Origin of the sequence: Ktedonospora formicarum, from assembly GCF_016587355.1 — a bacterium.
Classification (GTDB): Bacteria; Chloroflexota; Ktedonobacteria; order Ktedonobacterales; family Ktedonobacteraceae; genus Ktedonobacter; species Ktedonobacter formicarum.
The window spans coordinates 230,490-286,417 of the sequence record NZ_BNJF01000003.1 but is presented as its reverse complement, the minus strand read 5'-3'; the positions used below and the strand labels follow the sequence as shown (position 1 = coordinate 286,417).

Annotated in this window: 57 protein-coding genes and 7 pseudogenes; 27 read left to right on the top strand and 37 right to left on the bottom strand. The window is 52.5% G+C overall.

Features of this window, described 5'->3' with window-relative positions:
• Nucleotides 1-237: 237 nt before the first annotated feature.
• A pseudogene (locus K3T82_RS48045) lies at nucleotides 238-816 on the top strand (RNA-guided endonuclease InsQ/TnpB family protein); the annotation flags it as partial.
• Nucleotides 817-818: 2 nt separating this feature from the next.
• Here K3T82_RS48045 and K3T82_RS27610 read toward each other — a convergent pair.
• Nucleotides 819-2,660 (bottom strand): helix-turn-helix domain-containing protein, encoded by a 1,842-nt coding sequence (locus K3T82_RS27610; RefSeq protein WP_220196773.1) that lies wholly within the window; start codon nucleotides 2,658-2,660, stop codon nucleotides 819-821.
• A gap of 587 nt (nucleotides 2,661-3,247) precedes the next feature.
• On the opposite strand from K3T82_RS27610, the gene K3T82_RS27605 reads away from it, so the two are divergent.
• Nucleotides 3,248-4,177 carry a peptidoglycan-binding protein gene (locus tag K3T82_RS27605; protein ID WP_220196772.1) on the top strand — a complete coding sequence of 310 codons (930 nt, stop codon included), beginning with the start codon at nucleotides 3,248-3,250 and terminating at the stop codon, nucleotides 4,175-4,177.
• 661 nt (nucleotides 4,178-4,838) lie between these two features.
• Here the strand turns inward: K3T82_RS27605 and K3T82_RS27600 are convergent.
• The 5 genes from K3T82_RS27600 to K3T82_RS27580 all read right to left on the bottom strand — a co-directional run bounded on the left by K3T82_RS27600 (nucleotide 4,839) and on the right by K3T82_RS27580 (nucleotide 8,161).
• Nucleotides 4,839-5,288, bottom strand: a complete 450-nt coding sequence (locus K3T82_RS27600; protein WP_220196771.1) for a hypothetical protein — start codon at nucleotides 5,286-5,288, stop codon at nucleotides 4,839-4,841.
• Between the two features lie 313 nt (nucleotides 5,289-5,601).
• Nucleotides 5,602-5,793, bottom strand: coding sequence for a hypothetical protein (locus K3T82_RS27595; RefSeq protein WP_220196770.1), 192 nt, complete (start codon nucleotides 5,791-5,793; stop codon nucleotides 5,602-5,604).
• A gap of 1,214 nt (nucleotides 5,794-7,007) precedes the next feature.
• A complete protein-coding gene (locus tag K3T82_RS27590; RefSeq protein WP_220196769.1) occupies nucleotides 7,008-7,310 on the bottom strand; it encodes a hypothetical protein in 303 nt (100 codons plus the stop codon).
• Nucleotides 7,311-7,358: 48 nt separating this feature from the next.
• Nucleotides 7,359-7,892 carry a VOC family protein gene (locus tag K3T82_RS27585; RefSeq protein ID WP_220196768.1) on the bottom strand — a complete coding sequence of 178 codons (534 nt, stop codon included), beginning with the start codon at nucleotides 7,890-7,892 and terminating at the stop codon, nucleotides 7,359-7,361.
• Complete coding sequence (locus K3T82_RS27580) at nucleotides 7,886-8,161, bottom strand: VOC family protein (RefSeq protein WP_220196767.1); 276 nt, start codon at nucleotides 8,159-8,161, stop codon at nucleotides 7,886-7,888. Before K3T82_RS27580 ends, K3T82_RS27585 begins: the two co-directional genes overlap by 7 nt.
• 123 nt (nucleotides 8,162-8,284) lie before the next feature.
• On the opposite strand from K3T82_RS27580, the gene K3T82_RS48040 reads away from it, so the two are divergent.
• On the top strand, nucleotides 8,285-8,593 hold the full coding sequence (locus tag K3T82_RS48040) for a helix-turn-helix transcriptional regulator (protein ID WP_236031602.1): 309 nt from the start codon (nucleotides 8,285-8,287) through the stop codon (nucleotides 8,591-8,593).
• A gap of 250 nt (nucleotides 8,594-8,843) precedes the next feature.
• Here K3T82_RS48040 and K3T82_RS48035 read toward each other — a convergent pair whose 3' ends face one another.
• A complete protein-coding gene (locus K3T82_RS48035) occupies nucleotides 8,844-9,095 on the bottom strand; it encodes a hypothetical protein (RefSeq protein ID WP_236031601.1) in 252 nt (83 codons plus the stop codon).
• A gap of 628 nt (nucleotides 9,096-9,723) precedes the next feature.
• Here K3T82_RS48035 and K3T82_RS27570 point away from each other — a divergent pair.
• Together K3T82_RS27570 and K3T82_RS27565 are read left to right on the top strand one after the other, a co-directional pair.
• Entirely contained in the window at nucleotides 9,724-10,122 is a 399-nt protein-coding gene (locus K3T82_RS27570) for a hypothetical protein (protein ID WP_220196766.1), read from the top strand.
• A 68-nt stretch (nucleotides 10,123-10,190) separates the two neighbouring features.
• Nucleotides 10,191-10,781, top strand: a complete 591-nt coding sequence (locus K3T82_RS27565; protein WP_220196765.1) for a hypothetical protein — start codon at nucleotides 10,191-10,193, stop codon at nucleotides 10,779-10,781.
• 825 nt (nucleotides 10,782-11,606) lie between these two features.
• Here the strand turns inward: K3T82_RS27565 and K3T82_RS27560 are convergent.
• The 8 genes from K3T82_RS27560 to K3T82_RS27525 form a co-directional block, all read right to left on the bottom strand.
• Nucleotides 11,607-13,112 (bottom strand): hypothetical protein, encoded by a 1,506-nt coding sequence (locus K3T82_RS27560; protein ID WP_220196764.1) that lies wholly within the window; start codon nucleotides 13,110-13,112, stop codon nucleotides 11,607-11,609.
• A 46-nt stretch (nucleotides 13,113-13,158) separates the two neighbouring features.
• A complete protein-coding gene (locus tag K3T82_RS27555; protein WP_236031600.1) occupies nucleotides 13,159-14,079 on the bottom strand; it encodes an ATP-binding cassette domain-containing protein in 921 nt (306 codons plus the stop codon).
• A gap of 13 nt (nucleotides 14,080-14,092) precedes the next feature.
• Nucleotides 14,093-14,524, bottom strand: coding sequence for a hypothetical protein (locus K3T82_RS27550; RefSeq protein WP_220196763.1), 432 nt, complete (start codon nucleotides 14,522-14,524; stop codon nucleotides 14,093-14,095).
• Nucleotides 14,518-14,973 (bottom strand): hypothetical protein, encoded by a 456-nt coding sequence (locus K3T82_RS27545; protein ID WP_220196762.1) that lies wholly within the window; start codon nucleotides 14,971-14,973, stop codon nucleotides 14,518-14,520. The genes K3T82_RS27550 and K3T82_RS27545 overlap by 7 nt, the downstream gene beginning before the upstream one ends.
• 29 nt (nucleotides 14,974-15,002) lie before the next feature.
• On the bottom strand, nucleotides 15,003-15,836 hold the full coding sequence (locus K3T82_RS27540; RefSeq protein ID WP_220196761.1) for a hypothetical protein: 834 nt from the start codon (nucleotides 15,834-15,836) through the stop codon (nucleotides 15,003-15,005).
• The gene (locus K3T82_RS27535; protein ID WP_220196760.1) at nucleotides 15,829-16,407 is read right to left on the bottom strand and encodes an RNA polymerase sigma factor; all 579 of its coding nucleotides are present in this window, start codon (nucleotides 16,405-16,407) and stop codon (nucleotides 15,829-15,831) included. Before K3T82_RS27535 ends, K3T82_RS27540 begins: the two co-directional genes overlap by 8 nt.
• Before the next feature lie 636 nt (nucleotides 16,408-17,043).
• Nucleotides 17,044-17,616, bottom strand: a complete 573-nt coding sequence (locus K3T82_RS27530) for a dihydrofolate reductase family protein (RefSeq protein WP_220196759.1) — start codon at nucleotides 17,614-17,616, stop codon at nucleotides 17,044-17,046.
• 98 nt (nucleotides 17,617-17,714) lie between these two features.
• On the bottom strand, nucleotides 17,715-18,548 hold the full coding sequence (locus tag K3T82_RS27525) for a helix-turn-helix domain-containing protein (RefSeq protein WP_220196758.1): 834 nt from the start codon (nucleotides 18,546-18,548) through the stop codon (nucleotides 17,715-17,717).
• Nucleotides 18,549-19,484: 936 nt separating this feature from the next.
• Here K3T82_RS27525 and K3T82_RS49240 point away from each other — a divergent pair.
• A complete protein-coding gene (locus K3T82_RS49240) occupies nucleotides 19,485-19,607 on the top strand; it encodes a hypothetical protein (protein WP_268886681.1) in 123 nt (40 codons plus the stop codon).
• A 509-nt stretch (nucleotides 19,608-20,116) separates the two neighbouring features.
• On the opposite strand, the gene K3T82_RS27520 is transcribed toward K3T82_RS49240, so the two are convergent.
• From K3T82_RS27520 to K3T82_RS27510, 3 genes are all read right to left on the bottom strand, one after another.
• Nucleotides 20,117-20,287, bottom strand: coding sequence for a hypothetical protein (locus tag K3T82_RS27520; RefSeq protein WP_220196757.1), 171 nt, complete (start codon nucleotides 20,285-20,287; stop codon nucleotides 20,117-20,119).
• A 9-nt stretch (nucleotides 20,288-20,296) separates the two neighbouring features.
• Nucleotides 20,297-20,497 (bottom strand): hypothetical protein, encoded by a 201-nt coding sequence (locus K3T82_RS27515; protein WP_220196756.1) that lies wholly within the window; start codon nucleotides 20,495-20,497, stop codon nucleotides 20,297-20,299.
• A 418-nt stretch (nucleotides 20,498-20,915) separates the two neighbouring features.
• Nucleotides 20,916-21,242: a helix-turn-helix domain-containing protein gene (locus tag K3T82_RS27510; RefSeq protein WP_220196755.1), complete on the bottom strand. Its 327-nt coding sequence runs from the start codon at nucleotides 21,240-21,242 to the stop codon at nucleotides 20,916-20,918.
• An 854-nt stretch (nucleotides 21,243-22,096) separates the two neighbouring features.
• On the opposite strand from K3T82_RS27510, the gene K3T82_RS49235 reads away from it, so the two are divergent.
• The 6 genes from K3T82_RS49235 to K3T82_RS27485 all read left to right on the top strand — a co-directional run bounded on the left by K3T82_RS49235 (nucleotide 22,097) and on the right by K3T82_RS27485 (nucleotide 28,084).
• Nucleotides 22,097-22,231 carry a hypothetical protein gene (locus K3T82_RS49235; RefSeq protein ID WP_268886680.1) on the top strand — a complete coding sequence of 45 codons (135 nt, stop codon included), beginning with the start codon at nucleotides 22,097-22,099 and terminating at the stop codon, nucleotides 22,229-22,231.
• A gap of 107 nt (nucleotides 22,232-22,338) precedes the next feature.
• On the top strand, nucleotides 22,339-22,554 hold the full coding sequence (locus K3T82_RS27505; RefSeq protein ID WP_220196754.1) for a hypothetical protein: 216 nt from the start codon (nucleotides 22,339-22,341) through the stop codon (nucleotides 22,552-22,554).
• A 158-nt stretch (nucleotides 22,555-22,712) separates the two neighbouring features.
• The gene (locus K3T82_RS27500; protein ID WP_220197481.1) at nucleotides 22,713-24,503 is read left to right on the top strand and encodes a reverse transcriptase domain-containing protein; all 1,791 of its coding nucleotides are present in this window, start codon (nucleotides 22,713-22,715) and stop codon (nucleotides 24,501-24,503) included.
• A gap of 55 nt (nucleotides 24,504-24,558) precedes the next feature.
• Nucleotides 24,559-25,773: an RNA-guided endonuclease InsQ/TnpB family protein gene (locus K3T82_RS27495; RefSeq protein WP_220196753.1), complete on the top strand. Its 1,215-nt coding sequence runs from the start codon at nucleotides 24,559-24,561 to the stop codon at nucleotides 25,771-25,773.
• A 154-nt stretch (nucleotides 25,774-25,927) separates the two neighbouring features.
• Nucleotides 25,928-26,710: an alpha/beta hydrolase gene (locus K3T82_RS27490; protein ID WP_220196752.1), complete on the top strand. Its 783-nt coding sequence runs from the start codon at nucleotides 25,928-25,930 to the stop codon at nucleotides 26,708-26,710.
• A gap of 256 nt (nucleotides 26,711-26,966) precedes the next feature.
• A protein-coding gene (locus tag K3T82_RS27485) for an IS630 family transposase (protein WP_220196751.1) occupies nucleotides 26,967-28,084 on the top strand; the annotation gives its coding sequence in 2 pieces (ribosomal slippage) (nucleotides 26,967-27,942 and nucleotides 27,942-28,084; 1,119 coding nt in all).
• A 15-nt stretch (nucleotides 28,085-28,099) separates the two neighbouring features.
• Here the strand turns inward: K3T82_RS27485 and K3T82_RS27480 are convergent.
• Together K3T82_RS27480 and K3T82_RS27475 are read right to left on the bottom strand one after the other, a co-directional pair.
• Nucleotides 28,100-28,915, bottom strand: a pseudogene (locus tag K3T82_RS27480) (IS5 family transposase).
• A 602-nt stretch (nucleotides 28,916-29,517) separates the two neighbouring features.
• A complete protein-coding gene (locus K3T82_RS27475) occupies nucleotides 29,518-29,949 on the bottom strand; it encodes a hypothetical protein (protein ID WP_220196750.1) in 432 nt (143 codons plus the stop codon).
• Between K3T82_RS27475 and K3T82_RS27470 the strand changes: the two genes are divergently transcribed.
• The 5 genes from K3T82_RS27470 (at nucleotide 29,948) to K3T82_RS27450 (ending at nucleotide 33,561) form a co-directional block, all read left to right on the top strand.
• Entirely contained in the window at nucleotides 29,948-30,322 is a 375-nt protein-coding gene (locus K3T82_RS27470) for a transposase (RefSeq protein WP_220196749.1), read from the top strand. The genes K3T82_RS27475 and K3T82_RS27470 overlap by 2 nt on opposite strands.
• Nucleotides 30,288-31,613, top strand: coding sequence for a transposase (locus K3T82_RS27465; RefSeq protein ID WP_220196748.1), 1,326 nt, complete (start codon nucleotides 30,288-30,290; stop codon nucleotides 31,611-31,613). The genes K3T82_RS27470 and K3T82_RS27465 overlap by 35 nt, the downstream gene beginning before the upstream one ends.
• Nucleotides 31,614-31,825: 212 nt before the next feature.
• Nucleotides 31,826-32,128: a TetR/AcrR family transcriptional regulator gene (locus tag K3T82_RS27460; RefSeq protein WP_220196747.1), complete on the top strand. Its 303-nt coding sequence runs from the start codon at nucleotides 31,826-31,828 to the stop codon at nucleotides 32,126-32,128.
• Nucleotides 32,112-32,408, top strand: a complete 297-nt coding sequence (locus tag K3T82_RS27455) for a hypothetical protein (RefSeq protein WP_220196746.1) — start codon at nucleotides 32,112-32,114, stop codon at nucleotides 32,406-32,408. Before K3T82_RS27460 ends, K3T82_RS27455 begins: the two co-directional genes overlap by 17 nt.
• A gap of 103 nt (nucleotides 32,409-32,511) precedes the next feature.
• A complete protein-coding gene (locus K3T82_RS27450; RefSeq protein WP_220196745.1) occupies nucleotides 32,512-33,561 on the top strand; it encodes a hypothetical protein in 1,050 nt (349 codons plus the stop codon).
• 40 nt (nucleotides 33,562-33,601) lie between these two features.
• Here K3T82_RS27450 and K3T82_RS27445 read toward each other — a convergent pair whose 3' ends face one another.
• A complete protein-coding gene (locus tag K3T82_RS27445) occupies nucleotides 33,602-33,880 on the bottom strand; it encodes a hypothetical protein (RefSeq protein WP_220196744.1) in 279 nt (92 codons plus the stop codon).
• A gap of 700 nt (nucleotides 33,881-34,580) precedes the next feature.
• On the bottom strand, nucleotides 34,581-34,793 hold the full coding sequence (locus tag K3T82_RS27440) for a hypothetical protein (protein WP_220196743.1): 213 nt from the start codon (nucleotides 34,791-34,793) through the stop codon (nucleotides 34,581-34,583).
• A 374-nt stretch (nucleotides 34,794-35,167) separates the two neighbouring features.
• On the opposite strand from K3T82_RS27440, the gene K3T82_RS27435 reads away from it, so the two are divergent.
• The gene (locus K3T82_RS27435; RefSeq protein ID WP_220196742.1) at nucleotides 35,168-35,584 is read left to right on the top strand and encodes a peptidoglycan-binding domain-containing protein; all 417 of its coding nucleotides are present in this window, start codon (nucleotides 35,168-35,170) and stop codon (nucleotides 35,582-35,584) included.
• On the opposite strand, the gene K3T82_RS27430 is transcribed toward K3T82_RS27435, so the two are convergent.
• On the bottom strand, nucleotides 35,529-36,080 hold the full coding sequence (locus tag K3T82_RS27430; protein WP_220196741.1) for an NUDIX hydrolase: 552 nt from the start codon (nucleotides 36,078-36,080) through the stop codon (nucleotides 35,529-35,531). The two genes, K3T82_RS27435 and K3T82_RS27430, sit on opposite strands and share 56 nt — an antisense overlap.
• Before the next feature lie 164 nt (nucleotides 36,081-36,244).
• On the opposite strand from K3T82_RS27430, the pseudogene K3T82_RS27425 reads away from it, so the two are divergent.
• Nucleotides 36,245-37,036, top strand: a pseudogene (locus K3T82_RS27425) (IS5 family transposase).
• A gap of 61 nt (nucleotides 37,037-37,097) precedes the next feature.
• Here K3T82_RS27425 and K3T82_RS27420 read toward each other — a convergent pair.
• The 3 genes from K3T82_RS27420 to K3T82_RS27410 form a co-directional block, all read right to left on the bottom strand.
• Entirely contained in the window at nucleotides 37,098-37,829 is a 732-nt protein-coding gene (locus K3T82_RS27420) for an HAD family hydrolase (RefSeq protein ID WP_220196740.1), read from the bottom strand.
• Between the two features lie 160 nt (nucleotides 37,830-37,989).
• A complete protein-coding gene (locus tag K3T82_RS27415) occupies nucleotides 37,990-38,271 on the bottom strand; it encodes a hypothetical protein (RefSeq protein ID WP_220196739.1) in 282 nt (93 codons plus the stop codon).
• 342 nt (nucleotides 38,272-38,613) lie between these two features.
• The gene (locus K3T82_RS27410; protein ID WP_220196738.1) at nucleotides 38,614-38,889 is read right to left on the bottom strand and encodes a hypothetical protein; all 276 of its coding nucleotides are present in this window, start codon (nucleotides 38,887-38,889) and stop codon (nucleotides 38,614-38,616) included.
• Between the two features lie 87 nt (nucleotides 38,890-38,976).
• Here K3T82_RS27410 and K3T82_RS48030 point away from each other — a divergent pair.
• From K3T82_RS48030 to K3T82_RS48020, 3 genes and pseudogenes are all read left to right on the top strand, one after another.
• Nucleotides 38,977-39,238, top strand: a pseudogene (locus K3T82_RS48030) (DDE-type integrase/transposase/recombinase); the annotation flags it as partial.
• Between the two features lie 44 nt (nucleotides 39,239-39,282).
• Nucleotides 39,283-39,801: pseudogene (locus K3T82_RS48025) on the top strand (IS110 family transposase); the annotation flags it as partial.
• 228 nt (nucleotides 39,802-40,029) lie between these two features.
• On the top strand, nucleotides 40,030-40,680 hold the full coding sequence (locus tag K3T82_RS48020; protein WP_236031661.1) for a transposase: 651 nt from the start codon (nucleotides 40,030-40,032) through the stop codon (nucleotides 40,678-40,680).
• Between the two features lie 152 nt (nucleotides 40,681-40,832).
• Here the strand turns inward: K3T82_RS48020 and K3T82_RS27395 are convergent, their stop codons facing one another.
• On the bottom strand, nucleotides 40,833-41,987 hold the full coding sequence (locus K3T82_RS27395) for a diaminopropionate ammonia-lyase (protein ID WP_220196735.1): 1,155 nt from the start codon (nucleotides 41,985-41,987) through the stop codon (nucleotides 40,833-40,835).
• 31 nt (nucleotides 41,988-42,018) lie between these two features.
• A complete protein-coding gene (locus K3T82_RS27390) occupies nucleotides 42,019-43,152 on the bottom strand; it encodes an ArgE/DapE family deacylase (protein ID WP_220196734.1) in 1,134 nt (377 codons plus the stop codon).
• 217 nt (nucleotides 43,153-43,369) lie between these two features.
• Between K3T82_RS27390 and K3T82_RS27385 the strand changes: the two genes are divergently transcribed.
• Nucleotides 43,370-44,038 (top strand): GntR family transcriptional regulator, encoded by a 669-nt coding sequence (locus tag K3T82_RS27385; protein WP_220196733.1) that lies wholly within the window; start codon nucleotides 43,370-43,372, stop codon nucleotides 44,036-44,038.
• A 267-nt stretch (nucleotides 44,039-44,305) separates the two neighbouring features.
• Here the strand turns inward: K3T82_RS27385 and K3T82_RS27380 are convergent, their stop codons facing one another.
• A complete protein-coding gene (locus K3T82_RS27380) occupies nucleotides 44,306-45,043 on the bottom strand; it encodes a LysR family transcriptional regulator (RefSeq protein ID WP_220196732.1) in 738 nt (245 codons plus the stop codon).
• 313 nt (nucleotides 45,044-45,356) lie between these two features.
• On the opposite strand from K3T82_RS27380, the gene K3T82_RS27375 reads away from it, so the two are divergent.
• Nucleotides 45,357-46,106 carry an SDR family oxidoreductase gene (locus tag K3T82_RS27375; RefSeq protein ID WP_236031598.1) on the top strand — a complete coding sequence of 250 codons (750 nt, stop codon included), beginning with the start codon at nucleotides 45,357-45,359 and terminating at the stop codon, nucleotides 46,104-46,106.
• A gap of 135 nt (nucleotides 46,107-46,241) precedes the next feature.
• Nucleotides 46,242-46,490 carry a muconolactone Delta-isomerase family protein gene (locus K3T82_RS27370; RefSeq protein ID WP_220196730.1) on the top strand — a complete coding sequence of 83 codons (249 nt, stop codon included), beginning with the start codon at nucleotides 46,242-46,244 and terminating at the stop codon, nucleotides 46,488-46,490.
• A 1,054-nt stretch (nucleotides 46,491-47,544) separates the two neighbouring features.
• Here the strand turns inward: K3T82_RS27370 and K3T82_RS27365 are convergent.
• The 6 genes and pseudogenes from K3T82_RS27365 to K3T82_RS49225 form a co-directional block, all read right to left on the bottom strand.
• Nucleotides 47,545-47,742, bottom strand: coding sequence for an SMI1/KNR4 family protein (locus K3T82_RS27365; protein WP_220196729.1), 198 nt, complete (start codon nucleotides 47,740-47,742; stop codon nucleotides 47,545-47,547).
• Between the two features lie 107 nt (nucleotides 47,743-47,849).
• On the bottom strand, nucleotides 47,850-48,377 hold the full coding sequence (locus K3T82_RS48015) for a transposase (RefSeq protein WP_236031597.1): 528 nt from the start codon (nucleotides 48,375-48,377) through the stop codon (nucleotides 47,850-47,852).
• Nucleotides 48,378-48,482: 105 nt separating this feature from the next.
• Nucleotides 48,483-49,034, bottom strand: a complete 552-nt coding sequence (locus tag K3T82_RS48010) for a transposase (RefSeq protein ID WP_236031596.1) — start codon at nucleotides 49,032-49,034, stop codon at nucleotides 48,483-48,485.
• Between the two features lie 197 nt (nucleotides 49,035-49,231).
• Nucleotides 49,232-49,411, bottom strand: a pseudogene (locus K3T82_RS48005) (ISL3 family transposase); the annotation flags it as partial.
• A 134-nt stretch (nucleotides 49,412-49,545) separates the two neighbouring features.
• Nucleotides 49,546-50,100 (bottom strand): Rossmann-fold NAD(P)-binding domain-containing protein, encoded by a 555-nt coding sequence (locus K3T82_RS49230; protein WP_220197480.1) that lies wholly within the window; start codon nucleotides 50,098-50,100, stop codon nucleotides 49,546-49,548.
• Between the two features lie 29 nt (nucleotides 50,101-50,129).
• On the bottom strand, nucleotides 50,130-50,648 hold the full coding sequence (locus tag K3T82_RS49225; RefSeq protein ID WP_220196728.1) for an NAD(P)H-binding protein: 519 nt from the start codon (nucleotides 50,646-50,648) through the stop codon (nucleotides 50,130-50,132).
• A 203-nt stretch (nucleotides 50,649-50,851) separates the two neighbouring features.
• Between K3T82_RS49225 and K3T82_RS27345 the strand changes: the two genes are divergently transcribed.
• Entirely contained in the window at nucleotides 50,852-51,424 is a 573-nt protein-coding gene (locus K3T82_RS27345) for a TetR/AcrR family transcriptional regulator (protein WP_220196727.1), read from the top strand.
• A gap of 162 nt (nucleotides 51,425-51,586) precedes the next feature.
• Here K3T82_RS27345 and K3T82_RS27340 read toward each other — a convergent pair.
• Nucleotides 51,587-53,239 (bottom strand): annotated as a pseudogene (locus K3T82_RS27340) (IS1182 family transposase).
• A 135-nt stretch (nucleotides 53,240-53,374) separates the two neighbouring features.
• On the bottom strand, nucleotides 53,375-54,079 hold the full coding sequence (locus K3T82_RS27335; protein WP_220196726.1) for a transposase: 705 nt from the start codon (nucleotides 54,077-54,079) through the stop codon (nucleotides 53,375-53,377).
• 507 nt (nucleotides 54,080-54,586) lie between these two features.
• On the opposite strand from K3T82_RS27335, the gene K3T82_RS27330 reads away from it, so the two are divergent.
• On the top strand, nucleotides 54,587-55,342 hold the full coding sequence (locus K3T82_RS27330) for a tetratricopeptide repeat protein (RefSeq protein ID WP_220196725.1): 756 nt from the start codon (nucleotides 54,587-54,589) through the stop codon (nucleotides 55,340-55,342).
• Nucleotides 55,343-55,928: the final 586 nt, after the last annotated feature.

The following is a 55,928-nucleotide window of genomic DNA, read 5'->3' as shown; positions in this document are numbered from 1 at the left end:
TAGCTTGAACACCATCGCAGTCAGAGAACGCTTTTCGGTGCCAGGGACACGCTTTTCTGCTCAGGCCAGCAGTTTCGCGACGATGTGCAGCAGGGCTTCCACTTCAAAAGGGTTCCACAGCGTTCTGAGGTGCTTGTTGCCATTGACGTGCTGCAGCACATCTGCACTCATCAGCAGGATGGGGAGATGTGCATATTCCTCCCGGCTCCCTAGCCGAATACCAGGCTAGGACTCTATGTGGTGGAAGTCGTCTACCAACGAGAGCCTGAGCAAGCCCTTGTCGATGATTTGCTCTATGCAGGGATCGATATTGGATTGAACAACTTGGCAGCGCTAACATCAAACAAGCAAGGCTTCATGCCTCGCATCGTTAACGGGCGCCCTGTCAAGAGCATCAATCAGTGGTACAACAAAGAGCGCGCACGCCTGCAAAGCCATCTCAGCTCACAGAAGCGCTTCACCAGCAAGCAGCTTGAACGAATCACGACCAAACGCACGCGCAAGATCAATCACTACCTGCATGGAGCTTCACGTCGCATCATTGATCTGCTTGTGCTGGAAGGCATCGGGCATCTGGTGATTGGCATAAATTCTGAGTGGAAACAGGGAGCCAACTTGGGCAAGCGCAACAACCAGAATTTTGGTGCGCCGCATGCACGTTTCATTGATCTGCTCACGTACAAAGCCCAGCTGGTGGGCATCCAGGTGCATATCACGGAAGAGTCCTACACCTCCAAGTGCTCGTTTCTTGATCATGAACCTCTCCAGAAGCACGAGTTGTATGCAGGCAGGTGTCTCAAACGTGGCTTGTTTCGTTCTCAGTTTGGCACGCTCATCAATGCCGATGTCAATGGCTCACTCAACATTATCAGAAAAGTAGCTCCTGCGGCCTTCGCGTCAGGGAGTAGAGGATATGCAGTGCATCCAATGCCCTTATCCGTAGGGGCATACATGAGAAATGGCGTATTTGTCACCATTTCTTGATACTGTAGCACACACTGATAGAGTGGTTCCGCTTCCACATATCGGCCCTGATCGCAAAAGAGGCTTGCCAGCCTGTTGAATAATTCGGCAACCAGAGGGGCCTGTATGCTGAGCAGCTGTTCCCGAATCTGCATGGTTTGCTGCTGATAGAGGGGCTCCGCCTCTCCAGATTGTGCATACTCATGCATATACTGCGCGACTTTATACACTAAGGATGTCAGAGGAAGAGAGCGTTCAGTAGCTTGGGCTTGAGACACACAGAGCAACGCATGCTTCACTAATCGCTCACACTGTAAGCACCAGGAGGCATACTCCTTCGAGGGACATTTTTCTGGAAAGACAACGTCGAGTGCCTCCACTATTCGTTGAGTCCATACTTGCCGCACATCCTCCGGCATAGAATCTAAGAGTACAGCCCGCACCAGAGGGTGGATCGAGAATGTCCTTGTTTCGGACTGGCGCGAGAGCAAGGAATAGGAACAGGCGATGGCAACGACTCGGTGCCACTCCAGTGGATCACGACATACCGTCTCCAGTGTTGCTCCAAGCAGTCTACCTCCCTCAAGAAAGAGTTCTTCGGGGAGGGCATCTGGATGCAGCAACGCACAGACCCGTAAAAGATCCAGCACAGCCGGATGACATTCAGTAGTCGCGGTGATTGCAAGGGTAAAGGTAGTTGCAACAGACATCGGATGATCTTGTGCCCCTTCTCCCTCTCTTTGCTGTTGAAGTAGGGTGCTACGCCGGGTACGGAAGAGTTCTAGATAGGCAGATAAGCCACACTGTGTTTCTTCCAGGTAAGCCCCCGCTTGATCAAGTGCCAGGGGCAATCCTCCTGTCAGTGTGACCAGTTCCCCCGCTGCCGCATATTGAGACGGCTGTTGCATGGAAAACTGATGCATATGCTCACCAATTGCTTCCGCCTCCAGTACTCTTGCACGGCGCAGCAGAAACAGCATTCCCTCCTCATGTTCCATTGGCAAAACAGGAATGCTTCGCGCACGTGTCCCTAATGCTTGTAGGCATGTTGTGAACAGAACTGCCCCATGTTGTATAGAGGGAAGAAAGCGATCCAACACGTTTAGGTCTTCCACGTTATCACAAATCAGCAGCCATTGATCATGTATTGTCAACCAAGCAGTAACCGCTGAGATGACACGTTGTTGGTCCTTACTCTCGCGATTCGGTAATTGGAGCACTGCGGCAATTCGTAAGAGACTGACATTGATGCTTTCGGTAGTTTCTGCATCAATCCAGAAGACGGCTCTGTAGTCCTGAGCAAAGCGATACACATATTCTAAGGCAAGCTGCGTCTTACCAACACCACCAAGCCCGTGGAGCGCGTATATATGCCGAAACGCAACATCTTCATGGATGTACAGAGATGTGTGAAGTGTCATAAGGAGAGCTTCTCGCCCAGTGAAGAAGGGATTGCGTGGAAAGGGAACACACCAAAGAGGCATGGAAGACGTCTCTACCTCCTGATCTTCAAATAATTCTTGGGGATGTAGCCCCAAAAAGCGACTGAGTTGGAGCCGAACAGAGGCTTGTGGAAACGCTTGTCCCCGCTCCCAACGACGTATGCTTCTGGCAGAGAGGGCAAGAGCTTCGGCGAGCGCTTCTTGTGATAAATGACGATGTAATCGTTCCTGACGCAAACGCTTACCAAAATGCATAGAATAGTTCACCTCTTCTGAATTTTTATTTATTATTTTATATATAGTGATATGAAGACAGTAGAATAGTGCACACGAGGAACGTCTCTCTCCACTGATGGATCATCAATTTGCAAATACCACAGTGTTAGCAGATCCGCTCAGGCATGCTATCTCGCTACAAACGCAATGTTAATCTTAACGTCTACCGCATAGCTTTTTCTTTCTATCTTGCCTAGTTCATTCTTTATTCCTTCACTTCTGTATGGCTTATCATAGATTGTGTAAGAGCAAGCGTACTCGATATTTATGTCAAAGGGAATGACAAATCGTTGCGTTTGCGATGACAAACGAATGACAAATCGTTTGTCATCGCAAAAACACATAGCAAGTGCTTACTGAGAATGAGTACCATGAACACAAAATCTTCATAGATCGTAAAAATATCGTTCTACACGATAAAGAAACCTCTCTCGCCCAGCATTTTAAAATTAAACTATCAATGTAAAAAAAAGTATATACATTAAAACCTTGTTTTGCCTATTGGTCACAAAAACGATATAATATAGAAAAATCCAGATGCTACATGTAAAGGAGAATGGCTGCTGATGAGCGAAAGCAGACAAGATGGATACTTGCCTGAACGTGAGTTGCACGACATTCAGCAGAAAAAAAGCACAAAGCCAACCGCACAACCAAATTCATTGCTGCGCCAGGCTCGCAGGAAGCATGCATGGTCACAAGGGGATTTGGCAGAGCGGATTGGTGTCGCAAAAGAGACAATCAGTCGCTGGGAAAATGGGGTATCCCGTCCACAACCCCAGCAGTTGAATCGACTCTGTGGAACCTTCCAAATGACCCCAGAAGCTCTGGGCTTTGTGCTTGATCCTCTAGAAGAGGAGATTGCTTCTCGTTCCGAAGATCCTTCACACATCCAGAGTGCTCACATATCAGATGAAGGTGTAATATCTTCCTCTCCCAAACGATATTTCCTCTCTCGGCGTCGTGCCCTAGTAGCTGGAGGCATCGCTCTAGGGGGCATTACCCTGGCTGGCGGCACATTGGCCTGGTTTTCCTTCCAAGGACAACAAACTCCTTCGCCTCGCCATTGGCCTACTGCCGCTTACGACCTCCATCATCAGACAGCTTTAGCTCGTGTGGTTCAATGGATGCTCCAAGCACGCCAATACGATATTGGCTCTACTGGTGTAGATGGTATTTTTGGACCAGTGACACAGTTTGCAGTGAAGGCGTTTCAGAAGGATCACCACTTACCAGAAGATGGTATCGTCAATAGCTCCACTTGGGAGCTACTTATCATGCCTACTGATACAGGAAGCCGGGGTAGCCAGGTTAGCGCCCTGCAAGAACGTCTTCGAGAACTCCACCTGGTATCTCAATTAACTGTCGATGGAGAATTTGGCCCTCAAACTGTCAAAGCCCTCCGGCTGTTTCGGCAGCAACACCATCTGCAAGTCAAAGATGTTGCAGATTTAGATACCTGGTGCCTGCTCCTTGGTGGCTCACTGTCAAAGTAAGATCTCAAGATCAATAGAAGTGCCAGGAGCGAGCACATCTTGCTTCCTCAGTGCCCACGTGATGCGCAACGAGATGGTGAGAGCGGAGAAGGTGGCCTGTTATGCGGAGTGGTGAAGATGCTTTGCTCTCGTTGATCAGAAACAGTCAGGCGAGACTCATCAAGCCGCAAAGGAGCCAGAGAGCGAAAAACGCGGGCCTGTACAGTTTGGGAAGGGGGCAATGGAAAAGGGTAAAAAGTACCTCGCCAGTGCCCTACTTCATTCTTAGAGGGCTTGGAGGCGGCAACGCCTCCTGGCTACTCGGCGGACTGGGAGAAAAGGGCTGTAAAGTACCTCGCTCGCGGTCTACCCGATGCCACACACTCAATCTGAGTGCGGTGTGCTGCATAAGCATCAAAGCAGCGTAGAAGTCAAAGAGATTTCCTGTCCGATGCACATGCAGCAATGAGAACTGTGGTAATACGTTTTACCACGTTTTGAAAGGCAGTATACATATATCAGATGTGGAAACAAGTGGAGTGTGCGGTACAGAAAATGCCAGTGGACACGTTAGAAGCATTGTTTTGGATAGAGGTTGTGGTCCTGAGGGGGCCGCAAGGGGGCTACGATTCGTAGCCCCCTTGCGTTCACCACCTCCTTCCTCTTCACGCGGTTGAGCTGGTTACACGTCCCCCCAGATCCTTTCGTGGTACCGGTTCTCGAATTGCTCGTACTTGGAGTCCACGACCTCATGCCGCTCACGCAGTTCGCGCTGCTGGCGTGCCAGCGCCCGTTCGGGACGCCTGCCTTTCTCGCTGAACCGCCGGGCGAGACCGTCGTACTTCAGAGCGAGATCCACGTAAGAGTTTGTGATCTCCTGCTGCTCCCGCTGCATGTCGTAGAACTTTTCCCACGCCTCTTGAGTGCGCGTGCTGGACGGTTTGAACACTTGCCGCAGCTTCGCGAGCGACCACGACTCGTCGCTCGTACGCTTGATGGACCCTGCATCGAGCTGTTCGAGTAGCTCTTCGAGCTGGCGGGTTAGTTCGTCCCGCCTATCGTTCAGCTTGGCGTACTCGTCGTTCAACTGTTCGTGCAGTGTGTACATGTTCAGCGTGTATTTGCCGTCCAATTGCCTCAGCCCCTTCCTGGGATGAGTAGGTTCCCATTGCCATGTGAAGAGGTTGTGGTATCCGTAGCCAGCGTCTAGCACTGAAGCATGGACACCTTACCCTTCACTAGCAAGTATGCATATACAACATCTGTTTTCTAACAACGGTTCGCTTGAACCACTGAGAAGCTTCAACAGTCCTGCACGAATTGACAGAAGCCGAGAAAGTTGTCAAGCACCTCCTTTGGTTGCTCTTGGCTGCTCTTGGTTTTCTGGTATCTCTTAGGAGGGATTGTCAGGGAGAATGCTCTAGAACGAGAAGGGTGAGGCGAAATTACCGCTTGTCCTTCTTTCTCCACTTGGCGATGGTTTCGCGAGTGCGGTCCGGCTCCTTTGCCTTCTCCTTCTGTTGAGCTTTCCGCTTGTCGATCGTTTGCTGAGTGCGGTCTGGCTCTTTTGCCTTCTCCTTCTGTTGAGCTTTCCGCTTGTCGATCGTATTGCGGGTGTTATTACGCCTGTGATCCATATGAGAGAGCCTTTCTCTCGAGGTTGGAACGAATGGAACGGTATCCCAATAGGTGGAAAGACGTACCTCCTCTGAAAAAGTACCAGTGCTGTGTCCTCTTCTGTTGAGATGCTCCTTTCTTCTGAGGCTAGAGAGACAGTGTGGTGGTCATTGGAGCGTGGCTCTTTGTGTCTTCCGCGCACAGCAGGAAAGCGGCAGCAGGAAAGCGAGAAGAGCACGTGCCTAGGGGGAGGCAAGGGGACCAGAAACCAGACCCTCTCCGGCGAGTGAGAAGCGCAAAGCGAGCGAAACACTCAAGCCAGGACCCCAAAAAGCTTGTTAGCTTGAGTATAGAAGGAAAAGGAAGTGAGGGCCAGGACAGGAAACGGCCACTTTCCGGTCAGGTTGCGTGAGAAGCTTGCTCTTCCTGTTTTGCGTAGACTACTTGTTTCTCTGTTGAGGGGAGAATGAGAGATCAGCGCAGGCGAACGGCTCTTTTCCTGAGTGAGAATGCGCGTGTGTATAGAATTGGAATCCGAGGTAATTGTAGGGAAGGTCTAGGGTGGCGCAGAGAGCATTCCTTTCCCCTCGCTGGACGGGTGCGAACCAGGAAAGAGGAAGGCACTGGAGGTTTTGGAAGAGGGTGTCTTGCGGAGAAGTGCTGGCCGAGAAACGCATGAAGAAAAGCAATCTCTTGGTTCAGGGTTGGCGGTTGACAAGGGCATGTGAGGATGTGATAGGGTAAGAGGGAAAAAGGCGCAAAGAAGCGCCAGAGAAGCAACGAGAGCAGCAGCATAGGAAGGAGAGCATGGATGCGATGCGGAAGGATGTGGAACGAAGGATGCGGATCTACCGGCAGTATGCGCAGGTCTATGGCCACTGACCGATGAGGGGAGGTATGGGATAGGGGAGTAGGTGAGGCTCATAGATCGGACCCAGGGGAACGTGATGTGGAAGTATGTGCTGGAGGATGACTAAAATTCCAGCACACCATATCTCTCATTCATAGACACGTCATACGCATGTGAAAAGCGCGTGTGAGAAGCGATGTTTTTTATCGTGGGGCATGAGTGGCAATACAGATGTGGCCTGTTCGCACAATGAGAACGAGGGAAAACAACTCTTTGCACTCCATAAACGCTTCTAAAGCTGGTCAACTCCAGGAGAATTTAGCGTCCCTTTCCACTTCAGTTCTGACAGATGGTCACTTTACCGAGCGTCTGGGCCTGTTTCTTTCAGCCCTCTTTTCTCTGGTGGAGCACGACCTTTCCCACTCCTATAATTTCAGCAGGACCCAGAGCAAGAGGGAAGAGTTGTTCTTTGGCCCACTCTAATGCTTTTCTATTCCCTTCTTCAGCCTCCTCCTTGGTCTCAAAGAAACTGATACTCATCGCCTCGTTCTCTGCAACGAGAATAGAATAGAAATCGACAAATCCTGGTTCGTTCCTGAGAACGGGCAGAAAAACCTGCCCCGTGATTTTGATTGCCTCTTCCACAAGGTGGGGTTGGATCGTGATTTGACGTATGATTGCGTACATCGCTCTATCTCCTCGTGTTTTGTCTATTTCCGTCAAACTTTCTTCTAATTAGACCAGATGAGCCAGAACTCCCTCAGGAGTCTGAACGGCAGCACGTACCTCTGGCGTCTGTTGGCTCAGGGAGAATGTGGCTCCATGCGGATCAGTAATCAGGACGCTTCGCCCGAAGGGGGAGGCGAGCACAGGTTGTGCTTTCCCACCCAGTTTGACAGCGCGTGCGGCGAGTGCATCAGCATCATCGACTGAGAAAGAGACCTGCCAGTGCGATGGGACAACTTGCGGCCATCGCTCGTTCATTGCCATCAATCCTGCAACGCCGCGTACCCCATGAAAAAAGTAGGTAAACTCCATCCCTCCAAATTCGCGGTCGCGCGGCTCCCAGCCAAAGATCTTGGAATAGAACCATTTCGCGGCATGAGGTTGGCGCGTCATCAGAAGGTTAAATGTAAGCGAGATTGGCTGATTGAAAACCTGCGCACCGCCGAACAGGTCCTTCTGGAAGACTCCAAACACCGCACCCACCGGGTCCTGGAGCTTGATCATTCCCATTTTCGAGTCTCGACCCGCTTCCTCTATCAGCACCTTCCCCCCGCCTCCTGAACATGGTTCATGGTTTGGGCCGCATCGTCGGTCGAGACATAGGTTATCCACTGGGGTGAGATCTGCAGGTCATGCAAGGGCCTGACGCCAGAGACAATCTTGCCTCCAGAGGAAAACATTTGGGAGCCAGAGAGGAAAGAGGCCTCGCTTGCTTCCCAGCCGAACAGCTCACGATAGAAGGAGACAGATACCTCAACATCTGGCGAACACAGTTCAACCCAGGTGGGGGTTCCAGGGGTAGAGTGAATCATAGATATACTTCCTTTTCTTCTCGATGCAGATCTCTCGGCACCGTCTTCATGCTTTGTAGTCTACCTGGAAAAGGTGGTAAAATTGACCCTAATAGAGAAGTGTTTGGCAGAGGAAAAAGAAGAATGGTGTATCGCCCAACGGCCCGTGTCCTCACCGTCCTCGAACTCTTGCAATCGTATGGATGCATGACGGGTGCCGAACTCGCTCGACGGCTGGAGGTTAATATCTGCACCGCGCGAGATTATATTGAGATACTTGGAGATCTGGGTATTCCCGTAGAAGCGGAACGAGGCCGTTATGGAGCCTATCGGCTACGGTCTGGCTATAAACTTCCCCCCGCTGATTTTCACTCAAGAGGCGTCCTTTGCGCTGACGCTCTCACTATTGAGAACGCGAGAGCAAGGGTTTGCGCAGACTTCGGCTGGCTTTGAGGGAGTTCTTGCGAAAGTGATGCGTGTTTTGCCTGAAGCAACACGCAGGTCCGGGCAGTGGAGCAAACGGTGATTTTCGAGGATCGTTCGTTCCGCGTTGCCCCTTCTCTACTTGCAGTGGTGGTACTCAGTTCGGCTTTCCAGGCTGGTCGGTGTGTACGACTGCACTATCGGTCTCCAGGACTCTCGTTCCAACACATCATACCCATGTGGAGACGCCATATTTATGTGAAACGCAAATTCGTATATTTCAGGATATTGTTAGAGTTGGTTCAGCTTCAGCCATCACTTGTCGCCACAGATCCACCTTGCGAGGCCCACAATACAGACACGGCCAGCGATCACAGCGCGCATGCCTCACCTCGCCCGTTTCCCGATGGAGAAACCAATGTCGCAGTGCCCTGGCATCTGGGCAGACATACGGTGTATCGGTTCCGTCTTCCAAATGCCAGTCTATCTGTTCCTCAATAGTCGAAGTGTATACACGGTCTAATCGCTCCATCGTTGCTTCGCTCCTCTCAATCTCACTACCCAAGGATAGCCCTATATGATAGGAAGCCACAAAAGTAATAAATAAAGAATTTGAGGAAAGGTGTCCGGTTATTGTCCTGGTGCACGCCTTTTTTTCTTGTACACTTTTTTGTATGTAAAGACGTTGTACCATTCTGTTGTTCCGGACAAGGGGAAACCTACAATGAGAAAAGCTTTGGAAATAATATCATGTAGCATCCTTCTCGTCGCTGCACTGGCATCTACAGCGGTGCCCACAAGGATTGAGCCTTCGCGCCATCAAATGGGTGTAGCTCATTATCCTTGATGGGGACATGAAGTCTCCAGCAACGCACTCAAGGCATTGTGCCTGGATACACCATCTGGAATATTTAGAGGAAAACATTCTGGAGGATACCTCATTGAGAGATCAATCTACCAACAAACGGCTACTTAGGTATTGGCCTCTTCTTCTAGGGGGGATTTTTGTGCTCCTTGGCATCATTGATCTATTGAAATTTTTTCCTGCTCTTCCTTTCTTTTATCCTTTTTTACTATTGTATAGGCTGGTCGACGTTCTTCCCTGGATTCTTGCTTGTAGTTTCTTTTTCTGGTGGTGGAAAGAAGAAAGGCATGACAGGATGCGTCTGCGTGGTTGTGCTTTCATTGTCCTCTTTGGGCTGTTGCTCCTCCTGATGGGCGGACTTAGCCTGGGAGCTGTGGGGGGATGCCCCAGCTTTGTGGGCTGCAAATATACGCCTAAAGCCAGTCTCGTTGTAGAGGGTCACACGTACTATGTAGCGAGTACTGAGAGCTGGAATGACTCCCTCATACAGGAAGATTTCTATCTCTACCAGTGCGATCCGTTTGGATGGTGGTGCCATCAGGTCGAGAAAGTTGGTTCAGTGCTTCCTGATGCCGTGAGCAAATATCCCTATCCCACTTCCAAGGTCTTTTTACAGGTTATTCATCATTATCTCGTTATTGAATGCAAGTACGGTTCTGCATCAATAAAGTACGAGTATCCACTCTCATCATAAAGTGTTTTTGGGAAGGTTCTTCGACAGAACCTCCACGTGATTTCATTTTGTTTTGAGGATCAATCTTTATGTGCACTGCTGTAGTGGCTGGAGGATTCAGTGCAATTTATGTGGGGATCATCAATATATCTCGATCAGAGTATATTACGTATAAGCAGGTGACCAAACAAATGGTTGATGTTTCCTCAAGCGAAACATCAACCTCTCTATCTCCTACATCTACACAAAGTTCTGCCCCCATTTATTATCTCCAGTTGGTTGATGGCTCAATCTATTTTCTCCGGCCAAATGATTTCTCACCAGAACAAAAGCCCTCTCAGGTTTATGGATGCGACACCATATCCCTTGTGTACGATGCTGGCAACACACAAAATATCGATGCAACGAACGACCTCAATTTCACTCTTGGCAGGCCTGCGGAACCTACTAAAGGGGTTGGTTGCCATATTGTTCAGATTACAATTGGATATGATCCACAAAAAGCCCTGGATAATGAGAAGCAATCGCTTACAGTCTATACAGCAAACGAATATCGTGAACATCCCAAAGATTACTCCAGAAATAACTGGATAAGTTTTACTGGTGGAGGTTTGCTCCTCATTGGCATTGTAATCATGGCGAGCATCGCGATTTTTACTTACAAGACGACTCACTCCTGATGAGAGCCATCAGACAGCGGAAGCGTTGTAACACAAAAATACGAGGCGAAGCAATGAGCGCTCACTGAGAGGGTGATTCAGATCAACATGGGAGCGATAGAGGCTGAGGCCACGTTGATCCACAAAGAGAGAAAGCTAGCACCACTGAGATCATCGGTGCTCTTCCAGCCTCCCTGCATCTTGATGTAAGAAATGCAGGAGCGGAGCGGGAAGCCAAAGCAGTTGAAAGAACTCTTATCCACTCGTTTTCCTGATGAGCTGAAGACATGGTATCGGTCGCCCTCAAAGTTTGTTGAAGAGTTACAGAAGATCACCACTGCGCTCTAGGAAGAAGGAATCACCGTTGGCATTGCCCCTAAAACCACACTTGTCACACTGACCACCAAGGGAGAAGAGAGATGTGGTCCCCGAGCAGCTCTCTGTTCTCCCAAGAACTGCTAGGGTTTGCCTTCAGAAAAGGCACGACCTCTGGAGGCCATGGTATGGGAAGGGAGGAATGGGTGTGGGCTCCACCATTCCTCCTTCTCGCCATACGCTCTTAGATCGTGATCCCCAACACCTCCGCTAGGTCGCGTGTCAGCCGTTCTAGGTCCCTAGCAACTTCGGGTCGCATCAGATGGCCCCAATTCAGGCACACCATATCTATCATTCAAAGGAAGATAAGGGTTCCTGAGAAAAAGCTCAACTTTTTATGCCAAAATCGTTCGTTTTCTCTTGTACAAAACAGTCCTCTCCATTTCCCTTTCTCTCGCCATTGCGAAGGTGGGAGCTTCTGGCGAAGAGATGAAAATGGAATTGAACACGAAGGAACACACAATCTTCGCCTCATCTATCCCTACGGTGTAGCAAGAAGATGGCCAGACTGAGAGCGAACGCTGTATAGCAGCAGAGTACAGCGAAGCCAGCCCAGGGTGCCAGTGGGTAGTATCCGAACTGTGGCGTGTAGAGGCTGATCACTTGTGGGTACGCTGGAATGCTCTGCTGAATCGCAAACCCGGCATCGGGCGTGAGCCGTAGCAACCACTGGGACCAGGCATCGGGTACGAGACCAGCGAAAGCGAGAATGAAGGGCAAAACAGTGAGCGCGATGCTGAGCATCACAGCCACGACGCGGTGCCGGAACAAGGTTCCGAGGGAAAGAGCGAAGACGGCAGCGACCCCAACGAGTGCCGCGGTACCAACCATGACGCGCAGTTCGGTGAGAGGGCTCACTGACAGGATAATAGCGCCATGCGAGAGTACCATGTGCTTGCCAATCTGGACCGCGATGAGAGCGGCCACCAGTTGGGTCGTAAACGTGACGAGGCCAATTACGACCGCCTTCGCGGCCAACACCTGTCCTCGTCGCTTGGAGGCGTAGATATGACTCACCGGGCGTTTGGCAGCGGCGAACAGTACCGCCGCCACGATCACCACGAGCAGCCCGATTATCGTGCCGATGAGGAAGCGCTCGATGGGCCAGCCCCCTCCGGCTCCAAGCGGCGCGATGTCTCCAGAACCGGTCACGGTGAACATCTCGCCAGATGTGTGAAGGCTTCCCATAGATAAAGCTGGATCGTCTTTGTGGCCTCCTATCTTGGTGCCGACCCACGCGCCCGAGCTTCCACTGTCCGTCAGACTGACGTGGTCGAAAGTGGCGGTGGCCTGGGTGAGGCGGCAGGTAGCATCATCCGTACTCAGATTGCAAGGGGACGTGACGAAGAGTCCAATCTGCACTGTGCTCGGCAGTCCGGCCAAGTGAGCCGTGCCGACCCTGGTCCACTGTACACCATCGGTTGACTCGTAGCCAGTGAGTATGGAACCTTCGCGGGTTAACCGGAGCCAGCGTGGGGATTGTGCAAAGACGTCTCCTGGGTTGCCAGCCATGTCTTCGAGGAAGTTGTACTGCATCCGCACCCCGTGGCTACCAGTGATCATCACTGCCGCGTAGGCCGACCCTTGCTGCGTATTTTCCTTGATCATAATTCCCGCCTTTGCCCATGACACGACACCAGAGACGACAAATTGATCATGCTTGGGTGGCGGATAGGTGATCAGGCCGGTCAACGAAGTGACGCGCACCGTCATACTGCCATCTCTAGCAAGCGGTTGGTGTACAAAGTAGGATGTGTCATCCACCGCTTCGCCACCTGGTCCCACCGGGATAGCAGAGCAGGTACGTCCATTCGGACCACAAGTTATAAGGTTCGCCACTACGAGTCCCAAGAACACTGGTATCAATGCTGCGACCGCTATTGCGATCAAAAAGCCGCGAGCTTTACGGAAGGTGGTCCACTCCGCGACCAGCAAGTGCGCGAAACTGTCACGCTCGGTTTTCTCTAGCTTCATCATTTTTCCTCTTTACAAAGCAAAACATTGTTGATTCAAATCTTGCCGCTCAAGGGACCTGCGTGGGAGAAGCAAAAGCCTCAGCCCTCTCTGCCGGCCCCATTGCTTCCTGGAAGAGCAGGTATGCTTCTTCCAGGGTGGGATGAGCCGGGATGGCCTGGGGATGTGGCTGATGCGTGGCCAAAATACGCATCTCGACGCGGCCACCACGAGGAATCGCGCTGCTCACGCGATAACGTGCGCGCCAACGCTCGAATTCAGCCTGCGGAATGGTCAGCGTCCAGAGCGCTCCGGCAGCGTCAGCGAGCAACGCCTCGGGTGTGCCCGTCCAGTTCAAGCGCCCCTGGCTCAGCAGGGCGAGATGGGTCGCCGTGACCTCGATATCGCTGATAATGTGCGTCGAGAGGATGACGATACGTTCGCCAGAGAGCGAGGGCAGCATTTCACGAAAACGGACACGTTCGGCTGGATCGAGGCCCACTGTTGGTTCGTCGAGCACGAGCAAGCGTGGTTCGTTCAGCAGCGCCTGGGCAATGCCGAGACGGCGCACCATGCCTCCGGAGAAGGTTTTTAAGCGTCGGTCGGCATCCGCGGAGAGGCCAACCATCTCTAGTACAGCATCGATCCGCTGACGCAACTGCGTCCCACGCAAGCCCTTGAGTTCGCCAAGATAGCGGAGAAACATGCGTGCGCTGATCTGTGGATAGACGCCGAAGTCCTGGGGCACGTAGCCCAGCACACGGCGCACCATCTCGGGATGACGAAGGATATCCTGACCATTCCACGTAATAGAACCTTCAGTGGGCAGCAGCAGCGTTGCCAGCATCTTGAGCAGCGTGGTTTTGCCCGCGCCATTGGAACCCACCAGCCCCAGCACACCGGCTTCCATGCGCAGCGAGAACTCGCGCAAGGCCCAACGATTGCGCTCATAACGCTTGCTCACGGTACCGATAAAGAGCGTTGGCATCATCTTTTTCCTTTCCTCAAGCAGCGCGACGGCGCAGCACATGGGTACCGGAGATGGTCAGAACAAGTAACAGCAAGGAAATGCCCAGGAAGAACAGGCGGTTCCAGAGAAACAGAGCGGGAATGGGCGAAGGTGGTGTTTCTGCCAGAGAAAGATGCATCACTTGCTGAACAAGATCAGCTGGCGGTGGACTATTCTTCCACAAGACCGGATGTTGACGCAGAAACTCATTGATGGGAGTGCTTGGAGGAGTATCCGCTGGGGCGAGAGAATACGCAGGGAAGAAAACGGCGGCGGTAATATCAAGCAGTTGGGGAATGGAACTGACGAGAAACAGAGGCAAAATCCAGATGGGGAGGATGGCGAGAGAGGCAATGACACGCTGACCACGTGTGAGTGTCATACAGGCCAACACGAAGGTCGCGCCAAAAGTGATCGGGGTCAGCACCAGCCAGGCCCAGCCAATGAGATAGGGTTGGGCCCCAGCGGCGGATAGAAGAGGGATGGGAAGATCAGGAAAGCGTGCGTACCAGTAGGGAGTTGATCTACCACGAGCGCGGAAAGCAGTCCAGAACCAGCAAGGAGGAGCAGGCTCACCAGCCCAGCGAGGTATTTGCCACAGACGTAAACAGGAGTAGCGACAGGCGTGCTCAGGATGATCCCGTCCAGGCGTTGCACAGAATCGCGGTGAATCTGATTTCCGGTGCTGAAAGCCAGGATGAGCGAAATGAAGAAACCGGTGTCCCCCAGGTGCGCCCAGGTTGACCAGGGTTCGCTCCGGTTACTGGAAGCGCATAAGGCTCCAATGATGAGCATGACCAATACCATAAGCCAGGTGACCCAATTGAGCCAGGTCAGCTTCAATTCAAGTTTCATGATGGTCCAGAAGTGAGACATACACAATCCTTCCAAGCTTTCTCATACCTCTAAAAAGCGCAGAAGCGCTGCCATTTGGGGGCACTGAGAAAGAGTACGGTCAGAAGCAGGAGACTGAGTAAAATAGTTACCAGGTGGTATGAGAACGAGAATGGATCCTGTGGGAGAGAAAAGAGCACGTTCGTCACACCTGATCCATGTTGCTCATTCAGGGCAAGTAAGCCCAGAAGCAGCCAGGGCCCACCTCCAATCAGCACTGCCAGACGCACACTGCGCAGGAGTGCAAGAGGGAGCGAGATGGCAGTGAGCAGCAGCAGTGGGGCCAGCCAGGCCAGCAATAAATGCCAGAACGGTGCCCAGTTCGCCAGAGCAAAGCCAAGCGTTGCAGCCAGGCCAAGCAGGCTATCGAACGCCAGAAGAGCCAGGCCCATGCCCATACCTGTTTGCACAAAATTGGCCGGACAGCTTGCCTCAACGGCCCGTAATCCATCCGACGGTTTGCGCAACGCATAGGCGAGACTGAGCACAGACGCCAGAGGGAGCAGGAGAATCAGAAGTGTAATGAGATCCGGAACCGTGAGAAACCGGGCCAGGAGGATACCAGCCAGGAGAAACACGATACCAATAATCCAGAACCATTGACCAAGCAAATACACTCGCCAGCGAGCCAGCACAAGAATATGCCAGAGGTGATCGTTGCTCTCATCGTGCATTTCTTGGGTCTGAAAAGCTGCCTCTGTCAGAAGCGTGTGAAGTAATTGCGCCGTCTCGGCTGAGGATGGATGTGGAACCGGTTGAGCTCTATAGCTTCTGGCAACAGCTTGCAGATCGGGGGAGAGCTCATCGCCCTGTACGGGAGTCTGATCAAATGCATGGCTATCCATGGTGCTGTCCTCCTTGTTTGCTCTCCATGTAGCTGGCGTTTTCCTCCAGGTGAGAACGCAACAGACGGAGGGCAGTGAACGTCCGGCTTTTGACGGTACCAGCGGGGATCGAGAGAATGGCCGCAGTTTCCGGGATGCTCAGCTCCTGCCCAAAGCGCAAGCTGAGCACCTCGCGTTGCTCAAGACTCAGATGAGTGAGTGCTTTGTGCAGGATATCATGTCGCTCCCAGCGCTCAAACCATTCTGCCGGATCTGGTTCGTGGGCCTGCATGGCAGGCATCTCAGCACGTAGTTCGACGCGGCGAGCATAGGCGCTGGTATGATAGTTGCAGGCCAAATGATGAGCAATGGTATAGAGCCAGGGGCGAAAGGGGCGCGGATAGCAGTAGCTCTTCGCATCGCGGATCAGCCTGATGAACGTCTCCTGAACCAGATCTTCCGCCAGGTGCATATCTGTCAGAACACGATAGAGATGTGCGAGTAATGGAGCATGATACCGCTGGACAAGCATCTCCAGTGCTCTTGCATCGCCGTGCTGCCAAGCACGGAACAATTCTTCATCAGTGAACATGGCAAATCCCATATCCTCTAAAAAATGGTGAAGGCAACAATCTTTGCTCTTCTCTCTCTACTACCGGATAGAAGGCGAAAAGGTTCATCTTGTCCAGAGTCTAGAAGTGGAGGGACTCCCTAAATGGGAGATGTGAGGCCCAGTGGTTCACCCAGGCTCTCAGCTATCGTCAGAGCGTCTGAGAAAAAGATGTGCTGATCTGATATGGAGAGAGACCAGAGGCTTGTGGAGAGGAAGAACTCTTGAACAGTCTCAAAAAACGTACCACAATCAAAATGTCATTTTCTGCAAGATGAGATGAGTATGTGACACTCATGGCAGAGATTCTATGAACATCAGCGCATTGTGCATATCTCATCCCTTGCATTACTCAAAGCTCGCTTGTTTTTCTGAAAGCGCTTCGAACATCGCTTGTTTGGTTAGGGTTTGCCTTCAGAAAAGGCACGACCTCTGGAGGCCATGGTATGGGAAGGGAGGAATAGGTGTGGGCTCCACCATTCCTCCTTCCCATCATACGCTCCTAGATCGTGATCCCCAAGATCTCTGCCAAGTCGCGCGTCAGTCGTTCTAGGTTCCTGGCAACTTCGGGCTGCATCAGACGACCCCAGTTAAGGAGCGGCTCCTTTAGCGGTTTTCTTAGGCTAACTGGTAGGTTGCGATCACAACGCCTGTGCTCGTTGTCCTGGTGCCGACAAGCTGGAGCGTGGCTGGTACGCCACCTTCTGGGAAAAGGCGGCGTCCCGATCCCAGCACTAGAGGATGAATAAGGAGCACATACGTATCGACGAGGTTCGCCTGCATGAGCGACTGGACCAACTCTCCGCTGCCCATAATCACCAGATCCGTACCTGACTCCTGCTTGAGCCCGGCCACAGTCTCTGCAGCGTCGCCTTTGAGCAGCGTGGAGTTGATCCACGGGAGCGGTTCAGAGAGCGTGGTGGACGCGACGTACTTCGGCATGTTGTCGAGCCTTGCCGAGAAAGGGCTGTCCGTTCGCTTAGGCCAGACGGAGTAGAAGTCCTCGTAGGTGCGCCTGCCCAATAGCAGGGCAGAAATAGTGGGCATACTATCTCCTGCCAGAGCCATCGCATTATAGGGCGCTCCCCAACTGCCGTGCTCGAAACCGCCCCGGCAATCTTCATCTGGTCGTCCTGGTGCCTGCATGACCCCATCGAGGGTCAGGTTCGTGAAAACAATCACTTTGCTCATGAACTCTTTCCTCCTTCTGTCGAGAAACCATGATGTTTCTCTCGTTGGCTGGAGTATACCCTTCCTTTCCTTTAACCGCTTGTAAAAAACCGTCATCATCAGGCAAAAGCATAGCCTGCTTGCTCATGATAGAAGTCATCGACCTGTTTAGCAAGGCGTGTAGGAGTCATGCCGGAAAAGGCTTTCATGTCATGAATCAAATGAGACTGGTCAGCGAAGTGAAGAGCAGCTGCCACATCGGTCAGCCGTGCAAAGCGCCTGGTTTTAATGAGGTGGATCGCTGCATTAAAGCGCTTTACCCGAAGATACGCCTGGGGTGTTAGACCCACCGCCTGTGTGAAGCGCCTTTCAAACTGGCGTTCAGAGAGATGGAACGTGTTCAGCAAGTCTTTGACATGCAGCGAACCAATGTGTGCGTGGATCAAATGGAGGCTTTCTTCCACGAGCATATCTCGCGGTTTCTCCTGCTTGAGCAGAGCCACCAAGAAACTGGTGAGAAGCGCCATCTGTTCCTGCCCGCTCCGGGCTTCCATCAATTGACTTGCCAAATCGAGAGCCCCGTACTCCTGAGGGCCTATCCATCCGGGAGCAAGATGCGAGGCATTGATTCCAAAGAGGTTTTTGAGGGCGGAAGGCTTGAAAATCACATGCACCGTTATGAAAGCTGTTTTTTTGTATGTCATGACGCTGGGCTCGATCACGGGTCCAGAAAGAAAGAGGGGAGGTGGGCAAAAGCTGCGCCCCGAATGGGTGACGATGTGTTCAAGAGCAGCGTGTCCCTTATTGTGATGAAAGACCATTCCTGGCGCACCAGTGGGAGAGACGTTAATGGTCACAGCTTCCTCACCACGATAGTCGGCGATCCTTACGCACTCTACCTCGTTTTTGAGGATGGCTGGAGGTGGGAGAATAGCAAAGTGGATCGAGTGCATACAACACAGTCCTTCGTTTCATGAAATGACGTATTATCCGATGGTTCTTTCTCAATCCTTCTTCTTTTGTTTGCCTGCAAAGCAGGTAACAAGGCACTATTTCTGCAAGCGATGGAAACGAAGGGATGAATGAGCATATTCCCAATCACCCCTTCCCTCATCATACACTCCTAGAGCGTGATTCCTAACAACTCTGCCAGGTCGAGTGTCAGTCTTTCTAGGTCCCTTGCAACTTCGGGCGACATCAGATGACTGAAATTACAACACACCATACCCATGTGAAGACGCCATACCCGTGTGAAACGCAAATTCGTACATTCTCAGGATATTGTCAGAGTCGGTTCAGTTTCAGCCATCACTTGTCGCTCCATATCCACCTTGTGAGGCCCACAATAGAGGCACGACCAGCAATCACAGCGCACGCCTCACCTCGCCCGTTTCCCGATGGAGAAACCGATGCCATAGCGTCCAAGCATCAGGGCAGGCATAAAGCGTATCAGTCCCATCTTCCAAATGCCAGTCCACCCGCTCCTCAACAGTTGGGGTATATACACGGTCTCATCGCATCATCGTTTCCAACTCCTCTCACAACCACATAATATTGATAAGGTGTTATATACTTGTGTTTATCAAACTTCTCAATGAAGAACTTGAAAGGGGACAAAAGCAATGCCCGAAAAGTATATGCCACCCTTATTAAAAAAGTATGGACCTCTGTTCACAAGCTTAATTACTTGCATCGCAACATTTACTGTGACCATATCCTCAAAAGGAATATTATTCTTGTGTGTGGGCTATGGGCTAGCCACTGCTAGCTTGTTAGTTTTCATATGGTGCATAGTCAGCCTAGTAGCAGAAACCCGGAAACCTAGCCACACCCAAGATAGTAACTCCTAAATAGCTATGTATGTGAGTTCTCCTTATGAAAGTCTTCACTTGACCCTAAGTGCGTGGGCTGTCAGCGTACGCGTCTTCGCCGCACCGCACCGCATGCTCTCGCTCCATCCCGCGCACAGCCCCCTCTTCCCTTTCGGGCAGGTTAACGTCTATCGGATGTAACCCTCCCCTCCACCTTCACCGCCCCTCTTGCTTGTCAAGACACCTCAAAGATACTCGCCTTGACAAACGAGTCACATCCTGGGAGATTCTTTTATGACCGGAAGATAAAAGAGGGGATTACCAGCAACATCACCGCGTTTCAACGATCAGTTTTCCGCTTGCTCACGTACAAGGGAAAACACTTCTTTGCGTTTCATGAACTCTTCTCAATTGGGTCAACTCCAGTTTGCATAGGCTCCAGCATGCCAATGGGCGCTTGCTTTTTCAAGCTCTCCCGACTTTTTTACCAACTCGTGTGGCTCTACTGGGAAACTGTCCCTCCAATATGCCCAAATACTATTGTTTTTTGGATCTATACATACTATTCTCTTTTTAGAACCATTTACCTCTGTTTAGGTTTGATTCGCCTGGAGGTACGCATTCACACCTAGCAGCCGTAGGCGCGGGGGCGAAGCGAATGAATCCGAGTGCGTGATCCTCATCGCAAACGCACTTCGTTCCACCCCAACTCACAGAGGAACTCTGCCATGGGCAACGCCGAGATCGTCCCGTCCGGAAATGGGGACTTCCAGCAACTCCCGTCCGGAACCGGAGCAACTTCGATACGCCTCACGCGTCAGGAAACGCAGGAGATCGCCGACGCGATCGCGAGGACGACCCACAAGGAGGTGTCCGTTCACGTCCGCGCCTCAGGAGGTGGCACCACTCTCCAGGCCTTCGGTGAGGGTGTCACCAGCCAGGTGGTCCAGAGCGCCATCGATGCGTACATGCGGCAGTCGGGCAGTGGGAAGTGAGCCGCTGACGCTCTCCTCCTCGCTCTGAGGAACAACTGAAGATTGGGCAAGGAACACACAATCGAATGGGTGGGCCAGCGTCATTCGCTCGTCCACCCGTTCGGCAGGTTCTTAACTTCAGATAGGGGCCTGGGATTTTGCTGTTTTTAGCAAGGGAGAGAGAAAGCTTCTACATGTCATGAGGGATTGCTCCAAGTGCAAGGCAGTTCTAGAGACGTTTGCGATATGAGGAGACTTTGAAAAAAACGTTTGTGAAATTGTTAGACCTTTTAGCAGATCGTAGACTCTTTGGGAGGCTTTTCCTCTTCCCGCTTCATATGAGGCACCTCTTCGGTGAGCGATGGGAAGAAGGAAGAGACAAGTGAGTCAGGGTGAGAAGGACGAAGATGCGCAGGTTCACCTCTCCATCCCTCTCGCCATACGCCCCTAGTGCGTGATCCTTAACAGCTCTGCCAGGTCTTTTGTCAGTCTTTCTAGGTCCCTGGCAACTTCGGGTCGCATCAGATGACTAAATTTACAACACACCATATCTCTCATTCATAGGCTCGTCATATACATATGAGAAGCGGTGCTGAACGATGCTTTTTGTTGTGTGGCATAAGTGGCGATACAACCATGATCCGTTCGCACAATGATCACGAGGGAAAACCACTCTTCTAAAGCGGGTCAACTTCACTAAGACGTGGTTTCGCCCCTTTGGCAATACTCCGTCACAGCCTTTTTGGGCTCCTTCTTCTCTGCCTCGCTTGATCCATTGGCTCACGGCTCCCTTTGTGACTCCTAACGCGTTCGCGATCTCCTTCTGTTTCCATCCTTGTTGCCACAGATCCCAGGCTCTCATTCGACGCCATTCTTGCGGGTGTCTGAAATAGTTGTAGGCAATCAAGCACATCGCACAGACAAGGCGATAAAAGGTTCCCATTCTATTGAAACCAGTAGTGTATAAAGGTAAAATTGCACTGAGGTCTCAGATACTCATTACCTACAACTACCATTTAAGAAGCAAAGATAGGAAATTCCAGCTAAACATGGTGCATTTGCAAATCTATTGGAATAGGGGCAAGAGTTGAATCACAACTCAATTTAAATGTCGGTTCTTATATGTGGGAGCTAGTGTTCTTCTTCTGTTCCCTGGGACTATTAAGTGGATTAGCTAGTACTCTGTCAGAAAGATAGCTTTAGGTACGCTTTCGCCTTCGGAAAGGCTAATGGTCAGTCGAAGACAGCCTTGAACCGTGCCATTTCGCCGTCGACGTGAAGCAAGAAAAGTTCGGTGGACTTCGCTTGGCTGGTTACCTGAGAGTCAAAGCAAGGCCTTCGATTTTTTCGTAAGCCGCGAACCATTCCTCGTCAGCGCCTTTGCCTTCGAGCAATTTAAGCTCCTGGTCAAACAAAGGCTTATAAGGTTCGAACGCCAGAGTAGATTGGAAACGGCAGCGATACCAAGGCCAGTCGTAAAATTGAATGTTGCTCAAAATAGCGAGCAATATGTCCCATTGAAGAGGATCTCAGTAGATCTATCTACTAATGGCATCAAGAGTATTGAAACCAATCTTTGAATATATAGTGAATTCTTGATCATCACTGACTAATATGCTATGATTTGCGCATGAAACGCAGCCTGCGCCCAGCTCTCTGGGCAACGGCATGCTCAACACGCAACCGAGCGGATTGTGCAGAAATTGGAGGCTGACCATGCACCTGGTTGAGAAGCACATCATTGCTCGAAGTGATCCACGCTCTCGGCTCATTGATCGTGCCTGTTTTGCCGCGAAGAATCTCTATAATGCCGCCCTGTGCGCCGTGTCACACGGCGAAGTATCCTGTTGAGACAACAGAGTAACTGAAAGAAACGTTACTGAGGCACCCAATCTACCTGAAAGGGAAACCCGGAGGGGAAAGCAGCATATTGGGAAAGCGGATAAAGTTCAGAGGCGTTGCGAACTGAAGAGCCGCAAGCCCCGCGCCATATGGCCAGAGCTACACTGCCCAAAATCCAGTCCGAGACTATGGGGACCGTTGACCTGCTGGAAAAACGCCTGACTACAACCAGTTCCATCGTATGCATACCTAGAGAGCGCTGTGGTAAGCAACCTTTCTACGATGGTGGTGCGTCTCGACGAGAGGCGATAACGGACGAACGGATGGCCTAAGTGGTGCTCATGTACTTCGTTGATGGAACACGGGATTGCCTACGGCACGAGAGTGCTATGGCAACGGAACGCTCATAGTAGTCAGAGGACGGGAAAGCCGTCCACACGGCGAAGGAGCGTAGGTGGTTTCGATTGAAAAGAAAGTCAAGGTACGCGAGATGCGAGATGCTGAGACTGTCCTCTCAATCATCCGAGAACGCGGCAAGAAAGGATTGCCACTCGAACGGGTCTATCGGCACCTATTCAACCCAGAGCTATATATCCTGGCCTACTCCCGAATCTACTCCAATGAAGGAGCCATGACAAAAGGAGTAACATCGGAAACTGCGGATGGGATGTCGCTAGCAAAAATTCATACCATCATAGAAGCTTTGCGATATGAACGATATGAATGGAAGCCAGCAAGAAGGACATATATACTGAAGAAAAACGGTAAGAAGCGTCCTTTAGGTATCCCAACCTGGTCTGACAAGCTGGTACAAGAAGTGCTCAGGTTGATCCTGGAAGCATATTTTGAGCCACGGTTCAGCCCACAATCCCATGGTTTCCGACCGGAACGCGGATGTCACACAGCGCTGTCAGAAATACAGCACGAGTGGACAGGAGTACGATGGTTTCTCGAAGGAGATATCGCTCAGTATTTCGACACAATGGATCACGGGATACTCGTTGAGATCCTGAGCGAAACAATCCACGATGGCCGATTCATCCAGCTCATCAGCAAGCTCCTGAAAGCTGGATACCTAGAAGAATGGCACTGGAATGCCACTCTAAGCGGTTGCCCGCAAGGAGGGGTTATCTCTCCCATACTCAGTAATCTCTACCTGAATAAGTTTGATAACTGGGTAGAAACGGTGCTCATCCCACAATACACGAAGGGTGAAAAGCGCAAGCTCAATTCATCATGGCAGCAAACATGCAATCAACTCTACAAGTTAAGAAAACAAGGGCAACGAGATCAAGTCAAAGAAGTGGTAAAACGACAACGAAGTCTTCCATCGAGAGATCCCAGAGACCCTAATTACAGACGATTGCGCTATGTTCGCTATGCAGATGACACACTCTTCGGATTCATTGGCCCAAAAGAGGAAGCAGAAGAAATCAAACGACAGATCAAAGAGTGGTTACAAGCCAACCTCAAACTGGAACTGTCCGAAGAAAAGACGCTGATTACCAATGCAACGCAGCAGTCAGCGCGGTTTCTTGGCTATGAAATCATAAACCAGCAAGGCGATAACCAAATCACCAGAGGAAAGCGAGCGGTGAATGGTAGAGTTGGGCTACGAGTTCCTCGTGATCTCATAGAAAAGAAATGCGTTGCCTACATGCAACAGGGAAAGATTATCCATCGAGCCGAGAAAATGGAAGAAAGCGACTTTGCTATCATCTATCAATACCAACAGGTATACAGAGGGATTGTCCAATACTATCTGTTGGCCTACGATGTGAGCAAACTAGGGTATCTCCACTGGGTCATGCGAATATCACTCATGAAGACCCTGGCTGCCAAATACAAAGTAAGTATGAAGGCAATCATTGCAAAGTATCAATCCAGTGTGCAAACACTGGAGGGAAAAACGCTTCGCTGTCTTGCAACGACGCTTGAACGAGAAGGAAAAACCCCGCTTGTAGCCAGATTCGGCGGCATTTCCCTAAAAAGGCAACCAGCAGCAATCCTGAATGATCATCCCCCCTTTCCAGCTTATGGGAGCACAGAACTTGTGAAAAGGTTTAGGGCAACCACTTGTGAACTCTGCGGATCAAGAGAGTACACAGAAGTCCATCATATCCGTAAACTCGCAGATCTGGAAAACAAGGGAGGAAGAGAAACACCGCGATGGAAAAGACGGATGGCAGCAATGCGCCGTAAAACCCTCGTGGTATGCCGTACCTGTCATCACGAAATCCATGCAGGAAAGTATGACAAATCTATCGGAACAAACCGCTAGAGAGCCGTGTGCATGGAAACATGCCAGCACGGTTTGGAGAGGGGCGATTGGAAGCGTGCCAACAAAAGGTAACGCGCTGGTCGCCTACTCTACCTATGAGATCAGGCACCATTTCATCTTCACGGGCAAGCACCTCAACTATCGTGCGATGGATCGCAGGATGCAGAAGCATGAGGTGTACCGCGCTCTGCCAACCAAAGTGTCTCAGCAGGTCCTCAGGCTTGTAGACAAGAACTGGACCTCCTTCTTTGCGGCACTGCGAGCCTATAAAGAGGATCCATCCAGGTTCAAGGGTCGCCCGAAGCTGCCAGGCTACAAAGACAAGCAACGAGGGAGGAATGTGCTTGTCTATAGCATCCAGGCGCTCTCACGACCTGCACTCAGGAAGGGCATCATCAAGCCATCGCAGCTTGGGATAGAGGTGCGCACCAGATGCAGAACGGTTGATCAGGTTCGCATCGTGCCCAAGGGGAGCGGAGACTCTGTCGTGGAAGTCGTCTATGCTCAAACAGAAGCGCAGACACAGACAGATCCCTCGCTTGTTGGAGCAATCGACCTTGGTGTGAACAATCTGGTGGCGCTAACATCAAACAAAAGGGGCTTCGTGCCTCGACTTGTCAACGGGCGACCACTCAAGAGTGTCAACCAACGCTATAACAAGCATGCGACCGCACTTCGGAAGAAGATGAGTCGCAATCATCACACCTCACGCGAACTCGAACGTGTTTCAGCGAAGCGAACCAGACGCCTTGATCACTCTATGCATACCATTTCCAGATGCATCATTGACCTGCTGGTGGCTGAAGGGATAGGCACCCTGGTCATCGGGAACAATCCTGAGTGGAAGCAAGAAGCCTCTCTGGGCAAGAAGAACAACCAGCATTTTGTGCAGTTGCCACATGCCAGATTGGTTAGTATGCTCACCTATAAGGCGGAACTGGTTGGAATGCAGGTGATCGTGCAAGAAGAAAGTTACACGAGTAAGGCAAGTTTTCTGGACCTGGATCCCATTCCCGTCATTGGCACAAAAGAGAAGCCCGTTTTCAGTGGAAGACGGATCTCACGCGGGCTCTACAAGGCAAAGAGTGGGAGAACGTTCAATGCGGATGTGAATGGTAGCTATAACATCTTGCGCAAAGCACTCCCAGATGCGTTTCGCAATGGGATAAAGGATGTGAAGGAGACGCTGGTCGCATTACCACCGTCTTTGGTAGTGCATCCTGTGAGGATCGTCGTTCCCCTCCGAACCCAAAAGTCTAGCATTCGCTAGACTTTTGGAACTATAATCACCAGTGACCTCAGAGCAACTGAGGCTATCTTCCGCAATAGTTTTTGCCGAGAACTCTGGCGTAGCTCCTGCGGGCATATCAAAGGAGCCAAGACCAGCAGAATCTCGGCGGCATGATAAACTTAAGGAGGCATATATGAGTGAACGGTATCCACGGGCAGCCTTGTTTGGCACAGAGGAGCGAACGCTCTTCTCTACTATCCGTGGTCGGGAATATCACCTGTCCGTCGCTCTTCCGGACAGCTACAAGACATCTACACAGGCGTATCCCGTGATTTATGTGTTAGACGGTGATTACAACTTTGGTGTGGCGGCTGGGTTGACGCGCTTTAGCAATTGGTTCAGGAAAGTACCTGAGCTTATCATTGTCGGCATTGGCTATGACATGGAAACCTCTGATGAATTCGCTGCGTTACGAGACCTTGATTTCGATATTCCCGGGGTACCCGGCGCCTCTAGCGAGAGTGTGTCGCACCTCTTTTTAGATGCCCTTACGCAGGAGATGATCCCTTTTATTAATGCAAACTATCGCACCATTCCCTCGGATCGCTGCCTGCAAGGCTATTCGTCGGGTGGCTTCTTTGTGCTCTATGCGTTGTTCCGGCAGCCGGATGCCTTTCAGCGCTATATCTCCGGCAGCGCGATTCTGAAATCCACCTACGATTATTGGATTCACCACGACGCGCAATTGGCTGCGCGCAATGGCAGCAATCCGATTCAGCTTTACCTTTCCGTAGGTGAGTTGGAGGAGGATGACATTCCGAACTTTCGGCGATTTGTTACCTTCTTAGAGCAAGGCAACTATCCTGGTTTGACGGTTAGCAGCGAAATCTATGCCGGTGAAGGTCACGGTTCCGAGGGGATTGCGCTTACCTACCTGCATGGAATCGCCATGGTGTACCCACAAGTTGAACGATAGCAGCTTGATGTAGAATCAGTTTGTTAAGCGAAAGGGGCTGCCGTCCAAAGGCAGCCTCCTTGTATAACCGAAGAAGATACTGCTTCACCTCGTCATAGATACCCATTCCCTGGCCCCTAATGACTCCGATAGAGCCTCGGTAAGTAGAAATTTTGAGCAGTCTTGCTCGCTCACAAACTCTTCCCTAACGTGTAATGCCAAGATATGCTTCCACTGTACCCATTATACAGCCAAACCAGGGAAGGAACGTGTATTAATGCCCAAGAAGTATGTCGTGCATTTGAGCGGTGAAGAACGAGAACAGTTAGAAAATATCGTGAGTAAAGGCGGAGCAAATGTTCGTCAAATTCGACGCGCTCATACGCTCTTGCTGAGCGATGCAGGCAAGACAGATGAGGAGATTGCGAATTTATTGCATATCACGACCGTGACAGTTGCGGAAACGAGAAAGTACTGGTGTGCCGACCGCCTCAGCCGAAATTTGGTAGACCGGCCCAAACCTGGACGCAAGCGCAAAATGGACGGTAAGCAAGAGGCGTTCTTGGTTGCTCTGGCTTGCAGCGATGCTCCCGAAGGACGAGAACACTGGCCGTTGCGGATGCTGCCGGATAAGTTGTTGGAGTTAGGCGTCATTGATGCGCCGGTGTCCTACGAGACGGTGCGTGACCGATTGCAAAAAAACGAACTCAAACCATGGCTGAAGCAGCAATGGTGTATCCCGACTGGCGGCGCCGATTTTGTATGGCGCATGGAAGATGTCTTGGATTTATATGCTGAGCCGTTCAAACCGTGTTTGCCGGTTGTCTGCTTTGATGAGCGTCCCTGTATTCTCCGGGCAGATACCCGCCCGAGCTTACCGATGAAACCAGGGCGGCGCACCCGGCAGGATTACGAGTATGAACGTCGTGGAACCTGCAATTTGTTCATGTTCTTTCAGCCACTGGCAGGTTGGCGGCAAACCATAGTAACCGCTCAACGTCGAAAAGAGGACTTTGCCGAATGTATGCGGGAGTTAGTGAATGTTCACTTCCCCTATGCCGAAAAAATTCGTGTGGTATTGGACAACCTAAATACCCGCTCACCATCCTCACTCTATGAAGCCTTCGAGCCAGCCGAAGCGCGGCGCATCCTCAATAAGCTGGAGCTTCACTTTACGCCCAAACATGGCTCTTGGCTCAATATGGTCGAAATTGAACTTCCCGTCCTGGTCAACCAGTGCCTAAAGCAGCGTATCCCGACAGATACACACTACAGCGCGAAAGTACCGCTTGGGAGACTATCCGGAATGCTCAGAAAGCAACAGTTAACTGGCGTTTTGGCGTAACTGATGCTCGTGTCAAATTGGAACGTCTGTACCCGAAAATACAATCTTGACAGAGTACTAAGAGCTTATCCGAAAACCGCAATCTTCGCAAAGAGCAATTGCGCGCAAACCAGATGAAGAAAGGCGAGAGAGTTTTCCGCCTTTTTCTCCCACCGTATCAGGATCCGACGAGAGCGGTTGAGCCAGGCATGGGTTCGTTCCACCACCCAACGACGAGCGCGATAACCTGGGAGAATCTCTTTCTCCAGACGCTCCTGCCCTCAGCTACGCACGTGCGGCCAATAATGACGAGCAACACGTTCTTTATAGACCGGGGTTGAGTCATAGGCAGCATCTAAACACAATTGCTCCAATCGCTCTCCGTCGGGTTCTGGTCGCTGGATGAGCACTCCATCCAGGGTAGCGCTGAGCAGTTTGACATCATGGCGATTGGCCCCATCGATCACCAGTGCCAGAGGGATCCCTGCCCCGTCAGTCAACACGCTTCGCTTTGTCCCCAATTTGCCGCGATCGGTGGGATTTGGACCAGTCGCGGTGCCGCCAAAAGGGGATTTGTTCATCGCTGCGTCCATCGCTTGCCACTCCCACTGGATGCCCACCAGCTCATCGTAGGTTGCCAGTCCATCTTGCCACAATGCCTTGAACAGCCCCGCTTGCTCCCATTGTTGAAAGCGATCGTGAATGGTGGAACTGGCTCCCAATTCCCGTGGCAAGGCATTCCATTGGATGCCGGTGCGCAAAACGTAGACGATGGCCTCGAAGGCTTGGCGATCAGGCAGGCGCGGACGGCCTCCTTTGGCATGCGAGGGGGCTGGAGGAAAAAAGGGAGCAACATGCTCCCACAATGCATCGCTGACCTCCCATGGGCGTGTCCTTGCCATCTGCCTCTCCTTGATTCGTTTTTGCCTGGTATTCTATCACATGGTTTTCGGATAAGCTCTTAGCAACTTCAGGTGACATCAGATGAGACAGCCTTCCCAGTCGAAGTGAAAGCGGAGGTGATCGTGGAGAAGATCTAGGGTGGCGCAACGCTGATGGGTGAGGACACACAAAGGGCATATCACGCAACGGCGCGTGATATGCCCTTTGTCCGATCTCATGGAGGATATCCGATGAGTGGGCATCTTCCAGGATGTCTGGGTATGAATCTTGGAATGCCTCATGCAGCTTGTGAGAAAAAAATTTTGAAACGTTGTGGGCCAGGTGCGTAAGAGGCAGGGCAGCGCGTGAGCTGCGGCTGCTTCCCCTGGTGCGTGTAATGTTTCGGTAGGAGGTGGAGCAACCCGGAAGCAGATCTGCGTCAAGGAATGCGTCGGTGTGTTCGTTCTCTGATCCTCTTGTATGCTCGCACAGGCGTTAGAAGCCCTGGGGGTGGAAGTGAAGGGTGGAGAAGTCGTTGGGAGGCCGAGGCTGATGGTGTATGTATGTGCGTCTTCGCGCCAGCGAGAGCGGACGTAGGGTCCCAGCTTCACGGTAGAGAAGATCACCTCGTGATACTGGCGCGGGAGGTTGGTGGGTGGGTCCCCTGGAGGAGGAGAGAGACGACCTCGGCAGGGAGGGCCTGGGCATCAGGGATGGGTCGCCCCCGCTTACGCTGGTGAGCCCGCTCTATAACTGTTTGCTTACGGGCGTCGTGATATAGGCGATAGTTGGAAAGTAAGGGGTAGGAGATGAGGATAGCAATTCTTTGATGCATCTGGTATGATAGGTGCGAACAAACAGTGACAGTCATGCCTTTAGCATGGTAACCCACAAGATGGATATGGGTTGCTGTGCTTTTTTTGTTGGTAGAAAGTACATGGTAGAGCCCCAGTAAGATATTGTTGGCGAATTGTCTGAGCGTGATGGGAAGGAAATATGAGATACTGAACAAGAACGAGAAGCGAAGCGTTGAGACAACCAGGAGGGAATCCATGTCCATGCATCCCCAGCCAATTCCAGCTCTCCCCGAAGAAACCGTCCGTGTTGCGCATGCCGTCCTGCCCAAGGGCAACGTCTGGTTGCGGATGCGAGATGAGCTAGGAACACTTTACGAGGATACCGATTTTCAGGATCTCTTCCCCAGCCGCGGACAACCAGCCCAAGCCCCATGGCGCCTTGCCCTGGTCACGCTCATGCAATATGCAGAGGGTCTCACGGATCGGCAAGCCGCTGACGCTGTGCGCACCCGCATTGATTGGAAGTATGTGCTCAGCCTGGAATTGACCGATAGCGGTTTTGATTTCTCCGTTCTTTCTGAATGCGCGAGGACGGTTGCTCGCTCATGGTGCAGAACGCCGCCTGTTTGATCGCCTGTTGGATCTGTGCCGTGGGCGGGGGTGGCTCAAGACACGAGGCAAGCAACGGACCGATTCGACGCATGTGCTGGCTGCGATTCGCACGCTCCGCCGCTTGGAATGCGTTGGGGAGACCATGCGTCACACGCTCAATGTGCTTTCCCAGGTCGCGCCAACGTGGCTGTTGGAGCACATGGACCCGCAGTGGGCACAACGCTATGAGAAACGCTTCAGCGATTTTCGCCTGCCTAAAGACGAGAAGAAACGAGTGGAGCTGGCAGAAACAATTGGGGCCGATGGTCGTCAGCTCTTGGAGATGGTTTACGCGCAAAGCCATATGCCCTGGTTCGGGGAACTTGACGCCATTGAAACACTGCGACGGGTGTGGCTTCAGCACTTTCATGCCCATGAAGACCAGACGCCCTGGCGAGCGGACAAAGAACTGCCTCCCTCTGCTTTACTGATCACATCTCCTTATGACGTGGAGGCACGCTACAGCCGTAAGAAAAGCACGGCCTGGAACGGGTACAAAGTGCATTTTACTGAGACCTGTGAAGCCGATGCTCCCCATCTGATCGTCGAGGTCACATCCACCAGCGCGACCAGGGCCGATGGGGACATCATTGGGGAACTGCATTCTCGCCTCGATGAGCAGCAACTGCTTCCAGATCAACACTTGATGGATATGGGCTATGTCGATGCCGAGGTGCTCGCAGAGAGCCACAGACGCTATCATGTGGACATTGTTGGACCTGTCATGCCTGATACATCATGGGCCTCAAAAGAAGCAGGGCGTTTTGATCAGAGCCAATTTCTTCTTGATTGGCAAGCCAAACAGGCGGTGTGTCCTGCAGGACACACCAGCCGTGACTGGGGGCACATTCCTGATCGACATGGAAAGCCCAGTCTTCGTGTGCGGTTTCCTCTTTCGCGGTGTCGCTGCTGTCCTCTGCATGATCAATGCACGCCAGTGGCCGCGAAAGTGCTGATTTTGCGTCCAGATGAGGCAAGCTACACCGCGTTACGAGAGGCACGTCAACGCCAGGAAACAAAAGCGTTTCGGACACTGTATGCAACACGGGCTGGGATTGAAGGGACGGTTGCGCAAGCGGTCCGCACCTGTGAGATGCGACAGGCACGTTATCTTGGGAGCAAGAAATTGAGACTTCAGGCTTTTTTCACGGCGACCGCTATGAATGTCCTTCGTGCGATTGAATGGCAGAAAGGCCAGCGACCTGCTTCAACACCCGTTTCTCGTTTTGCCAAGCTGGTTGCTTCTGCCAAGCCTGCGGTGGCTGCCTAGCTTTTGCCAATTCGCCAACAATATCAGTAACTGGTGAAAAGGTCAGAGAGGGTTGAAAAATAAGGGTCCATTGGCATGCTTGAAGTTGATGAAAACAAACACAGAGAGCATGGAATTTACTCCACTTGACACGGGAATACTTTCCTTGTTATACTAAACAAAATATCAGAAATTGTTTAATGTGTTCAGCAAAAGATGACAGAAGGAAGTCAATGCCCAACAATGACGAACGCCAAGAGCAAATTTTCCGCGCGGCAGCAGCGGTCATTATCCGCCAGGGATATGACAAAACCACGATGAGCGATATCGCCGATGAAGGAGGCGTGAGTCGAGGGACGGTCTACCTCTACTTCAAGGGAAAGGAAGAACCCTTCGATGCCCTCCTGTCCTGGGAATGGACGCAATACGTCCAGACCTGGTTAGATGCTGTAGAGTCCGACTCGCGCGGTGGGACTATGGGAGGGTTCGACCAGGCGATCTTTCATGCCGTGAACAGCCGTGCGCCAGGATCTTGACCTGGAGATCACGGCGCACCTGCTCGGAGTGCTGCCGTACGGGCAGGTGACGATCGCAGAATTTCAATCACCTGATCGGTTTTCTCCCTTTCCTGTGGTCATGGAGGCGCTGGCCACTCTGCTCAATCGCTGGCTGTTGCCAGAAGATGGAGGCAACAGTGAGGCGGGCAAGCAGATTTTTTGCCAGATCTTTGCTGCCGCGAAGGAACGGCTTCTTGAAATGAGGCGCTCCTCTGGACAGGCAGAAGACGTACAAAAGGGAGAGGAAAAATGGAACTGATTACCTCTCTCACCAGAACAGTTTTTGATACTATCAGCAACTTCTCGTCATGATGACCAGTTGTCCTGTGCTTCGTCTCAATGAAGCGAAAGGAGAAAAAGATATGCGTCGTCTACTGCCCGCGCTCGGACTCTTGTGTCTCTCGCCACTCGTTGCCGAGTACCTGCTCGGTGACGTCCCGATTACCAGCATTGCCCTCTTGCTTGCTATGATCCCCCTCTATGGTTGTGGCGCGCTCCTCATCCGTGAGGTCGTCAGGCGTGCAGGCTATGGCTGGCCCTCTATACTCGCCTTTGGCCTGGCTTATGGTATGATCGAAGAGGGCTTCACGACCTTCACTCTCTTCGATCCCAACTGGGCCGGGTTCCATGTCCTCACCTATGGCTACATCCCATCCCTGGGCATAAGCCTGAACTGGACGATCTTTGTGATGGGTCTGCACACCTTCTGGAGCATCGGCACTCCCATCGCGCTTATGGAGGCGCTCGCCGGGAAGCAGCAGCGCACAACGCCGTGGCTGGGTAAGATCGGCCTGGCAGTCGTGGCTACGGTCTTCGCGCTCTTCGTCATAGGTCCCGTAGTCTACATTCTTCTCACGCACCGCTTTCATGCCTCAGTTCCCCAGGTGATAGGGACGAGCATCGCGATCATTATCATCGTTGGAATCGGTATCCTGCTGGGCCAGCGCAACCGTGCCCCACACACACAAACTGCAGGTCACGTACCCAGTCCCTGGCTGGTGATGCTGGTGGCCCTAGTTGCCACTTCCATCTTCCAACTCATCTATGCAGCCGATCCCTATGGCCTCTCGCCCTGGTTAGCGGGCCTGCACCTGCCGGCCTGGGCTGCCATTGTTCTCTATCTGCTCCTGCTCTGCGGCATGGCCGTTCCGGTCGGCTTCTGGTCGCGGCAGAGCGGCTGGTCAGACGCCCATCGCTTTGCCCTGGCAGCCGGGGCGCTGCTCACCTATATCTGGCACTCCTTTCCCTGGCCGGTTCTTATGCCCGGCGTGGATCTCATGAATGACCTGCTGAGTAATGCCATTTTTGCGGCAGGCGCAATCGCTCTGCTCATCATTGCAGCCCGTTGGCTCAAACAGGAAGAGCAGCCGGTGGTAGCAACCGTGCCGGCTCCAGGTGGCTTGCTCCCCTGAGAAGGGGTAGCGCTAATTCTCATACTATTAGAGCAGATAATCAGGGCTGTTTCGGCAGTTGAATAATCCTCCTGGGCTGTGTTCCTGGCTTGAGAGAGTGGTAATGACCTGCTCGATGGAGGCGATGGACTTCTGGATCGTAGAGCATGGGGACGGGAGGATCTTGACCGAACGGAACTTTTGCCAGTAATTCCTGATTGGTTTTGAGGAGCGCAAAGATCATCGAAGCCATCTGCCCGGCGATCCGTCCAAGTGGTTTGAGTTTCCCACGATAGCCCTTAGAAGGAAAGGAAGAGCAGTGGTGTCTGGAAGCGCGCATGGTGAAGGGACATGACCCCTATCTGTTCACTTCCAGCGTTGGAGGGGATGCTCCTGGTCAGCGAAACGAGCAGAGGGAGAAGAAGGGAAGGAACTGGAAGGGTGGTGTGAGGTGTTGGCGAACGCCTCTTCCCAGCAGGAGAAACATGGCCTTCATGGTTGTGGTTACAGTTCGTTCTGTGGAAGGAGCACAGGTCGTGATTGGGGAGGGAGGCTTGTGTGGGGAGCGTTGATGGGTCGTTGTGGCGACGGAAGGTTCTTGTGGATCGTGGGGGGAGCCAGGTCGATGTGGCCAGTGGGAATGGTTGGTAAGTGCTCATGGTGAGGCTGTTGTCGGCCCGGTCGAAGGGGACGAAATAAAGAGGAACCAGGTCTTCTTTATTTCATCATGGAGAGAAGAAGATGGCGGGAGGGGCTGCGACCGGGTGAGATACAGAATGGTGTGGGGGATGAACCTGCTGCATGCAACTTTGTCTCATAGAAGCCTGTTGCAGCACGGAGACAGCGAGGGAGGGGGAGAGATAAGGGGGCGGGTGTGTGTCCCTGGTCGAGGGAGCGTGTGTCACCTGCGACTGGTCAGCCTAGCGCATCTGTTTCACTGGTAGGAGCTGGCACGACCTGGAGAAGATCTGCTTCAAGGAGCGCGCCGGCGAGGGATGCAGTTGCTTATCGCCGGCGCGCTCGTTTTTGCTCACCTCTGTTCAGAGCGCTGAACTGAGAAGGTACGATGGCGTGTGCCAGTTTTCTTCTTCCATTTCGCGGAGACGAAATTCGCCTTTGAGGGGTCGAACCCAGAGCAGGCGTGTATCCTCTGGCATCTCTGTGCCATCGCCCAATGCAAGCCGGTCCAGGATATCGTCAAGCTGACTTACGGTAACCCAGTTTGGGAAGAGGCGAATGGTCGTATCCTGCAATTGGACCTGCCTACGGATCTCGATCGTCGCAATGACCTCACAATGACCTCAAATTGCTCAGTTTTGGGTAACGGTTCCTTCTGGGACAGACAAGAAAAGCTTCTTCCACGAAAAGAGGCTTTTCTTGGGGATCTTTAATGCATGCAATATATCATTAAATAAGTAATATAAGCAAAATTAACATTTACGTTAAAATTTTATACAATATCACCCTATACTACTTATCCATTAATTTCATCAAAGTAATCATAGCGGATAAACTGACCGGAAAGTGTCCGGTGCCTGTCCTGGGAAACGGATCTCTTTTCTTTTACACTTTGATGGTACACGATCGTAGAACCAATCTGATGTTTCCCAAGCAAGGAGAAAATATCATGCGAAAAGCATTGAAAATGGTCGTATGCGGTGCGCTTCTGCTGGCAGCATTGTTCTCATTCAGCGTCTTTACCTCTACACCTTCGGCGCATGCCTCAACCTTGGGCATGAATCCTCATGCCACCCCAGCAGGGTTTACAGGACATAAGGTAACAGATACCACGATAGTACCTGCTGCTACAAGTTCCTGCCCACCAACATTGTATCCTGGTTCACCTTATCACCACTGGGTTGAAAATATTCAGTCAGATCTTCGCTTTTATGGCTATTATGGAGCAGATGGTAAGCCTTTAAAGGTAGATGGGATATATGGTAAGAATACGGAGTATGCCGTAAGAAACTTTCAATTTGATGAGGGTATCACAATAGATGGAATTGTCGGGCCACATACCTGGGCTGCTGACGGTTATTGTTAATTCCTCGCTGACGACCAAGGCAGATCAAGAGATGTAAAGCAATTGGGATGATGGAGGCGCTTTCCTTGTGCATAGGAAGGCGCTTTTTTCCCTGGACCACTCCTACTGCCAGAAATGAGTAAACTATGTTGTTCTGATTGGATGGGTTCGCATAACATTGGCCAATCTGGAAAAATTTGCCACCGCTATATCCAGTTACTTCGCGCAGTTCTCGTTGGATGGCTTCAAGCGGATTAAGGTCAGAAGATTCAACGGCACCACCTGGAAGACCAAGTAAAATCTTTTTCGCGCCATGTCTGTATTCGCGCACTAGGATAATCTTGCCTTCAGTATTCAGGGCCACAACGTTTGCCCAAGGCAATGCGCCAACTACGTGGTATGACTCGATAATTTTTCCCTGCGCGGTCTTGCAAGTATCGGTACGCAAGCGAAGCCAGCGATCCTCATAACTAATACGGCTCTCAATGACTTGCCAGGGTGCTAAATCCTTTGGCATCCTGTTTATCCTCTCCATGTTTGTACTTTTTTCTATCCACTTTTTGGGAAAAGAAAGCGCCATGTTCTCTTAGAGCGTGTTTTGGAATCAAATGGAGCCGCTCAGGAATCGGGTTCAGCCTATGTAATGAGACAAGAGAAAACTTCATGTGATATCCTCAACGAATGAGTACCAATTACCCAAGCAATCTCTCCGATGCCGAGTGGGCATGCCTACAGCAGTATTTGCCATCCCCGCCCAACAGAGGGGGACCCCCACTCACCCACTCCGTACCATTTTTGATGCGATCTTTTACGTGCTACACACCGGCTGTCCCTGGCGCTATCTGCCGGCCAACTTCCCACCGTGGCAAACGGTGTTCTACCCATTTCCGACGTTTGCGCCTCAAAGGGACTTGGACGCTCTTGTGGCGGGCGTTGCATCGGGCGGAACGCGAACGGCAAGGGAGGCATCCTGACCCAAGTGCAGCTAGCATGGATTCCCAAAGCGTGAAAACGGTCGAGGAGTCGTCTAGGATCTGTGGCTACGATGCCCACAAGCACATCAAAGGGCGGAAACGGCATCTCCTTGTGGACACGCTGGGTCTCCCTATTTCCATCTACGTGACCCCTGCCGACGCCCATGATACCAAGGGAGCCCGTTGTCTGCTCGCGGGACTCAAGTTTTTCGTGCCGCGTCTGAAAAAGATTTGGGCGGATGCGGCCTATCGTGGGCAAGAGTTGGCCACCTGGTGTCAAACCACAGGTGCGTGGGAACTGGAAGTGGTGGAACGCCCACCTGGTATCCGTGGCTTCAGCGTGGTGCCTCGCCGTTGGGTCGTGGAGCGTACATTCAGCTGGATTTCTCGTAACAGAAGAATGAGCAAAGATTACGAGCGAAAAGTGCAGACGAGCGAAACATTGATCCAAGTGGCGATGGTTCGCCTGCTCCTCGCGCGAGTGGGACATGTAAATTAATCGGCTTCCCAGATGCGAAACCGACAAGCCAGGGCAGCGAGAAGAAGCATCTTCCCGGCGTTTAGGCGAGATGTTGCACCAATTCCGGTAATTCTGCCAGGCTGCGAATGCAGAACATCCCGTCGAGTGCCTCGTGTTGAGCGCTGACCAGCACCGCCATTGCGCCAAGATCCCTGGCCCAGGCGAGGTTCCGTGGGCTGTCATCGACAATCAGGGCGGAACTCGGCGTGATGCCGGAGTCGGCGAAGAGGCGCTCGTAGTACGCGGGCCACTCTTTGAGCATGCCCACCAGATCTGAGCCATAGAGGTGCCCGAAGTACTCGCGAACCCCCATACCTTGCAGATAGTTCTGCAAGTGGATCGAGGACTCACCAGAGGCGGTATGCATCTCGTAGCCCTGGATGTGTAACTCGCGAATAGCCTCGATGGCACCGGGGAAAGATGCGCGAACACGAGGCGTGATATATGCCTCTGCCTGACGGGCCAGTTCAATGCACTCTTCTTCTGACGGAGCTTTCACGCCGACGAACTGGCACATTCCGCCGAGCCAGTCAAGCCAGTATACTCGCTCGAAATCACGATAGTTGGGGGTCGCCTGCACACGCGTCTGCCAGTTCGTCGCTTCAAAGAGGTAAGCTGTATAGATGCGATTGGCCTCAGACCAGGCCACAGCTTCGCCCCCCAGCCGGGGCATAAAAAACTCGCCGACGAGACGCTGCCACTGCGAACCACGCAGGCGATTATCGCTCATCACGCCGCCATCGTCTAACAAAATGATGGGTTTCGTCGCCATGCTTGCTTCCTTTCCTGCATCAATCGTTTTTGTTCTGGTTGAGAAAACTCATCGTAGCATACCTTGCTCTGTGCTTGCAACAATGGTTAGGGCATGGCTCTGTGTCCTATCTGACAGCTACGTTCTGCGGCAGCCTTTCTGCGATTAACAAAACACGGTCTTAGAGACGAAGTTCGCCTTGGAGGGGACGAACCCAGAGTAGGCGGGCATCCTCTGGCATCTCCGTGCCATCGCCCAGCTCAAGCAGGTTCAGACTATCATCAAGCTGACTCACGGTGACCCAGTGTGGGAAGAGGCGAGTGGTTGCATCCTGCAAGTGGGCATGGCCATGGATCTCGATGGTTGCGATGACCTCATCTTGTTCTGTGAAGCGGGCTGCGGCCTCGCGTATGGTTTGGGTGTGCTCAGGCAGATGACGCACCACTGTTTCGCTAGTTCTCATTTTCGCACATTCCCCTTTTTTTTATAGAGAGATGCGTGTATTCTAACGTATTGCCATCAATCTGTATACTCCTGGTCCAACAAGCTTCCTCTCCTGAGCCAAAAAGGTGCTAATGTGTCACGAAGAGGGTCATGTGTATCACTGTGCGGAAATGAGAAGAGAGGTTGTCTCGGGTTGGCCCAGATGATGGGATGCTCTGCATGGCAGTGATAAGGAGTGTTGTCACCTGCGTGTGAGAAACACTGTGAAATGTTGTGAGCCAGGTGTGTAAGGGGGGGAGCGTGAGGGCGCGAGAGAGAGGTGAACAGCTTGGCAGAAAGGGCGAGTGAAGGTGGGTGAAGGTCAAGGGTCTTGTGGTGGGTGCTCTTTTGCAGGTTCCTGTTGAGGGGGCAGGCGTAAGGTGGGCCGCTGGTGTGTTCGTTCGGGTGGGAGGGTCTGCTTGAGATAGCTGTAGAGGGAGAGCGAGAGGGAGAAGAGGGTGTGTTTCCTCTCAATGTCGGCATTGGCGTGGGAGAGTGCTTGCCGCAAGGCCTGTTCTTTCTCTTCCTCCGGATGATGAAAATGCAGGTGGAGGAGTTTTCCATACAGTTCATCAGCAGCCCGTGAATAGGCGCGCACTGCGTCAAGTCAGCGCCTCCTGGCGCTCGCGTTTCTCGTCTTGCAGCCTCTGCTCACGACTACGGTGCTTGCGTTGTTCCTGTTCTACGCGTGATCATCACCGATCCACGCAAGAGTTATGGCGCAGCCAAACGCGAGATCTTGCTAAGCGTGGAGCATCGGCAGCACAAAGGACTGAACCATCGAGCCGAGAACTCCCACCAACCCACGAGACTGCGGGAAAAGAAGATGCGGCGCTTCACATCAGCCAAGCATGCCCAATGCTTCCTCTCTGTTGATCGCGCCCATTGCTGGGCATTTCCAGCCGCGACGCCACCGTTAACGTGCCGGAGAATATCATACCCTGTGACAGGACCGATTCCAGCAATGGAATGAGGTGACAAGGCCGTTCCCATGCTCCTGAGTGAGTCGGTGTACCTGGGCATTGATATTGGGAAAAACAAGCATGTGGCTGGCTTCCTCTCGAAAACCCTGCTGGAGCGGCATGGGCGCTTTGAAGCTTGCGCTACATTGCTCTTTGAGAACTCGCGTGAAGGCTTTCGTCGGCTGGTTGAGCGTCTGCGCGAAATGGCTCCACTGGAGCACTACTTCATTCTCCTGGAGCGGACAGGCCATTACCATCGACCTTTGATGCAATATCTTCAAGATCTCGATTTGCCAGTGTAGGTGATCCATGTGCAAAGCCGTCCTGCAGGCATGCTTAAGACCGACAAGCGTGATGCGCTGATGTTGGCCAATACTCTGTACAATCAACTGGAGTTGGGGGTACAAGTTCCCAACAAGATGCAGCTCGTGCGACGCTTGGTCCCACCAACCCAGGCTGCTGCCCAATTGAAAGGATTGATTCGCCATCGCTACGAACTGGTTCGCGAGAGTACGCAATGCAAAAACAAGCTCACGGCCATCTGCGACGAGCTCTTTCCCGAATTTACCCGTGCCATTAAAGATCCCAACTCGTGGATAGCCCTGGTTCTGCGTGAGCAATTTCCCACTCCACAAGTCCTGGCAACCGCCAGTTTCACGGTCTTGCAACAACTTCGAGGCGGAGCGAGCTCGGTTTCGGATCTCAAGTTGCAGGGATTGCAGCGCCTGGCTGCCGAGAGTATTGGGATCAAAGACCTCATCCGCCTTCGTGGCCTGGTGCTGGAGCAAGGCCAATTGATCAAAGAACTGCGGCTCTTACGTGAGCATATCTCCCAGTTGGAAAGCGAGATTGTCACTATCGTTGAACAAGCGCGTGAAGATCAGATCTTGCTGTCGTCTCCAGGCTTTGGACCCATCACAGCAGCCACGGTCATTGCGGCCATTGGTTCGATCCATAACTTCCCTTCTGCCTCGACCCTCAAGTCATACTTCGGCTGGGCTCCTGTCGTCGCTCAATCGGGAAGCACCTTGGATTCCTCCTACTTGACCCCTGGAGGAACCAGGACCATGACGCACATTATGTTCCTCGCTGTTATGCAGGTGATCCGTTTGCACAACAACGAGTGGGGGCGGTTGTATGAGCGTCTGGTCAAAGCTCGCTACCCATTCGATGAACGCACGCAGTCCTACACGGGCAAAACCCGTGTGATTGGGCGTGTAGCGGGTCAGATGATTGAGGCGATCTATGCTCTGCTCAAGCGTGATGCGGAACTCGCGAGAGCAGTTCCGCAAGGACAGGAGCCTCCACCGCCGTTGTTGTACGATCCAGAGGTGTATCAAAGACATCGGCAAGGCCATTATCGGCCTTTGAAATCGATGCCGCATCCCAATATGATTACGATAATTCATCCTTCCTCACTTGAATGATGTCATATGTCTGAAAGTCTTTCTTTCGGTCTAGCACTCTCTTTTTTAGTTCAGACATACTCTTACGAAGTGGGACACAACCAACTTCGTAGGGTATTTACCATCTTGGGCAAGCGATGAAGGCTTGAGGTGAGAGTCACCAGGAGAGGTTGTTACGTAGGACTTTTCCCTACAATACGCTCATAGGCCACAGGATCAGTCGCCCCTTCTGTGCAGATCAGCAAAACACGGGTTGATGGATCAATCCCAAGAGCACTGCTCACCGTCTGTGAAGAAGGACCAGTTCGCAACGCCGCCAACCCTCCGATTCCAGCTGCACCTGTTTCACCTGCCACCAGACCAATCCTGGCAAGATCACGCATACCGAGCCTTGCCCACTCATCGTCTATCGCGAGGAAGAGATCAATTCCTGTGGAGATGAGAGGCCAAGCCACCAGCGAGGGTGTGCCACAATTGAGCCCAGCCATGATCGATTGTGGCGGATCGGTAAGCTTGACGATCTGACCGGCCTTCATAGAAGCAAGAACACAGGCCGCACGTGTTGGCTCAATACCGACAATCTTGACGTGTGAGGACATATCAGGGTGCCGATAATGGCGCACGACCGCTGCCGCCAGCGCTCCTACTCCAATCTGAACGACGACCAGGTCAGGCCCACGTTGTTGCCTTCGTGCCAATTCCTCGTCAACTTCCTGGAAGATGGTTGCGTATCCCTCGATCACCCATTGGGGAATCATCTCATAGCCAGGCCATGAGGTATCAGAGAGCACCAGACGACGCTCGCCATCCAGAGTTGCCGCGAGTTTGACCGCATCATCATAGGTGCCATTGACGAGCGTCACCATCGCTCCTTCCTGCTTGATCGCGTTGATCCGACTCTCGGCCATATCGCATGGGACGAAGATGTGTGCCTCGAAGCCAAAGAGAGCCGCCAGATGAGCAACTGCGCGGCCATGATTCCCATCCGTCGCAGTGACCAGGGTCAACGGGCGCAGCGGCGCGAAACGGCTGACCAGCTCTTGAAGGTCGTTCCAAGGTTCCACCTCTGTTCCCAGGCGCTCCACCAGTGCCTGGTAGAGTGCCCAGGATGTGCCAAGGATCTTGAATGATGGCATCCCAAAACGATGGGTTTCGTCTTTGATCCAGATCTTGCCTACCCCCAGACGGTCTGCCAGGAATGGGGCATTCGCCAAAGAGGTTGGAGCATATCCCGGCAGACGGCGGTGAAATGCGAGGGGCTGACTTGCAGAAGAGAAAGGAGAGCCACTCACCGAGGCAGGGCTATTTTGATAGATGCTCACTGTCATACTGTTCTTCTTTTCATTCCAGAACTGGTTGTCAAGCGCAAAAAGCTTGAATGGTCGCTAACAGAACATCGCTACATTGTTGCACCTGTTTCAGGTCTGCCCATTCGATAACGGCGTGGGCTCCTGCTCCTCCTGGACCGAACACGACGGTTGGAATACTCGCTGAGGCAAGCAAGGCCGCATCCATCCACATGGTGTCACCAACGATTTCTGGGGCAGAACCAAGGAGCGCTTCGCTCTGATTGGAGAGGGTCTGTACAATGTGCTCGTCTTCAGCCACCTCGAAGGGTTCCCGCACTACTGTTGTTTTGACGGAGGCAAGAAACGTTGGATCAGCACGCTGGATCTCCTCAAGCAGTTCTCGTATCTCTGTTTCAACCTGCTCTGGGGTTTCACCAGGAATCGTGCGACGCTCGACCAGAAGAGTACAGCGCTCGGGATAACTGGAGAGTTCCTGCCCTCCCTCAATCACCGAAGCATGCAGTGAGCCGCTTTTGAGCAAAGGATGTGAGGGGGCAGCCCTGAGAGAGTGATCTAACCGCTCCAGGCTCACAAGGATATGGCCCATCTTGACGATCGCATCACGGCCAAGATCTGGGCGAGAGCCATGAGCGGCTTTTCCCTGGGTGGTGATTTCTAACCACTGAAACCCTTTATGCGCTACGCAGAGTCGCAATGCCGTCGGTTCGGTCACAATCGCAGCATCAGCATGCCACTGCTTCACAACCGCTTGTGTCCCCAGGCTCGCATATTCTTCGTCGGCCACTGCCGTGAGTATCACATCGCCGCGCAAGGAGAGCTTGTTTGCCTGGGTGGCAGCCATCATGATCGCAGCCAGCCCTCCCTTCATATCGTAAGCTCCTCGCCCATACAAGCGATTTCCTTCCACGACAGGCTCATGTGGCCGTTGCATGCCAGCGACGCCGACGGTATCCATATGCGCATTGAGCAGAAGGGAGCGTCCTCCACCGGTTCCACGCACCATCCCGATGACATTGGGACGTCTCGGCGCAGACTCATCCAGGATCACTTCCACTCCTGCTTGTTCGAGCCAGTTTGCGACAAAGGTGGCTATTTCCCGTTCGCCAGCTCCTCCTGTTACCAGATCAGGATTAATGGAGTCAATGGCAACGAGTTGCTGTAACAGCGTTGTGATTTCATTCATACTCAGGTTCTCTTTCTGAGGAAAGCACATGCAAGAAGCATGTGCTTTCCCCTGGTTGCGCTCACATTGGGGAGCTCCCAGAAAAAAGGAGAGCGTTTTTATCTGTCATGTAGCATGTGATATATCACATGCTACCTAGTGATATGATAGAATGAGAACGTGAAAAAGTCAAGGAGGGGAAAGAGCTTCCTCCATTGGTGAGAAAAAGGAGAGGACCATGCCTATTCCAGAACAGGTAGAAAAATTCCAGCGACCACTGGCCCGAAAAGAGGTCTATACCACGCTGCAAAAATGGATTGTTGAAGGGGTCTATCAGCCCGGTGAGATCATGCGCGATCACGATCTCGCTGAAGCGTTAGGGGTCAGTAGAACGCCTGTGAGAGAAGCATTACAACGGTTAGAAGATGAGGGATTTGTCCAAACGGCGGCCAATCGCTGGACACGGGTAGCACAGATCAACCTTGACGAAGCAAAGAACCTGTATCCGATCATCTGGTCCTTAGAGGCATTGGCGATCTCACTTGCGCAAGAACGCCTCACTGGGGAGCATATTGATGCGATGGACAAGGCCAATACGCGTTTCCAGCAAGCCTTGGCAACGGGGCAGGCGATAGAAGCTTCGCAGGCGGACTATGATTTCCACCAGGTGTTCATCCATCAATCGGACAACCCTGACCTCATACGTATGCTCAGAGAAGTGAAAATGAGGCTGCGCTGGTTAGAGATTACCTATTTCAGGGGCGACACTCTTGCGACGACCTCACTTGATGAGCATGAAGCGATTCTCGAAGCATTGCGAACAGATGAACACAAGCGTGCTATTCAAGCGGTGAAAGCGAATTGGCAAGAGAGCCTGAAGCGGGTCCTCGCCCAAAAAAAACGATGAACAACGAGGCGCAGTTTACAAACATGACAGAGGCGATCTTTTTTAGACGAATTTTGAGGTTTCATGCGTACAGTTTCACAGAGCTCAACTCTTCTGTACTGCGTTCCAGGAGGTGGGGTGAACAGGCTGTTTCTTGGAGCGCTCTCACAAAAAGCTGCACAGCCTTTGATGGCTTGAGCGGATAGAGCACCCCATAGGGGATCGTGTACGGCCAATCAACAGGAATCGTGACCAGAAAAGGATGGACCTCTTTCCAGCCTTCTAACGTCAGCAGAATGGCGCCGCTTTCTTCACAGTGGTTGAACAGCTCCATCGTATACTGAGGGGTGCGTCCTGAATGTGGATGGCCGGGTGTTCCGTTCGTACATAGCCCCGTATGCCATCCATGAGCGGACTGATGCCTGGTTGCATCATCACCAACCGCTCTGCAGAGAAATCGGAAACAGAAAGCATCTCCTTCCTGGCCAATGGATGTTCCCTTGAAACGGCGACTGAGATACGGTATTCCCCCAATTTGAGAGCCTGAAAAGCGTCAGACCCATTGGCTCTCTCATACGCCCCAACCATGACATCAAAATCCTTGCCAAGCGCTTGATAGACCGTGGGGCAGGGTTCAGCACCATGAAAGGGAACCATCTTCATTTTGAACTGGGGATAGGTCTCGTTGATGGTATTCCAGAGATCGACGAGGACGGTACATGGGTTCAGGATGGACGTTCCAATACGGATCAGGTATGGATGGGTATTGGCGGCTTGACGCGCTCGCGCAATGGCTTGTTCTGAATACTGCAGCAGAAACTTGGCATCAGCATAAAAGGACATGCCAGCATCGGTGGCTCGTATCCCATGATGGGTGCGGATGAGCAGTTGCACCCCAATCTGCGCTTCTAAGGCATTCATTTGTTTCATGAGCGCCGTTGAGGAGAGATATAATTTCTCGGCAGCCTTTGAAAGGCTCCCAGCGTCTATCACGTGTATGAACGCATGTAAGAGGTCATTTCCCATCGCATCTCCCATAGTATCAACCAGCGGTTGATACTATGGTAACTTTTTTCTTCTTCCCTGTCAAGCGAGCGGAGACTATACTTGACCTTGTAAAGAGCCATCCACTACAAGAGATGGATGGATATACCGCCTTGAAACTGGTCGTTTTTTATACCACCGATCAGAGATCGGGCAACACAGAAGAGAGCATGGATTGAGCTTCCCTGGGCACATTGCCCGATCTCTGATCATTCTGTGATGTTCGCTTCTTTCAACCTTTGCATCTACAGCAAGGTGGCGTTGGCCACATATTGATACAAAAAAGGAGATGACTATGCAAGACAAACCCGTCGCCCTGGTCACCGGGGCCAATAAAGGAATCGGTCTTCAAATAGCGAAGGATCTCGCAACGCACGGCTTCACCGTGCTCGTTGGGTCGCGCAACCTCGAGCATGGGGAGACAGCAGCCTCAAGCGTCGGAGCTGATGCCCGCGCCCTCCAGCTTGACGTCACGAATCAGGGCTCCATCGCCGCCGCGGCAGAGCGCATCCACAACGAACTCGGACGTCTCGACGTGCTCGTGAACAACGCGGGCATCGGGCATGCAGGAAAGCCGGGCAGGTCGCTTGAGGAGATCGCGAAGTCGGGCCTTCTGAGCGTCGCGTCTCTCGACGAGATGCGCGCGGTGTTCGAGACGAACGTGTTCGGCGTCATCGCCGTCACGCAAGCGATGCTGCCACTCCTGCGCGAAGCGCCAGCGGCACGTATCGTCAATATCTCGAGCAGCTTCGGCTCATTGACAATGGCCTCGGACCCGGCTAATCCACAGCACTGGCTCTTTGGCCTTTACAACACATCCAAGACAGCCCTCAACGCGATCACGCTCGCCTTCGCCGTGGAGCTCGAGGCGACACGCATCAAGGTCAACGCTGCGTGTCCAGGCTTCACCGCGACGGATATCAGCAACTTCCAGGGCACGCGCACCGTTCAACAGGCCGCACGTGAGCCCGTACGCCTCGCGCTCCTCGACGCGAACGGTCCGACGGGCACTTTCTCGGACGAGGACGGCCCGCTCCCGTGGTAATGGGGATCTGCCCCTGGTGGTCGAGTCCCATTTGCTCAGGGCAAGTATCAGTGGCATACGCTGCAGTAGAACCACGATGGACGACACCTGCTTGCCTCATGGATGAGTGTCGTCCATCGTAAAAGAAGAACAGCTATGAGAATGATGATTATCATTCAAATGGATCCGCAGGACTTCGCCGCGATGAGCCCTCTCGTTCCTCAAGAACAGGCACACGTGAGAAAGCTGACGGACGAAGGAACCATTGAAGGACTCTTTTCCAGTGCAGACCGCTTGCACACCTGGCTGGTTATGAAAGGGACGTCTCAAGAGCAGATTGAGCAGGAGTTGAAAGGCCTTCCGCTCTATCCCTACATGAAAGCACAACTTGTACCACTTCTCTAAAAAATGGGAGGTGTTTAGCCCATGGTGTCATTCCCATTGCTACACGCCTCCCGTTCATCTCTTCTGTTGGAGGAAAAAAAAGTCAGTCAAGGAAGAACCTCTCTGCCCTGCGGCAAACCAACCCACTCGCTTCTCGCAGGGTCCGCGTTGTGAGACCACGCTTATTGCTCTCTCTTGACGACATATTTGTAAAACGTGGTTCGACTCCGAAACCCTGTCCGTTTCATAATCTCAGTAATACTCATGGTCTGGCTTGCATAGAGCTCCCTGGCGCGTTCGAGGTTGGCTACGCTCATCTTCTTGGTGGCAGCGGGCCTACCGCCTTTGCGTCCACGGGTGGTAAATGACTTACGAAGTGAGCGGTTTTTGCCCTCAAAGGTGGATCTGGCACACTTCTGGTGATGGCTGAGCTAACTGGCACAAGGCGAGAAGAAACGGATGGGAAACTAGCCAGTTACCAGGGCAAAGCGCTCGGCGGAGAATCTGGATCAAACGCATAGTTGTCTACCTCCATATCATCTGCGGCCTTTGCAACAAACGCCTGGAAACTGGGGGCAATGAGATCTGGCGTTTGCGTTGCGTGGGGGCAAAAACGATCTGCCCTACCTGACCTCCTGGACCAGGCACCATATCCAGGCAGAAAAATTCACTTCCATATCCCCCCAGAGAAACGGAATGCGCTGAGGATGCCACAAAAACGGTTGAACTGACCAAGTTCCATTATTGCCGTCGTAGCGCTTTGTTCCCGGCCTGGCTAGTGCCACTACCTCGCGCGGAATGCCTACGATCTGGTCGAGGGAGAGTGTTATATGCTCGCAGCACCCGAGAGGAGCAAGTAAACACCGTTATCCGAAACTGACCCAAAGATGGACAAGCCCTATCTGGCGTTCGGTTCCTGCTTCAACGAACAACGTGCCTGGATCTACCAGGTCTTACAGGATCTCCACAGGCGTGAATTCCGGTGTCACTCACCGTACAAGGAGCAATTCTAGCAGAAACGAGGGACGAACGCAAGAGCAACAGATGTCAACGGAAAGGGAGACTTGTCCACTCTTCAAGAAACTTGTTTTAACCCCCCGTTATGCAAGCGGTAGAGCGTCTTGAAGCCCTCCGGAAGGGGAACACCGAGTGCTTCTTCTGCCTGGAGCAGTTCCTCTTCAGAAGCCCCTGGACGACACAGAGCCAGGAGGTGAGGTGAGTGAGTGGCGAACCCCTGCTCAATCCGCTGCCACAGGATGCTCATCGATTCCATCGTCTTTCTGACTTTCTTTTGCAACGCCAAAGGACCGTATGCCTTTTCTCACTTTTCTTTTTCAGAGCGCGCAACATGGTCATGCTCTTCTCATCAAAACAGATTTCTTACAAGGCATGAAGAACTCGCTGGCGTAGCAAAGGAAATGCTGCCCGGCCATACCCCATCCGCTTGACCAACTTCAATTTGTTGATCTTTCCTTCGACGATCCCATTGCTTTCTGGCCGCGTCAAGCCCGGCTGCACCGACGCTTTATCTCGTTCAATCCCCACAACGAAGCTCTGAAATTCGGGGATCTGGCTGGCGACGGCTTTGGCCAGCCAGGCATCAAGATTTTCCCCAGTGCGTGTGCGCCGCATCGTAGCAAACTCTTGCACGAGAGTATACGCCAGATCCAGTTCTGAAGAGCTTTGGCGCAGTTGGAGAATGGTTCCTCGTTCCTCTTTGTCTAAGTCTTCAGGCCGCCGCAGGAAAAGAAACATGACCTGCCGCACTGGTGGAGGAGTTGGCGAGAGTTTGGCCCCTTTGCATGCGTTCTTTTTGCCTCCGGGAAGCCGACGAACCAGGTGATCCCGCACACTCTCATACGACCCTTTGTAGCCTCGCGCCACAAGCTCCTGGTGAAGGAGAACCATGTTGTGGCACCCTGCCTCCTACCGCTGAAACAGGTAGGATAGATAGTGGTCGATGCGGCTCACATAGGGGCCGCGCGTGGTTTCAGGATAGCTGCCCTCGGCAAGCTATTGGCTCACGGTGCTATCACTGATGCCCACGCGCTCGGCAATCGCGGGGTGACTCATTCCAATCATGCGCAACGCGATGACCTGCTCATATCGGGCGAGACGCTCTTCCCGGTACGCCTGTTGCAGGCGCTCAACTTTCGGAGAACGTCGAGCCGGTCGAGGGGCTTGCTCAATGGGCTGATGATCTTCCGGGAGATCTGGAGAGTGGGCCTTACGCTTTGCCGCCAGATGGCGTGTGATGCATCCTTCAACTGCTTCCCCTAAATTCTTCAGCATATGGAAGCGGTCGGCGCACTGAACGGCCTGAGGAGCACCAGTCGTTGCCGCAGAGGCATAGTCTCCTCCACGATCCCTACTCACCAGTTCAATCTCCGGGTGCGCCGCCATCCAAGCCGCAGCCGAATCTTTGGTTCGGTCTGGCAGCACGTCGAGCATCTTGTGCGTTTGGAGATCCACGATGATCGTTCCAAATTTACGTCCCCGTCTAAAGGAAAAATCGTCAATGCTAATCTGTGGGGCCTGTCCGACTGGCTCTGTAGGCAGGGCCATGATCCGTCGCAGGATAGTCTGCCGCTGGTTGCCAACCCAATGATCTCTACGACCTGGCAGAGCCGCTTGGTCACGTGCGCAAACGGCTCAACGAACGGCGTCAGGCGTTCCGCGAAGATTTTGCGTGGGCAGGTGCTTTCCTCGCAAAAACACTTACGGACCTGAATGAGCAAACGAATGGACTGCCCTGCGCAGGGTAAATCGGCCACGTGGTGGATGTACCAGCTATGCACACGCCTGGCCGCGTTCCTACACAACGGACAACTAGAGGAAACTCGAGTCGATACAAGGGCCACAGTAAGCACATTATCTCGTTTTTCGAATCCTACGAACTGGAATCCCTCAGGCAGGGCCAGGACGGTCTTCACGTCCTTCATTGCGCATCTGTTCCTTCGCTGAAGCACGGCTCTCTCCAGAGAAGTCTATGTCAATCGATGGGTTGAATCAAGCAAACGAGCGGAATTACCGAGAGCGAGCCAGATCCACTGAATCCTGTGATTTACACTCTGCCCTACACATATCCATTTGCACGAAACCAATCAACGGTATCACGTAACGTCTCTTCCACAGGGTGAAAGTGAACTCCAAGTTCACGCTCAGCTTTCGCACTGGATACGTCAAAGTCGTCGCTCAAGGCTGCTAGTGCTACTCTTGAGAGTAGGACCGGTTGACTCGTCAACTGCCCAAGTGTTTCTGCAATGAGCGCGAAGACGGTTGCAATTGGAAAGGATAAACGCACACGAGGCGCAGTTTTCCCAGAGACCTTGGCAAGGCCACGAACAATTTCTGCCACTGTCACCATGCGTTGGCTGACAATAAACCGCTCTCCTGAGGCTCCAGTATGAACAGCACGGATCATGGCAGACGCGACATCGCGGGCATCGACAAAGGGAATTGCCCCCGGTAAAATGATCGGTATCTGGCCTTTGAGGAAACTGATCGTGAATTGCCCAAAACCGGTGGGTGCGGCGTCCCGTGGTCCCCACATACCGGCAGGAAGAATCAGCACGATGCGCATCTGTGGATGGGTGGAAAGCCACTGTTCAAGAGCTTGCTCAGCAGAAATTTTGCTTTTGTAGTAGGCATTGTGGGTGCTTACATTGTAGGGGAATGCTCATCAAAAGGAGAGCCATCAGAGGGACGTTGAAGGACACTTAGTGCGCTGACATACACGACGTTGGTGATGCCCTTCCCATATGCTGCATCAAGCAATTCAATCGTTCCACACACGTTAATTCGTTCAAGTTGTGCTTCATGATCGCCTGAGCCAAACGACTCGCGGAAATAGGCAGCCGCATGGAAGAGTATGTCCACTCCTTCGAGGGATGCTGCAAAGGCGGAGACATTGAGCATATCACCGACAATAAGTTCAACGCGAGGATCAGGAAATTGACGCTTTCCTTTCTCTATGGAGCGAACCAGCGCACGAACAGCATATCCTTCATCGAGCAATTGCATGATGAGGTTACTTCCTAGTAATCCTGTTGCTCCTGTCACAAATGCTCTCTTCATCAGTTGTCCTTTCATCACGTTCAAGAAGATACGTTCTCCATTTGGTACTTGAGACGAGACAAGCAGCACTGCAAGCATGGCCTCACGCATCTGTTCGCTCAAAATCCTCTGCCAAGCGAAATTTGGTCGAGCTACCAGAAGGGATGTCACCCCATGGACTGCACTCCAATACAATTTGCGCGGAACAGGGACGAACATCGTCTCCACACGCATACGAAACCCAGAGATGAAGATATACATCGTGTACCTTCATAGTACACATTGTATATCTTCCATTTTGCTTTGTCAAGAGGTATACTAGAGGCATGCCGTATCCAGCCAAAACCAATGCCAGGACCATCCTGCAAGCCGCGATTGAGTATCTTGAGCAGTATGGGGAAGAAGCCCTGTCGATGCGTGAGCTAGCCAGTCGTTTAGGGCTGACGCCTCGTGCCCTCTATCGCTATTATCCTGATCGTGCAGCCTTAGAAGCAACGATAGCAGAAGAAGGTTTTCGCCGTCTGCACGCGGATCTCGTCGTTGCCGTAGGCAAGCGTGTCGGAAAAGATGCCCTCCGGGTGAGTGCTGTGGCCTATCTCACCTTCGCGCAAGCTCATCCCACATGGTACGCCCTCCTGATGCGCTTTCATGTGCAATCGCCAGGACTGCTGGAGGCCGGGCATCAGGTGTGGACCTTTGTGGTGGGATTGGCTGAAGATGTAGTAGGAGTAGAAAGCGCAGCGAGTGCCGCCGTTGCCTTTTGGGCTTTCTTGCATGGGTTCACTCAACTTGAACGCGCTGCTATTCTCAGTGAGCAGAAACCCCGGAGTGGCTTCCAAGTAGGTTTAGAAGCTTTTCTCTCGGGATTCACTACTCTCTCTTCAAATCCCTCGCTTTAACCATTTTTGAGATAATTTCTTAATACTGGGGGTGGAAATGCGCCTTCCATACATGCGAAAAGAGTGGAAAGCGCGTGTATTACAGAAGAGAAACCATGTTGCGTGTGTAATTTGACGCATATCTTGGCTCTTGTCCACTTTTGATACTGCTGGCGAACCCACTCAAGGCACATCATAGAGGCGAACAAAAGCAGAGCGCCGAGTCTGAGCGCGAGGAAGCCCATCGAACCATGCCATACTGCGAACCACATTGAGCGCGGCAGCCGTGGCGACGTGTTGGAAATGCGTTTTTGCCTCCCCAATATATCGTGAACGGCGTAAGCCCATCGTGCGAACGCCTTGAGAGAGCGTCCCCTCAATCCCCGCTCGCTTGGCATAGACCTGGGCAAACGCTTGCGTGCCTTCTTGCTCTCGCCTCTGCATCAACGCCCGATACTGCTCCTGGGGCGAATGGTCACGGTACGACGTGTATGGCGGCTTGATTGGGTACACAGCGATCGAGACGGACAAGCCTGGCAATCTTTGGTCGAGAACTTGATCTTGATCACCTCGTTTTTCCGGTTGTCAATGGCCGGAGTCCAACTGGTGCTGGTGCATCCTTGTGGGCAGGTTGCCTGTTGACGCTCCCAATCGATAGGAAAGTGACTCACATCGAAGCCAGTGTGTAGGGTAGCTTGCCAGTGATAATTTTTTCTAGTCGGTCCTACCAGATCGATCTGGTAGTCGCGCTGGCTTTCAACGAGGAGTTTGGCGTCGACATATCCTGTATCAACAATATGTTTCGTTGGCAGAAGGTGCTTGCGATCCAGTTCAGCATGAATGGTTGCCGTCATGGCGTCGTCGGAGACAGGTGCCGAGGTGGTTGCCACATGAGTGATAAGCAACGGCAAATGCGTTTCACAACTTTCGGTAAGATGCACTTTGTAGCCTACCCACGTCGTGCTACGCTTCTTACTGTAGTGAGACTCTTCGTCATAGGGGGAGCCGATGTAGCGAGAGGGTGGAGGGATCTGCTCAGAGGAACGCCAACGAACCACATCATCAACCCGCTGGTAATTTTGCACCCACACTTGGCGCAAGACGTTGACAGCAGGAATGTGTCGGAGCCACTGGGGAGCCATGGGATCATACACGGCATCAAGCAGTTCTCTTCCCTGCTCTCCGATCTCTTCAGCAAAAGCGACTCGTTCCGCTTCCCCCACAGGTGAGCGCGAGTCTTCACTGCGAGGTCCATAGCGTTCTACCCACTCGGGGTGGCTGTGAGCACGGAGCCACTCCGGTGCCACCACCGCCAGGCTACCCGGGGCCGCACGCATCGTTTCCCACACACAGAGTACGCGATTGAGGGCACGAATCTTGGCGAGCACATGCGTCGAATCGGTGCGTTGTCTTCCACGTGCTTTGAGCCAGCCTTTCTGTTGAAAGAGCGTGAGCATACTTTCAAGCAAGCGATGTTCAGCCTGCTTGTCGATGAGACGAGCGCGAAATTCGGAGAGCACTGAGGCATCAAATCCCGCGTCAGCAAGGTCGAGGCCGAGGAGATATGCGCCAATCGATCCTTCCCCGCACCGCATCGGCGGCTTGCCGATCGGAGAGATTCTCCACAAATTGCATGATCGTCACCAGGGCGAGTCGCCAGGGGGCTTCGGCAGGTTGCCCTTCTTTGGGAAAGAGATCGGCAAAATCCTCATTCGTGTAAACACTTCCCAACACATCACGCATCTGCATGTACAGATTCCCTTTAGGGTAAGCTGCTCGTGCAACTCGAGCAGTTTCTTGAGGCACTGGTTCTATGGGTTGTGGTTTGAGTGACATCAATAGAATCCTCCTGGCGTTCCCTGACCGTTTTTTCTTTCCTTTGCTTCCTTCTCTCTTTCAGTATGCTCACATGCCCCAAGGTTCGCCAGCAGTATCACTTTTGTTACTGGTGGCGAAGTCGAAGCACCCATCTCAGGTTGCCTGCTTCATGACCCGTTTGAAAGGAGAGAGACGGGTCTGTTCTGGAGCTTTTCCGTTGAGCCAGTGGGTGAGTTGCACCAGATTCACCGCTGCTGCGACAGCAACATGAGCCAGATGCGTTTTGCGAAGGCCAATGTAACGTGAGCGGCGCAATCCCATTGTACGTATCCCTTGCGAATGGACTCCTTCAATTCCTGCTCGATGGTGATAGATCTGCTTGAACTCCTCCGTCTCCTCTCGTTTGTGAGCTGCCAGCAAGGCCTGCGTCCGCTCCTTTGGATGTAAGGTCATGGTTCGCCTTTTCGTTCCCGTGCAAAGGGGGTGACTGGGGCAGACCTTACAGTCACTTTGAGAAAACTTCACTTTAATGAGCGATTTTCCTGCATCCTCAACCTCAGTCCAACTCGAACTGGGTCGGCCCTGCGGACAGGTTACGGTCTTGGCTTCCCAATCGATAGAGAAGTGAGTCAGGTCGTACCCCGTTTCGGCTTGGTACCAGTGGGTTTTCAGCGTAGGGCCAAGGAGATCCACAGCGTCGTTTGATTGCGTTTCCACCAGAATAGCTACTGTCACATATCCCGAATCGACGAGATGCTGACCGGGAAGCAACTCTTTCTCTGCCAGATCCTCGTGAATCGTGGAAACGACGCCCCCATCACTGAAAGGGCCAGGGGTGGTTTCGACATGAGTAATCAATTGAGGCGCATCTTCGTCATGTGAGTCGGCTTCTTAGCTGGCTTCACGTAATCAAGTTGAGATAAGCAAGTATAAATTGGCGCAAAGCTAAAAAGGGATGAGCGGAAAGGCAAAACACGTCTTCAAAACGATTGCTCTTCTCGCCTCTTTACCCCACTTCATCAGCAAAAGAACCCGCTCTACAAGCTGCACGGCTTTTTAGTACCTGCATTTTTCAGCCCCCCAAAGAGCCGAAGACTAGTGCTCCTGACCGTCCTTCCCCCTCACAGTCTCCAGCGCGCCCTGATTGATCAACCCAACCTCACGAATTATAATGGCTTCATAGAGATTCGGCCCGCTTTTTGGTGGATGTAGCAAGCATGAGACGTGCCGCCAATCTAGCGAAAACACCCTGTTTGAAACGGTTTTTTGCTAGGGGAGAGCGTCTCCTTGCAGGAACCCACCTTGCTCTAGCGAGCGAGCGCTCTTGAGATCATTGGGTGGTTCTCCTTGGAAAGGAATAGACACATGGAATCTCCACAGCTGCAGACCAAAGAACAATGGGTGCAGGAAGGCAATGTTCACGCCGCCTTCCACGAGTACCAGCAGGCAATAGCCGCCTATGAGCAGGCACTTCGTCTCGATCCCAGCTATGCCCGGGCCTACCACAACCGCGGGGCCGCCTATGCTGATCTCAACGAGTACCGGCAGGCGATCGCCGACTTTGACCAGGCCCTTCGCCTGGCTCCCGACTCCACCGCCACCTACTACAACCGAGGCACTGCGTATGTCGACCTCAACGAGTACCAGCAGGCGATCGCCGATTTTGACCAAACCCTCCGCCTCGATCCCAACTCTGCCGACGTTTACTACAACCGAGGCAACGCGCATGTTGCCCTCAACGAGTATCAGCAGGCGATCGCCGACTTTGACCAAACCCTCCGCCTCGATCCCGGCTCTGCCGACGCCTACTACAACCGAGGCAACGCGCATGCTGCCCTCAACGAGTACCAGCAGGCGATCGCCGACTTTGACCAGGCCCTTCGTTTTGATCCCAGCAATGCCCACATCTACCACAACCGAGGCGCGGTGTACGCGACGCTCCAGGACTACCAGCAGGCCTTGGCCGACTTTGACCAGGCTCAGGCCCTTGATCCGACCCATGCGCGCGCCCACTATCACCGAGGGCGTGCGCTTCAACACCTCGGCAGACAGGCTGAGGCACACCACGCTTTTCAACAAGCCGAGTCCCTTGGGTATGAAGAAGCAAGAGAGGTCTTGTAGTCAACCGTGCAGGAGGAAGGCAAAGGGCCTGGAATGCCAGTGATCTCCCAGCACGCCCACTTGGTCAGCGTACCAGAGGCGAAGAGCGAACGGAGGCAATAAGCACTTCGGTTTTAGCGCTCAACTGAAGACGTTGGCTCCAGGTATGGAAGGTTTCGGGCGCCATGCGCATGACGATTTTCCCTTACATTGTGCTGGAAGCGCGTGTTTCTCTCCTTCAAGAGCAAATATACCTGAGATGGGTGAAAAATACGACCATTTTCAGGCATTTCTTGGCGTCTTTTCCAGATAACTTGGCGAAAGAGACGAGGAGTCTGACGAAAAAGAGAAGCGGCGAGCGGCAAAGGAGTTTCTTCTGATGCCACGCCACATTATGTGAGAGAACTGATTCGCTGGAGGCGCTTGGCAGTGTGGCAAGATATATGATAAACCCGCGCAGAATTACTGATAAATGACAGAAACGCCCGGTGTTGCCGTGTGGTGCTAGGTGACTGGGGTGGTAATCCTGGAATGCCTCGTGTTCGGTTCTGCCCAGATAATGGAACGCTCTGGCTGGCGGTGATACAGGAGCGTTGCCACCTGCTTG

Excerpts from the sequence above, each read along its gene's own strand:
- K3T82_RS27610 (WP_220196773.1), bottom strand. The coding sequence starts at position 2,660 with ATGCATTTTGGTAAGCGTTTGCGTCAGGAACGATTACATCGTCATTTA.
- K3T82_RS27605 (WP_220196772.1), top strand. The coding sequence starts at position 3,248 with ATGAGCGAAAGCAGACAAGATGGATACTTGCCTGAACGTGAGTTGCAC.
- K3T82_RS27595 (WP_220196770.1), bottom strand. The coding sequence starts at position 5,793 with ATGGATCACAGGCGTAATAACACCCGCAATACGATCGACAAGCGGAAA.
- K3T82_RS27590 (WP_220196769.1), bottom strand. The coding sequence starts at position 7,310 with ATGTACGCAATCATACGTCAAATCACGATCCAACCCCACCTTGTGGAA.
- K3T82_RS27580 (WP_220196767.1), bottom strand. The coding sequence starts at position 8,161 with ATGATTCACTCTACCCCTGGAACCCCCACCTGGGTTGAACTGTGTTCG.
- K3T82_RS48040 (WP_236031602.1), top strand. The coding sequence starts at position 8,285 with ATGGTGTATCGCCCAACGGCCCGTGTCCTCACCGTCCTCGAACTCTTG.
- K3T82_RS48035 (WP_236031601.1), bottom strand. The coding sequence starts at position 9,095 with ATGGAGCGATTAGACCGTGTATACACTTCGACTATTGAGGAACAGATA.
- K3T82_RS27570 (WP_220196766.1), top strand. The coding sequence starts at position 9,724 with ATGCGTCTGCGTGGTTGTGCTTTCATTGTCCTCTTTGGGCTGTTGCTC.
- K3T82_RS27565 (WP_220196765.1), top strand. The coding sequence starts at position 10,191 with ATGTGCACTGCTGTAGTGGCTGGAGGATTCAGTGCAATTTATGTGGGG.
- K3T82_RS27560 (WP_220196764.1), bottom strand. The coding sequence starts at position 13,112 with ATGATGAAGCTAGAGAAAACCGAGCGTGACAGTTTCGCGCACTTGCTG.
- K3T82_RS27555 (WP_236031600.1), bottom strand. The coding sequence starts at position 14,079 with ATGATGCCAACGCTCTTTATCGGTACCGTGAGCAAGCGTTATGAGCGC.
- K3T82_RS27545 (WP_220196762.1), bottom strand. The coding sequence starts at position 14,973 with ATGTCTCACTTCTGGACCATCATGAAACTTGAATTGAAGCTGACCTGG.
- K3T82_RS27540 (WP_220196761.1), bottom strand. The coding sequence starts at position 15,836 with ATGGATAGCCATGCATTTGATCAGACTCCCGTACAGGGCGATGAGCTC.
- K3T82_RS27535 (WP_220196760.1), bottom strand. The coding sequence starts at position 16,407 with ATGTTCACTGATGAAGAATTGTTCCGTGCTTGGCAGCACGGCGATGCA.
- K3T82_RS27530 (WP_220196759.1), bottom strand. The coding sequence starts at position 17,616 with ATGAGCAAAGTGATTGTTTTCACGAACCTGACCCTCGATGGGGTCATG.
- K3T82_RS27525 (WP_220196758.1), bottom strand. The coding sequence starts at position 18,548 with ATGCACTCGATCCACTTTGCTATTCTCCCACCTCCAGCCATCCTCAAA.
- K3T82_RS27510 (WP_220196755.1), bottom strand. The coding sequence starts at position 21,242 with ATGAGAGCCTGGGATCTGTGGCAACAAGGATGGAAACAGAAGGAGATC.
- K3T82_RS49235 (WP_268886680.1), top strand. The coding sequence starts at position 22,097 with ATGCACCTGGTTGAGAAGCACATCATTGCTCGAAGTGATCCACGCTCT.
- K3T82_RS27500 (WP_220197481.1), top strand. The coding sequence starts at position 22,713 with ATGCGAGATGCTGAGACTGTCCTCTCAATCATCCGAGAACGCGGCAAG.
- K3T82_RS27490 (WP_220196752.1), top strand. The coding sequence starts at position 25,928 with ATGAGTGAACGGTATCCACGGGCAGCCTTGTTTGGCACAGAGGAGCGA.
- K3T82_RS27470 (WP_220196749.1), top strand. The coding sequence starts at position 29,948 with ATGTCCATGCATCCCCAGCCAATTCCAGCTCTCCCCGAAGAAACCGTC.
- K3T82_RS27475 (WP_220196750.1), bottom strand. The coding sequence starts at position 29,949 with ATGGATTCCCTCCTGGTTGTCTCAACGCTTCGCTTCTCGTTCTTGTTC.
- K3T82_RS27460 (WP_220196747.1), top strand. The coding sequence starts at position 31,826 with ATGCCCAACAATGACGAACGCCAAGAGCAAATTTTCCGCGCGGCAGCA.
- K3T82_RS27450 (WP_220196745.1), top strand. The coding sequence starts at position 32,512 with ATGCGTCGTCTACTGCCCGCGCTCGGACTCTTGTGTCTCTCGCCACTC.
- K3T82_RS27445 (WP_220196744.1), bottom strand. The coding sequence starts at position 33,880 with ATGCGCGCTTCCAGACACCACTGCTCTTCCTTTCCTTCTAAGGGCTAT.
- K3T82_RS27435 (WP_220196742.1), top strand. The coding sequence starts at position 35,168 with ATGCGAAAAGCATTGAAAATGGTCGTATGCGGTGCGCTTCTGCTGGCA.
- K3T82_RS27430 (WP_220196741.1), bottom strand. The coding sequence starts at position 36,080 with ATGCCAAAGGATTTAGCACCCTGGCAAGTCATTGAGAGCCGTATTAGT.
- K3T82_RS27420 (WP_220196740.1), bottom strand. The coding sequence starts at position 37,829 with ATGGCGACGAAACCCATCATTTTGTTAGACGATGGCGGCGTGATGAGC.
- K3T82_RS27415 (WP_220196739.1), bottom strand. The coding sequence starts at position 38,271 with ATGAGAACTAGCGAAACAGTGGTGCGTCATCTGCCTGAGCACACCCAA.
- K3T82_RS27395 (WP_220196735.1), bottom strand. The coding sequence starts at position 41,987 with ATGACAGTGAGCATCTATCAAAATAGCCCTGCCTCGGTGAGTGGCTCT.
- K3T82_RS27390 (WP_220196734.1), bottom strand. The coding sequence starts at position 43,152 with ATGAATGAAATCACAACGCTGTTACAGCAACTCGTTGCCATTGACTCC.
- K3T82_RS27385 (WP_220196733.1), top strand. The coding sequence starts at position 43,370 with ATGCCTATTCCAGAACAGGTAGAAAAATTCCAGCGACCACTGGCCCGA.
- K3T82_RS27380 (WP_220196732.1), bottom strand. The coding sequence starts at position 45,043 with ATGGGAAATGACCTCTTACATGCGTTCATACACGTGATAGACGCTGGG.
- K3T82_RS27375 (WP_236031598.1), top strand. The coding sequence starts at position 45,357 with ATGCAAGACAAACCCGTCGCCCTGGTCACCGGGGCCAATAAAGGAATC.
- K3T82_RS27370 (WP_220196730.1), top strand. The coding sequence starts at position 46,242 with ATGAGAATGATGATTATCATTCAAATGGATCCGCAGGACTTCGCCGCG.
- K3T82_RS27365 (WP_220196729.1), bottom strand. The coding sequence starts at position 47,742 with ATGGAATCGATGAGCATCCTGTGGCAGCGGATTGAGCAGGGGTTCGCC.
- K3T82_RS48015 (WP_236031597.1), bottom strand. The coding sequence starts at position 48,377 with ATGGTTCTCCTTCACCAGGAGCTTGTGGCGCGAGGCTACAAAGGGTCG.
- K3T82_RS48010 (WP_236031596.1), bottom strand. The coding sequence starts at position 49,034 with ATGGCCCTGCCTACAGAGCCAGTCGGACAGGCCCCACAGATTAGCATT.
- K3T82_RS27345 (WP_220196727.1), top strand. The coding sequence starts at position 50,852 with ATGCCGTATCCAGCCAAAACCAATGCCAGGACCATCCTGCAAGCCGCG.
- K3T82_RS27330 (WP_220196725.1), top strand. The coding sequence starts at position 54,587 with ATGGAATCTCCACAGCTGCAGACCAAAGAACAATGGGTGCAGGAAGGC.